The following is a 57063-nucleotide window of genomic DNA, read 5'->3' as shown; positions in this document are numbered from 1 at the left end:
TCGTGCAAGTCGATGCGCCGCGGTTTGTCGTGCTGGAAAGCCTGGGGCAGGGGGAGCAGGCGTTCCTCACGTGGGAGTTTCGCTTCCGCATGAAACGCCTGGTATCTGGCGAACAATGTATTCGCGGCGCGACCCATATCCGCTTCGATGGGCAGGGACGGGTGGCAGTGCACCGCGATTACTGGGATGCCGCGGAAGAATTGTATGAAAAACTGCCATTATTGGGCCCTTTCATGCGCCTGCTCCGGCGGGCCAGCCAGCGTTAAGCCTGTTTCTTGATGCTTTTAAGCAAAAAATTGAAAAAAGAAAAAGTAAATTGTGCGAAATCGGGTCGCATAAAACTTGATTTCGATCAATGTGTCGTTTTTTTGACACAAATATGTCGAAATATTGAGAAGGCAACATTGTAAGAAATTGTTTCAACTGATGCGCAATTTGCAAGCAAGAGTCGTCCTCAGCTGTTCCATGCCGCTAGCGGACTCTTGTGTTGGAAAACATGGAAAACATTTCTATGTGAGCAATTTAAATTACTGGAAAGTCAGTAATTGTGTTGATACTCTGTCTATTTTCCGGCTGCCTGCGTTGACGTGCAAATTGGCGCCTACGCCCCTGAATAATGCGGCAACGCACCAAAACAGGGCGCGATATTTCCCGTTTTTGGGCGTCCGGCAGCAAACATTGGCGATGCCGTGTATGCTTCGTCCCGTTTATCCATTATCACCTGACAAATTGCGTGCTTTGTCGCGTAAATGATGCAGGGAAAATGATGGGTAAAGCATGTTGACGTTTTAATCACTCGCCTGATACTGTTGCACTAATACAACGGGTGCCAGCAAGCCATGCGCTATGATGGAATAGTCAATCAGGCCAATGCATTGGTTGGCAAGGGGCACTGGCTCTGTCGCGTAGTACGGTTGGCGATGGTCGGGATGCCTGAAAAAGCCCCCGGCCTGGTACCGGAAGTAACATGTTGGAACTTGATGGAATGTGAAACGGTCGTTATAGTGCCGCTTCCGGTGCCCTTTGAGCACCCGAAATGGCGCACGAATAACGGTCGTTATGCAGCCTTCAAGCTTATCGGTGCAATAGCGTGCCGATACCGATATGAATGTTCCCCTGACCGGAACAGCAATGTGGCAGGTGGAGACCTTGCCCTCACTCATAAAAAGCGCTCTGTTAGAGCGCAGCTCGAGATGCATAGGCTGTATTACTTTTTGCTTCAAAAATTAAAGGAAATTGCAATGAAAAAAACTCTGATCACCCTGGCAGTTCTGGCAGCAGCCACTGGCGTAGCCCAAGCTCAATCGAGCGTTGTTATCTACGGTACCGTTGACGCTGGTTTCGTCAGCGAGCGCGGCGGCGTTAAAGGCAACGTTAACAAGCTGGACAGCGGCGTTGCTTCGGCTTCCCGTCTGGGCTTCAAAGGCACCGAAGATCTGGGCAGCGGCCTGTCGGCTCTGTTCCTGTTGGAATCGGGCTTCAGCGTTGACAACGGTCAACAAGACGTTGCAGGCACCTTGTTCAATCGTCAAGCCTACGTTGGCCTGAGCAGCAAAACGACCGGTACCCTGACCCTGGGTCGTCAATACACGCCTTGGTACAACACCCTGTCGAAAGTTGCTGACCCATTCGCAGCTGGCTACGCTGGTTCGGCCAAGAACTTGTTCCCATCGAACACCCGCACCAGCAACACCGTGCTGTACACCTCGCCAAACTTCAACGGTTTTGACGGCGACGTAGCGTACACCTTCGGCGAGCAAGCTGAGTCGAACAAAATCGGCCGCAAAATCGGCGCGTCGGTTGGTTACAGCAACGGTCCTTTGAATGCCCGTCTGGCCTACAACAACACCAGCAACGACACCGCAACGACCGAAGCCGGTAGCGGCCGTAACTGGTTGGCTGCAGCTAACTACGACTTCGCAGTTGTTAAAGCATACGTTGCATACGGCGCAAACAAAGGCGCAAACAGCGCAATCCACAACAATGCAGACCGCTTTGCTTACAGCCTGACCCAAGCATCGGCAGCTCCTAGCATCGACAGCAACAACATCCTGGTCGGCGCAACCGTACCTGTTGGCCCAGCTGGCACCGTAATGGCTTCGTTCATCCGCACGAACGACAAAACCGCTGCTAACGCTGACGCTGATCAATGGGCACTGGGCTACTCGTACGCTCTGTCGAAGCGCACCAGCACCTATGCTTCGTACGCTAAAATCAAGAACAAAAACAACGCTGGCTACACCGTTGGTAACAACAGCTATGCTGGTACGGGCGACAAAGCCTTCAACGTTGGCGTTCGTCACTCGTTCTAATATTCGCGCAAGCGAAGCTTAGTACCGCTGCCGGCATCCCTTCGGGGATGCTGATAAGCAAGGAAACGCGTCTCCAGGCTAGTCCTGGGGGCGCGTTTTTGCATGGGCGGCGCAGTTATAATGTTGCCGTCACTACAGTAAAGGAATGCCATGTATCCATACACATCGCCGCGCCTGGCCGCCATGCTGGCCGCCCTGGTGCTCGCCAGCGCCACGGGTGCCGCCTTTGCCGCGGCCAAGGGCAAGAAGCCGGCCGGACTGGAGCGCTATGGCGTGGCCGTCTACTCCGACCTGTGCCTGCAAAAGGATAGCGGCGAAATCGGCGGCCAGCGCGTCACCCTGCACCGCTTTGCCGAGGCCGATTCCGTCATCTATGAATTCACGGCCGGCGCCCTGAGCTGGCCCATCGTCGCCAACGACGTCAACCTGGACGCCGCCACGGGCGCCTTCGACTTCACCATCGCCGGCGCCGACAGCGAGGAGCGCGCCATCGTCGGCAAGTTTTCCAAGGATGGCCAGACCCTGACCCTGGAAGGCGATTACTGCGGCGGCAATGTGCGCATGCCCATGAAATTGAGCCGCGTGCGCGATTTTGGCCGTCCCCTGAAGCATTGCACGCCATGTCCGCCCGTGCCGGAAGCGCCAACGCAGATGCCGGCACAGGACGGCGCCGAGGCGCCTGCCGCGTAAGCATTTTGACTGTCTGACAATGAAAAAGGCCCGGTATCGACCGGGCCTTGTTGTTTGTAGCGCTGAAACGGACTTATTTGGCCGCCTGCGCCTTTTCCGCCGTGGCGCGGATGGTGGCGAGCGTCGCGTTCGGCGTGATCAGGTTGCCGTCGTAGCGCAGCTCGATCAAGGCCGGCAAACTGTTGGCCTTGGCGTGCGCCAGCGCCCGTTGCAGGGCAGGGGCAAACTCTTCCGTCGTATTCACCACTTCGCCATGCGCGCCATACGCTTGCGCCAGTGCCGCAAAATCGGGGTTGTGCAAGGTCGTGCCCGACACGCGGCCCGGGTAGTCGCGCTCCTGGTGCATGCGGATGGTGCCGAACATCTGGTTATTGAAGACGATGATGACCACGCCTGCCTGGTATTGCACGGCCGTGGCCAGTTCCTGGCCATTCATCATGTATTCGCCGTCGCCGGCAAAGGTGATCACGGTGCGCTCCGGATGCACGATCTTCGCCGCCACGCCGGACGGCACGCCATAGCCCATGGCGCCGTTGGTGGGCGCCAGCTGCGTGCGCATGCCGCCGTAGCGGTAGAAGCGGTGCGCCCACGAGGCGTAATTGCCGGCGCCGTTCGTCAGGATGGTGTCCGCTGGCGCTTGCGCCATGATCTCCTGCGTGACTTGCCACAGGTCCAGCGGCGCCTGGCCATCCTGGAAGATGGGCGGCTGCTCTTGGTAGGCAGCCAGTTCGGCCTTCGCTTCGGCCGGCGTATGCAGCCAGGCGGATGCATCGACGGGGTCCATGGCGGCCAGCATGGCGCACACTTGCGGCATGCCGCTGTTGATCATCAGTTCGGCCTGGTAAACGCTGCCAAGCTCTTCGGCATCCGTATGGATGTGCACGAGGCGCTGGCGCGGCACGGGCGAGTCGAACAGGGTGTAGCCGCCCGTCGTCATTTCGCCCAGGCGGGGGCCGATGGCGATGACGAGGTCGGCATTTTTCACGCGCGCGGCCAGTTTCGGGTTGATGCCGATGCCGACGTCGCCGATGTAGTTCGGGTGTGCATTGTCGAGCAAGTCCTGGAAGCGGAAAGCGCAGGCGACGGGCAAGTGATTCGTTTCGGCGAACTGCTGCAGGTCGGCGCACGCTTGCGGCGTCCAGGTGGTGCCGCCCAGCAAGACCAGCGGCTGCTTCGCGGTGGCCAGCATGGCGCGCAGCTGCTGCAGCTGCGCGTCCGACGGGGCCGCCTGCACGGGCTGGTAGGCGCGCGTGTCGGCCACCGTGGCCAGCGAAATGAGCATGTCTTCCGGCAAGGCCAGCACGACGGGGCCGGGCCGGCCGCTGGTGGCCACCTGGAAGGCGCGCGCCAGGTATTCGGGGATGCGCTCGGCACGGTCGATCTGCGCCACCCATTTGGCCATCTGGCCGTACATGCGGCGGTAGTCGATTTCCTGGAACGCTTCGCGGTCGACGAAATCGTTGCCCACCTGGCCGATGAACAGAATCATCGGCGTGGAATCCTGGTAGGCCGTGTGCACGCCGATCGAGGCATTGGTGGCGCCCGGTCCGCGCGTGACGAAGCAGATGCCCGGCTTGCCCGTCAGCTTGCCGTAGGCTTCGGCCATGAAGGCGGCGCCGCCTTCCTGGCGGTTGATGATGAAGCGGATGCCCGAATCGTGCAGGGCGTCGAGCACGTCCAGGTAGCTTTCGCCAGGCACGCCAAAAGCGGTGTCGACACCGTGGATCTGCAGGGCATCGACCAGGATCTGGCCGCCGGTACGGGATTGTTGCGTCATGTTCGGCTCTTTATATTCTAGTTGGGTGGCAAAGAAATGGGGCAAGCGGTACGCATGCGCTTGCATGCAAGCAGCTTGCCCCATTCTATGTGAGCCGATTTGACCCGGCTTTTGAAATGGCGACACCGAATTACACAATCTCCCGGGCCGGGGCGGCAGCGAGGGCGCGCCGCGCCTGCACAGGCCTTTTTGCAGAAACATGCTGCGGCGCGGTACAATGGCGGGTGAAGCAGGCCAGACAGTCGCTGGCCGGCGCAGCAATGCGCTGGCGGGAGGAAGGTCCGGACTCCATAGAGCGGGGTGACGGTTAACGGCCGTCCGCCGAAAGCCGCAAGGTATAAGGCGAGGAATAGGGCCACAGAGACGAGCGTATTAAGTTACGGTGAAACGCGGTAACCTCCACCTGGTGCAATTTCAAATAGGCACGCGATGATGCTGCTCGCGGAGCGTGCGGGTAGAAAGCTTGAGCGCCCGAGTAATCTGGCGCCTAGAGGAATGACTGTCATAGCGCCGACCTGCAAGGGAAGGCGCCGTAACAAAATCCGGCCTACCGGCCTGCTTCACTTGAATTCCTGCTTTCTGGCTTGCCAGGGAGCATACCGGCCGCAGCGGTTTGCCCGCTGCGCGCCACCCAAAAGCCCCCGCAACGGGGCTTTTTTTGTTTCTAAAAGTATAGCAATCAAGATAAAGTTGTATATACAACTAAAAGTGAACAATTGGTTAAAGTTTCTTCATTCTAATTAATTGCTGCATTGCAAAAATAGTTTTTCCAGCGCAGGCCAGGCCCGGAAAACAGGGGCGGTAAGCGGCACAGAGGATTTTTCTTTGCCTGAAACCAAGTCTTTTGCGGGCGATGATTGCTGTTGTGTCTGGATGACGAAAGTATTGTCATGTGTCAACTAACTGTAAAAAATTCAATTTTTCGATTTCGTTTTTTTCGATGTTTACGGTAGGAAAACACATGTGTGCAGATGAGGTAGCACATTCACTATCTTTCATAAGTATCTAATTTATCGATATATTTTTATTTGAGACTCCTTCAACGATATGCGCTAAGTCCTTAATTTCATTAATAAAATTCCTGTTTTGCCAATCGGAAACCGCTTGACCACTATCTTTGCTTCCTCTAAAGTGGGCAACTGTGTGAAAAAGTGTGTTTTTGTGGGAAATTTTCCCTTTTCATCATGATGCGCAAGCGTCGCAACCCAAGCTCAAAAAAGGTCTTCCGTGTTTCAAGGCGCGTCCGCAATCAATCTCGATGCCAAAGGCAGGATGTCTATCCCTGCCAAGCACCGTGACGCGCTGGCGATCCAATGCGAAGGCCGTTTGACCCTGACCAAACACCCCGATGGCTGCCTGCTGTTTTTCCCCCGTCCCGTGTGGGAAAGCCACCGCCAGCAAATCGCCGCCTGGCCCATGTCGGCGCGCGCCTGGCAGCGCATCTTCCTTGGCAACGCCGTGGACGTCGAGCTGGACTCGGCCGGCCGCGTGCTGATCTCGCCTGAATTGCGCAACGCCGTGGGACTGGCGCGCGAAGTCATGATGATCGGCATGGGCAGTCACTTTGAAATATGGGATGCCGCCAAGTTGGCCGACAAAGAACAGCAGGCGATCGATGCCGGCACCCCCGATGTACTTTCCAATTTTTCTTTCTAAGGCTCCGTAATGACACAACTCACGGTGCCGGAATTTCAGCATCGCACGGTGCTGCTCGATGAAGCGGTCGATGCGCTCGACCTGACGGGCGACCGCGCGCATGGCGTTTACGTCGACGGCACGTTTGGCCGCGGCGGCCATAGCCGCTTGATCCTGTCGCGCCTGGCCGCCGATGCGCGCCTGATCGGCTTCGACAAGGATTTGCAGGCGATCGCCACGGCAGAACAGATCGGCGACTCCCGCTTTGAAATCGTCCATGACAGCTTTGCCACCATGACGGCCAGTCTGGCCGCGCGCGGCGTGCAGCAAGTGGACGGCATCCTGCTCGACCTGGGCATCTCGTCGCCGCAGGTCGACGACGCGGCGCGCGGTTTCAGCTTCCGCAACGACGGACCGCTGGACATGCGCATGGATACCACGCGCGGCATCTCCGCGGCCGAATGGCTGGCGGTGGAAACCGAGCAGAATTTAGAGAAAGTGATACGCGATTATGGGGAAGAACGGTTTGCTTTTCAGATTGCAAAGGCGATTGTTGCTGGCCGGGCAGTCCAGCCAATTTCAAGCACACGACAGCTTGCCGGCATCGTGGCAGGCGCCGTCAAGACCCGCGAGAAGGGTAAGGACCCCGCTACCCGCACCTTTCAGGCCATACGCATTTTCATTAACAAAGAGCTCGAGGATCTCGAGATCGGTCTGAACCAGGCCTATGCCTGCCTGGCGCCCGGCGCGCGCATGGCCGTGATCAGTTTTCATTCGCTCGAAGACCGCATGGTCAAGCGCTTCTTCGCCTCGAAGGCGAACGTGGAGCAGCCTGACCGCCGCCTGCCGATCCGCGCGGTGGACTTGCCGCAGCCGGAAATGAAGCTGATTTCGAAGATGAAGCCGTCCGACGCCGAGATCGAGGGTAATCCCCGCTCGCGTTCGGCCGTGATGCGCGTGGCGCAGCGCCTGCCGTTGGCCGCCCCTGCACATGGCGGCGCCCGATGACTGGCAAGCTGTGTGTCGTGCTGTCGGCCCTGCTGGTGTGCTGCGGCCTGTCGCTGGTGAATGCGCAATACCAGTCGCGCCACCTGCTGATCGACCTGGAACGCGCGCAAGCGCTGTCGCGCCAGCTCGACATCGACTGGGCGCAGCTGCAGCTGGACCAGTCGACCCTGGGCAAGCATGAACGCATCGAGGCGATTGCACGGCGCGACCTGAGCATGACGCCGTTGACGGCGGCACGGACGCAATACCTGACGGAGGGCGAATAATGAAGTTGGGCGGTAACAGCAACGGCCGGGTGGCAGCATCGAAAGGCGTGCCATTCTCGAAGAACCCCGTACTGGCAGTGCGCCTGCCCGTCTGGCGTTCGCGCGTCGTGCTGTTCCTGCTGTTCTTCGCTTTCGCCGGCCTGGGCGCGCGCGCCCTGTGGCTGCAGGGCGTGTCGACGCAGTTTTTGCAAAAGCAGGGCAAGGCGCGCTACGAGCGCACCCTGGAACTGCCGGCCACGCGCGGCAAGATCACCGACCGCAACGGCCAGGTGCTCGCGTCGTCCGTGCCCGTGAAGGCCATCTGGGCGATTCCCGACGACGTGCTGCAGGCCTCGCCCGAGAAAATCAATGCGCTGGCCGGCCTGCTGGAAATGAACGTCAACGAATTGCGCAAGAAGCTCGATTCGGACCGCAGCTTCGTTTACCTGAAACGCCAGGTCGAGATGGACGTGGCCGACAAGATCTCCAAGCTGGGCATCGACGGCATCGACGAACGCAAGGAATACAAGCGCTTTTATCCACAGGGCGAAGTGATGACCCACGTGGTGGGCTTTACCAACGTGGAAGACGTGGGCCAGGAAAGCATGGAGCTGGCGCAGCAGAAAACCCTCGTCGGCACCACCGGCAGCCGCCGCGTGATCAAGGACCGCCTGGGCCACATCGTCGAAGACATCGGTTTCATCCACGAACCGCACGACGGCAAGGACCTGACCCTGTCGGTCGACAGCAAGATCCAGTACATCGCCTTCACGCAGCTGAAGGAAGCGGTGGAAAAATTCAATGCGAAGGCCGGCGGCGCCGTGGTGCTCGACGTGCACACGGGCGAAGTGCTGGCCCTGGCCAATTACCCCAGCTACGACCCGAACGACCGCCGCAAGCTCACGGGCCAGCAGCTGCGCAACCGCGTCATGACCGACACGTTCGAGCCGGGTTCGACCCTGAAGCCGATCACGGTATCGCTGGCGCTCGACACGGGCCGGGTCAAGCCGGGCACCCTGATCGACACGGGGCCGGGCCGCTACACCATCGCCGACCGCACGATTACCGATACCAAGCCGCACGGCGTGATCAATGTCTCCGAAATCATCGAGATGTCGTCGAACATCGGCACCTCGAAGATCGCGCTGGGCATGCCATCGCAGGAAATGTGGGAAATGTTTACCAAGGTGGGCTTCGGCCAGCAGCCGAAATGGGGTTTCCCCGGCGCCGTGGCCGGCCGCGTGCGTCCGTATAAATCGTGGCGTCCGGTGGAACAGGCGACCATGAGCTACGGTAACGGCATTTCCGTCTCGCTGATCCAGCTGGCGCGCTCCTACATGATGTTCGCGCGCGATGGCGACACGATTCCCCTGTCGTTCCAGAAGGTCAATGAGCTGCCCGTGGGCCAGCAGGTGATCAAGCCGAAGACGGCCGCCGAAATGCGCGCCATGCTGGAACTGGTGGTCTCCGGCGCGCACGGCTCGGCCAAGCGCGCGCAGGTCGCCGGCTACCGCGTGGGCGGCAAGACGGGTACCGCGTATAAAGTGGAAAACGGCCGCTATGCGATGCCGCGCAAATATATCGGCTCGTTCGTGGGCATGGTGCCGATGTCGGCGCCGCGCTTCATCATTGCCGTGATGATCGATGAACCGACCGGCCCTGCCCACTATGGCGGCCAGGTTGCCGCTCCCGCTTTCGCGGCGATTGCGACCAACGCGCTGCGCGCGATGAACGTACCGCCCGATTCCTCCGTTACCGAAATCGTGGTCCCGGCCAATGCCGGTCCGGAGGCCATGTGAAGTCACTCATGACCATACAAGACATCAGTTTGTGGATCAAAGCGGCTGCCCCGTCCGGGCAGCTGACGTCCGACTCGCGCCGCGTGCAGCGCGGCGACGTGTTTTTCGCGTATGCGGACGCCACCCATTTCATCGACGCCGCCATCGAGCAGGGCGCCGCTGCCATCGTGCATGACGCCGTTGAATGGAACGCCGCATGGACTGTGCCGCATCTGCTGGTCGGCGACCTGAAACGCCTGGCTGGCCCCGTGGCGCATGCTGTTTACGACATGCCCGACAGCGCCATGTTCAGCGCCGGCGTCACGGGCACGAACGGCAAGACCTCGTGCGCGCTGTGGCTGGGGCAAGCCCTGGCGCGCCTGGGCGAAACCTCGTCCGTCATCGGCACCCTGGGCGTGGGCCTGTGCAAGCCGCGCGGCGCCATCGAATTCGACGTGACCGGCTACACCACGCCCGATGCGGTGCTGCTGGCGCGCAAGCTGGCCGCCATGCGCGATGCCGGCGCCAAGGCCGTTGCCATCGAAGTGTCGTCGATCGGCCTGGACCAGGAACGCGCGGCCGGCATGCATTTCGATGTCGCCATGTTTACCAATCTGACGCGCGACCACCTCGACTACCATGGCGACATGGCAGCCTACGAGGCAGCCAAAGTCAAGCTGTTCGACTGGCCCGGCCTGAAAACGGCCGTCATCAACCTGGACGACCCGATGGGCTTGCGCCTGGTCCGCCATGTGGACGGTAAACTGGCAGGCGAATATCCGGTCATCGGTTACACCCTGCAGGATGCCGCGGCCTTGCCCGATTTGCCGGGCGTGCTGATGCTGCGCGCCAGCCAGTTCCGCAGCCGCAATGCCGGCACCGACTTCCACCTGGAATGCGCGCTGGGCGTGGCGCTGATCAAGACGCAGCTGGTGGGCCATTTCAATATCAGCAATGCGCTGGCCGTGCTGGGCGCCTTGCTGGCGCACGGCACCGGCCTGCGCGCCGCCATCGACGGCATCGAATCCCTGCAGCCGGCCCCGGGCCGCATGCAGCAGGTGGGCGGCCAGGAAGCTCCGATGGTTGTCATCGACTACGCGCACACGCCGGACGCCCTGGAAAAAACCCTGTCCGCCTTGCGCCAGGTGGCGCAGGAACGGGGCGGCCAGCTGTGGTGCGTGTTTGGCTGCGGCGGCGACCGCGATCCGGGCAAGCGTCCGCAGATGGGCGCCATCGCGCAGCTGGCCGATCACGTGCTGGTCACCAGCGACAATCCGCGCAGCGAAGATCCGCACGCCATCATCGCGCAGATCGTCGCCGGCATGCGTGCCGATGGCCCGCAGCCGCAGGCCATCGAAGACCGTGCCGCCGCGATCCTGTCGGCCATCAAGCACGCCGCCAAGCCGGACGTGATCCTGCTGGCGGGCAAGGGTCATGAGCCGTACCAGGAAATCAAGGGCAAGAAACTGCCGTTCTCCGATGCCGACCATGCGCAACTGGCCTTGTCCGCGCGCCTGACGATGATGAGGACGAACTGATGGCACAGCTCATTGACCACCGCATTGACCACCTCATGCATGCGACCCTGGCCGAACTGATGCCTGCCTTGCCTGGCGCGCAGCTGGCGGGTGACGCTGCCCGCGCGTTCGCCGGCGTGTCCACCGACAGCCGCAGCGCGCAGGCCGGCTCGCTGTTCGTGGCCCTGCGCGGCGAGAGTTTCGACGCCCACGATTTTCTGGAGCAGGTGGCCGCCAGCGGCGTCGCCGCCGTGGTGGTCGAACGCCTGCCCGAAGGCTGGGACAGCAGCACGGTGCCCGCCATCGTGGTCGCCGATACCCTGGCGGCGCTGGGCCGCATCGCCAACCACTGGCGCCGCCGTTTCAGCCTGCCCGTCATCGGCGTCACCGGCAGCAATGGCAAGACCACCGTCAAGGAGATGATTTCCTCGATCCTGGCGGCGGCCTTTGGCGAAGAGGCGCGCCTGGCCACGCGCGGCAACCTGAATAATGAAATCGGCGTGCCATTGACCCTGTTCCGCCTGAGCAAACAGCACAAGGCGGCCGTCATCGAGATGGGCATGAACCATCCGGGCGAGATCGCCCGCCTGGCGGCGATTGCCGCGCCGACCCTGGCGATGGTCAACAATGCGCAGCGCGAGCACCAGGAATTCATGCACACGGTGGAAGCGGTGGCGCGCGAGAATGGCGCCGCGCTGGAGGCCCTGGCCGAAGACGGCATCGCCGTCTTCCCGCACGGCGATGAATTCACGGCGCTGTGGCGCGAACTGGCCGGTGCACGCGCCGTCATCACGTTCGGCCTGTCGAAAGAGGCCGACGTCAGCTGCACGCACCGCGTCGCCGAGGATTTTGGCAGCGACATGTTCGTCAGCGTGCACGCGCCCGATGGCAGCTTGCGCCAGTTCTTCGTCGGCCTGCAGGCGGCCGGCGACCATAATGTGCGCAATGCGCTGGCGGCGGCGGCATGCGCCGTTGGCGCCGGCATCGCCATCGAACATATCAAGCAGGGCCTGGAGGCGTTCGCGCCCGTGAACGGCCGCCTGCAGAAAAAACGTGCCGCCAACGGCGCCACCATCATCGACGACACCTACAACGCCAATCCGGATTCGGCGCGCGCGGCCATCGATGTGTTGGCTCAGGCCGCGGCACCGCGCATCCTGGTGCTGGGCGAGATGGGCGAAGTCGGTACGCAGGGACAGCAGTTCCACGAAGAGATCGGCGCCTACGCCGCCGCCAAAGGCATCGAACACGTGCTGGCGACGGGCGGCCTGGCGCGCCATCTGGTGAATGCGGCGCAGGCAGCCGCCAGCCAGGAATCAGGCACGGTCGTGGAGTATTTCGAACAGTTCGACGGTTTGCTGGCGGCGCTCGATGCGCATTTGTCCGGCCGTTCGGATGCAACAGTATTAATCAAGGGCTCCCGCTTCATGAAAATGGAACGGGCCGTGCAGCATTTGATTGGTTCAAACAACAATAACAAGGAAGCTCACTAATCATGCTGCTCTGGCTCGCTCATTATTTCCAGGACGACATTGGCCCATTGCGGGTCTTTAACTTCATCACTTTCCGCGCCGTGTTCGCCACGTTGACGGCGATTTTGATCGGCCTGTGCGCCGGTCCCGCCGTGATCCGTATGCTCACGCGCATGAAGGTCGGCCAGGCCGTGCGCACGGACGGCCCGCAGACGCATCTGAAAAAACACGGCACGCCCACCATGGGCGGCGTGCTGATCCTCATCGCCATCGGCATTTCCACCCTGCTGTGGGCCGACCTGTCGAACCGCTTCATCTGGCCCGTGCTGATCGTCACCCTGGGCTTTGGCGCCGTCGGCTGGGCCGACGACTACCGCAAGGTGGTGCACCAGGACCCGGAAGGCATGCGCTCGCGCGAAAAATACTTCTGGCAGTCGCTGATCGGCATCGTCGCCGCCTTCTACCTGGCGTTTTCCGTCTCCGTGTCGGAACCGGACACGGGCCACGTGTGGAACCTGATCTACGCCTGGGTGCAGTCCGGCTTTGCCATGGACCTGCCGCCGAAGGCCGACCTGATCGTCCCGTTCTTCAAGACCATCAGCTATCCGCTGGGCGTGTGGGGCTTCATCGCGCTGACCTACTGCGTCATTGTCGGCACCAGCAACGCCGTCAACTTCACGGACGGCCTCGATGGCCTGGCCATCATGCCGACCGTGATGGTGGGCACGGCCCTGGGCCTGTTCGCCTACCTGACGGGCAACGCCACGTATGCGCGCTACCTGTTCATCCCGCACATTCCGGGCGCCGGCGAACTGGTGATCTTCTGCGGCGCGCTGGCCGGTTCCGGCCTGGCCTTCCTCTGGTATAACACGCACCCCGCCAAGGTCTTCATGGGCGACGTGGGCGCACTGGCGCTGGGCGGCGCACTGGGCACCATCGCCGTCATCGTGCGCCAGGAAATCGTCCTGTTCATCATGGGCGGCATCTTCGTCGTCGAAACGCTGTCCGTGATCATCCAGGTCGTCTGGTTCAAATACACCAAGAAACGCTATGGCGCGGGCCGCCGCGTCTTCCTGATGGCGCCACTGCACCACCATTTCGAACAAAAAGGCTGGAAAGAGACGCAGGTTGTCGTGCGTTTCTGGATCATCACCATGATGCTGGTGCTGCTCGGCCTGACCACCTTGAAGCTGCGCTGATGATGTACGACGCTAAAACCGCACTGGTACTGGGCCTCGGGGAGTCGGGCCTGGCCATGGCCCTGTGGCTGGCACGCTGCGGTGCTTCCGTGCGCGTTGCCGACACAAGGGAAACCCCGGAGCGCCTGTCCGCGCTGCAGGCCGCCGTGCCGCAAGCGCAATTCATCGCCGGCGCCTTCACGGCCGAACTGCTCGACGGCGTCGATTTCGTCGCCGTCAGCCCCGGCCTGGCGCCGGGCCGCGAACTGGCGCACATTGCGCCGGCCGCACAGGAAAAGAATATCCCCGTGTGGGGCGAGATCGAACTTTTCGCGCAGGCGCTGGCCTTCCTCAAGACGGAACGCGGCTATGCGCCGAAAGTCATCGCCATCACGGGCACCAACGGCAAGACGACCGTCACCAGCCTGGTCGGCCTGCTGTGCGAACGCGCGGGCCTGGCCACGCGCGTGGCCGGCAATATCAGCCCTGCCGCGCTGGACGTGCTGCGCGAAGTGCTCGATGCGGAGCCGGTTACTGCCCCGGCACCGGCGCCGGCCGCCGCGGAAGACGGCGGCGAAGCGGCGGAACCCGCCGAAGCCGTGGCCAGCAGCCTGCCGCAGGCGTGGATATTGGAACTGTCCAGCTTTCAGCTGCACACGACGTTCAGCCTGCAGGCCGATGCGGCCACGGTGCTGAACCTGTCGCAGGACCACCTGGACTGGCATGGCGACATGGCCGCCTACGCCGCCGACAAGGCGCGCATCTTCGGCGCCGAGACCGTGCGCATATTGAACCGCGACGATGCCTTGGTCATGCACATGGCCGATCCGCTGGCGGAAACCATCACCTTCGGCACGGGCGAACCGGCGGAAGCCGACAGCTTTGGCCTGGTCAACGAGCGCGGCATCTTCTGGCTGGCGCAAGCCGTGCCCAGCGAAGAAGTGATCGAGAAGAAGCGCAAGAAGAACGATCCGGCACCGGAACCGGTGCCGACGATGGCAAAGAAACTGATGCCGGCCGATGCGCTGAAGATCCGCGGCCAGCACAATGCCGCGAATGCGCTGGCCGCGCTGGCCCTGTGCCGCGCCATCGGCCTGCCGTTCGCGCCGCTGCTGCACGGCTTGCGCGAATACCAGGGCGAGCCGCACCGCGTGGAACTGATCACGGCCGTCAATGACGTCGAATACTACGACGACAGCAAGGGCACGAATGTGGGCGCCACGGTGGCGGCCCTGTTCGGCCTGGGCAAGGCGTTTGGCGGCGCGGAGCAGCGCCTGGTGCTGATCGCCGGCGGCGACGGCAAGGGGCAGGATTTCTCGCCGCTGGCCGAACCCGTGTCGCGCTACGTGCGCGCCGTGGTGCTGATCGGCCGCGACGCGCCTGCGCTGCGCGCGGCCCTGGAACCGGCTGGCGTGGACCTCATCGACTGCGCCACCTTGCCGGAGGCGGTCAAGCGCGCCAGCAGCCTGGCGCTGGCCGGCGATGCCGTGCTGCTGTCGCCTGCGTGCGCCAGCCTGGACATGTTCAAGAACTATGCGCACCGCGCGCAGGTGTTTGTCGACGCCGTGCGCGACATCGCCCTGGAAAACGGACAGGATATCTGATGGCCTTCCAGCTGCCCTTCAGCTTTGGTTCCGGCTCGGCTGCCAAGCCGCTGGATAGCCGCGCGCGGCAATCGAAGATGATGGACTACGACAAGCCGCTGGTGTGGGTCGTCCTGCTGCTGATGTTGCTGGGCATGGTGATGGTGTATTCGGCGTCGATTTCGCTGTCCGATGCGCGCAAGTTTGCCGCCTACACGAACAATTATTTCGTCGTGCGCCAGGCGCTGTTCATCGGCGTGTCGATCGTCGTCGCCGCCATGGTATTCCGCATCCGCATCGCCACCTGGCAAAAGATCGCGCCGTGGCTGTTCATCGGCACCCTGGTGCTGCTGGTGATGGTCCTGATCCCGGGCCTGGGCGTGTCGGTCAACGGCGGGCGCCGCTGGCTGAACTTGCCGGGCCTGCGTCCGCAGCCGTCCGAGCTGATGAAGGTGGTGATGGTGCTGTACGCGGCCGACTACACGGTGCGCAAGCAGGAATACATGCACAAGCTGACCAAGGGCTTCATGCCGATGGCGCTGGCCGTCAGTTTCGTCGGTCTGCTGCTGCTGATGGAGCCCGACCTGGGCGCCTTCGGCGTGATCGTCTGCATCGCCATGGGCATCCTGTTCCTGGGCGGCGTCAACGCCATCTGGTTCGGCGGCATCGGCGCCATGCTGACGGCAATCTTCGTCACCATCATCGCCTTGTCGAAATTCCGCCGCGAGCGGTTTTTTGCGTATCTCGACCCGTGGCAGGAAGACAATGCGCTGAACAAGGCCTACCAGCTGACGCACTCGCTGATCGCCTTCGGACGGGGCGAACTGTTTGGCGTGGGACTGGGCGGCAGCGTGGAAAAGCTGCACTACCTGCCCGAAGCGCATACGGACTTCCTGCTGGCCGTGATCGGCGAGGAACTGGGCCTGGTGGGCGTGCTGATCGTGATCGGCATGTTTTACTGGATTATCAAGCGCGCGTTCGACATCGGCCGCCAGGCAATCGCCATCGACCAGACCTTTGCCGGCCTGACGGCGAAAGGCATCGCCATCTGGATCGGCGTGCAGACCTTCATCAACATGGGCGTGAACCTGGGCCTGCTGCCGACCAAGGGGCTGACCTTGCCCTTGATGAGCTATGGCGGCACGGGCGTACTGATTAACTGTATCGGCCTGGCGATCCTGCTGCGCATCGATTACGAAAACCGGATCCTGATGCGGGGAGGCCGGCTATGAACAACGTGACGAACTTGAAAACGACGAAAAGACTGATGATCATGGCGGCCGGCACCGGCGGCCATATTTTCCCGGGCCTGGCGATTGCGCAGACCATGCGCGCGCGCGGCTGGGAAGTGAGCTGGCTGGGCACGACCCACGGCATGGAGCAGGACCTGGTGCCGAAAAGCGGTATTCCCATGGATGCCATCGCGTTCTCGGGCATGCGCGGCAAGGGCCTGGCGCACACGGTCAAGGGCGGCTTCAAGATGCTGGCCAGCTTCTTTGCCATCCGCCGTTTCATCGCCAGCCGCAAGCCGGACGTGGTGATGGGCATGGGCGGCTACGTCACCGTGCCGGGCGGCCTGATGGCGCGCCTGAAGGGCGTGCCGCTGGTGCTGGTCAATGCCGACGCAGCGCTGCTGTTGTCGAACAAGACGCTGGTGCCGCTGGCGCAGCAAGTATGCTTCGGCTTTCCCGCCGATTTCGGCAGCGCGGCCGGCAAGGCCGTCGTCACGGGCAATCCCGTGCGCGCGGGAATCCTCGCCATGGCGCCGCCGGCCGCGCGTTTCGCGGGCCGCAGCGGCCCGCTGCGCATCCTGGTGGTGGGCGGCAGCCTGGGCGCGAAAGCGCTGAACGACAGCCTGCCTGCCGCGCTGGCCCTGATGCCCGAGGGCGAACGTCCGCTGGTGACGCACCAGTCGGGCAAGAAGAATATCGACGCCCTGCATGCCGCGTATGCGCAGGCGGGCGTGCAGGCCAATGTGGTCGACTTCATCGACGACATGGCCAGGGCGTATACCGAGGCCGACCTGGTGATCTGCCGCGCTGGCGCCATCACCCTGTCGGAATTGACGGCGGCCGGCGTGGCCAGCGTGCTCGTGCCGCTGGTGGCGTCGACCACCAGCCACCAGCGCGACAACGCGCAATGGATGGCAAAACAAGGTGCGGCGATTCATTTGCCGCAGACGGAAATGAGTGCGGCGTCGCTGAGCGCGCTGCTGGCGTCGCTGAGCCGCGACACTTGCCAGCAGATGGCGCAAGCGGCACTGGCAGCAGGCAAGCGCGACGCCAATGAGGCGATCGCACACGTATTGGAAAAACTGGCATGAGGTTAGCTCTGTGAAGCATAAAGTAAACAATATCCACTTTGTCGGCATTGGCGGCAGCGGCATGAGCGGCATCGCCGAAGTGCTGGTCAACCTGGGCTACAAGGTGTCGGGCTCCGACCTGGGCAGCAATGCGGCGACGCAGCGCCTGGCGAGCCTGGGCGCGACCGTCATGCTCGGTCACGCGGCGGAAAATATCGGCGACGCCGATGCGGTGGTGACGTCGGGCGCCGTCCCGCAGGATAATCCGGAAGTGGCCGCTGCCCGTGCGCGCAAGATTCCGCTGGTGCCGCGCGCCGTGATGCTCGGTGAATTGATGCGCTTGAAACGCGGTATCGCGATTGCGGGCACGCATGGCAAGACGACGACGACCAGCCTGGTCGCTTCCGTGCTGGCGCAGGGCGGCCTCGATCCCACCTTCGTCATCGGCGGCCGCCTGACCAGTGCCGGCGCGAACGCCAAGCTGGGTTCGGGCGACTACCTGGTGGCCGAAGCCGATGAGTCGGACGCCTCGTTCCTGAACCTGACGCCGATGATTGAAGTGATCACGAACATCGACGCCGATCACATGGACACCTACGAACACGACTTCGAAAAGCTCAAGCAGGCTTTCGTGCAGTTCACGCACCGCCTGCCGTTCTATGGCCGCGCCATGCTGTGCATCGACGATCCGCACGTGCGCGCCATCATCCCGGCCGTCACCAAGCCCGTCACCACCTACGGTTTCGCGGAAGACGCGCAAGTGCGCGCCGTCAACGCGCGCGCCGTGGGCCTGGAAATGCATTTCACCGTACTGCAGGAAGGCTATCCCGACCTGGACGTGGTGCTGAACCAGCCCGGCATGCACAATGTGCAGAATGCCTGCTCGGCGATTGCCATCGCGCGCGAAATCGGCATCGCCGACAGCGCCACGCAGCAAGGCCTGGCCGAGTTCTCCGGCGTGGGCCGGCGCTTTACGCGCTACGGCGAAGTGGCGCTGCCGAACGGCGGCACCTTTGCGCTGGTAGACGATTTTGGCCACCATCCGGTGGAAACGGAAGTGACGCTGGCCGCCGCGCGCGCCGCCTATCCTGGCCGCCGCCTGGTGCTGGCGTTCCAGCCGCACCGCTACAGCCGCACGCGCGACCTGTTCGAGGATTTCGTCAAGGTGCTGGGCGCGCCCGACGTGTTGCTGCTGTCCGAAGTGTATGCGGCGGGCGAAGCGCCTATCGTCGCCGCCGACGGCCGCGCACTGGCGCATGCGCTGCGCGCACGCGGCAAGATCGAACCGATTTTCGTCGAGTCCATGACGGACATGGCCGACACCATCATGAGCGTGGCGCGCGACGGCGACGTCGTGCTGACCATGGGAGCCGGCTCGATCAGCGGCATCCCGAATCAACTGACAACGTATCAACCTCACACTGTAAAGGCCTGACGTGAACCAAGCTTCAGCTATCGACGTTAAACAATTGGGCAAGGTCGGCGTCCTGTTCGGCGGCCGCTCGGCCGAGCGCGAAGTGTCGCTGATGTCCGGCGCCGGCGTGCTGGCCGCATTGAAGAGCCATGGCGTGGATGCGCATGGCTTCGATACGGGCGAACGCAGCCTGGCCGAATTGGCTGCCGAGCAATTTGACCGCGTCTTCATCGCGCTGCATGGCCGCTTCGGCGAAGACGGCAGCCTGCAGGGCGCGCTGGAGCAGCTGGGCATTCCGTACACGGGCAGCGGCGTGATGGCCTGCTCGGTGGGCATGGACAAGGTCTACACCAAGATGATCTGGCTGATGCACCAGCTGCCGACGCCCAAGTACGCGGTGCTGGACGACAGCTCCGACCTAGCCAAGGTCGCCGCGGAACTGGGCTTGCCGCTGATCGTCAAGCCGCCGCATGAAGGCTCGAGCATCGGCATCACGACGGTCAATGAAGCGTCGGCCTTCCAGGCTGCATACGACATCGCCGCCGGCCTCGATGATTCGGTGCTGGCCGAGGAATTCATCAAGGGCCGCGAATTCACCGTCGCGATCCTGGGCAAGGGCGCCGCGGCGCGCGCGCTGCCGCCGATCGAAATCGTCGCGCCGCAAGGCAATTACGATTACCAGAACAAGTACTTCACGGACGATACGCAGTATTTCTGCCCGCCGCAGCTCGATGGCGCGATCATCGCGGAGATGGAACGCATCGCCCTTGCTGCCTACCGCGCCCTGGGCTGCGAAGGCTGGGGACGCGTCGATGTACTGATGCGCGCGGCCGACAGCAAGCTGTTTTTGCTGGAAGTGAATACCTCGCCGGGCATGACGGGCCATTCGCTCGTGCCGATGGCGGCGCGCGCGGAAGGCACCAGCTATGAAGACCTGTGCCTGGAAATCGTCGCCGGCGCAAGCCTGAAAATGCACAAGGGAAAACGCTGATATGTGGCATGACGCTAAAAGCCTCAATACGACTGCCAACGGCTTGCTGGCCGCGGTTCTGGTCGTGTGCGTGGCCGCCGGCGTCTGGTGGGTGTCGCAGCGTCCCATGTTCGACCTGCGCACGATCAAGGTGGAAAGCGCGGACGACAAGGGCCTGCGCCACGTGAATTACCTGACCCTGCGCAGCGGCACCCTGGGCCGCATCAAGGGCAATTTCTTCACGACCAATCTGGAAAGCGTGCGTGGCGTGTTCGAATCCGTGCCCTGGGTGCGCCGCGCCAGCGTGCGGCGCGAGTGGCCGAACCAGCTGATCGTGGCGCTGGAAGAACACGAGGCGCTGGGCACGTGGGGCGAGGATGGACGCCTGCTGTCGGTCAAGGGCGATGTGTTCACTGCGAATGTGGCCGAAGCCGAGGATGACCATGAATTGCCCGCCTTCGCTGGCCCCGACGGCAGCGAGAAGGAAGTACTGGCCACGTATGTGCAGCTGGAAAAGTGGTTCGCGCCCCTGAAAATGGTGCCCGAATCGCTGTCGCTGTCGAGCCGCTATGCGTGGACCGTGAAACTGAACAACGGCATGAGCGTGGCGCTGGGACGCGAGCAGAATCATACGACCCTGAAGGCGCGGGTCGACCGGCTGGTGGGTATTTATCCGCAGCTGGCGAGCCGGCTGGAGAATATCGACACGATCGATATGCGCTACCAGAATGGCCTGGCGCTCAGCTCCGCAGGCCTGGTGATACCGGCCGAAGGCAAGGATGGACGGCCCGCGGCAGCGATCAGGAAGAAAAATGGCAGTCCGATTAAAAAACCGACTTAACTTAATACTCAATTTAACAATAGCCCAAAAAACTAGGCGACAGAAATGACAAAAGACGCGAAAAACCTGATCGTCGGCCTCGACATCGGCACCTCGAAAGTGGTGGCGGTGGTAGCCGAAGTGATGTCCGACGGGCGCCACGAAGTGATCGGGCTGGGCCAGCACGAATCGAAGGGCCTGAAAAAAGGCGTGGTGGTCAATATCGAGGCCACGGTGGAGTCCATCCAGCGCGCGCTGGAAGAGGCCGAGCTGATGGCCGACTGCAAGATCCGCAATGTCTACGCGGGCATTGCGGGCAGCCATATCCGCAGCTTCAATTCCAGCGGCATGGTGGCCATCAAGGACAAGGAAGTGACGGCGACCGACGTGGCGCGCGTCATCGAGACGGCAAAAGCGGTTAACATTCCGACCGATCAGCAATTGCTGCACACGGTGCCGCAGGAGTTCATCGTCGACAGCCAGGAAGATGTGCGCGAGCCGATCGGCATGAGCGGCATCCGCCTGGAGGTGAAGGTGCATATCGTCACCGGCGCCGTGTCGGCAGTGCAGAACATCGTCAAGTGCGTGCGCCGCTGCGGCCTGGAAGTGTCGGACCTGATCCTGCAGCCGATGGCGTCCGCCGATGCGGTGCTCACGCCCGACGAGAAGGAACTGGGCGTGGTGCTGATCGACATCGGCGGCGGCACGACCGATGTGGCGGTATTCTCCGATGGCGCGATCCGCCATACGGCAGTCATTCCCATCGCCGGCGACCAGATCACCAACGACATCGCCATGGCCTTGCGTACCCCGACCGCGGAAGCGGAAGAAATCAAGATCCGCTATGGCGTGGCCAAGCAGGTCCTGGCTGATCCCGGCGAATCGCTGGAAGTGCCGGGCCTGGGCGACCGCGGCCCGCGCAACCTGTCGCGCCAGGCGCTGGCGGCAGTGATCGAGCCGCGCGTCGAGGAGCTGTTCGCCATGGTGCACCAGGTGGTGCGCGAATCCGGTTACGAAGGCGTGCTGTCGTCGGGCATCGTGCTCACGGGCGGCACTTCCATCATGCCCGGCATGGTGGAAATGGCGGAAGACATTTTCCTGAAACCGGCGCGCCTGGGCACGCCCGAGTATCGGGGCCAGCTGGCCGACGTGGTGCGCAGTCCGCGCTATGCCACGGTATTGGGCCTGCTGCTGGAAGCGAAGAAGCAATACCTGCGCGGCCACATCGTGACGCGTCAGGACGGCTCGGTGAAGGCAGTCTGGCAGCGCATGAAGGAATGGTTTTTAGGGAATTTTTAAGGGCCTGATTTACGCCCGGCAGTACAGGTTTTTTGGCAGCATCGCAGGTACACACACATAACTTTATTTTATATTTAACCGCAGTTTTCAATCTCCAGTTCTCCTACCAATATGAGGCCTGGCGCTTGGAAACCGCATCTGATAGGAGCACATCATGGAGTTCGATATGGTCGATAACACAGCTTTAGGTACCGTCATCAAGGTCGTCGGCGTCGGCGGTGCGGGTGGCAATGCAGTCCAACACATGATCAACAAAGGCATGTCGGGTGTGGAGTTCATTGCCGCCAACACCGACGCACAAGCCCTGTCGACATCGAAGGCCCATAACATCATCCAGATCGGCGATACGGGTCTGGGCGCTGGCATGAAGCCTGCCGTCGGCCGCCAGCTGGCCGAAGAATCGCGCACGCGCATCGCCGATTCGCTGCGCGGCGCGCACATGGTCTTCATCGCTGCCGGCATGGGCGGCGGCACGGGCACGGGCGCCGCTCCTATCGTGGCCGAAGTGGCCAAGGAACTGGGCGCGCTGACGGTGGCCGTGGTTTCCAAGCCATTCTCGTACGAAGGCCAGAAGTGCATGGACATCGCCGACGAAGGCCTGGAGCAGCTGTCCCTGCACGTCGATTCGCTGATCATCATCCTCAATGAAAAACTGGAAGAGATCTACGAAGACGAAAGCATGCTGGAATGGATGCAGCATGCCGATGATGTGCTCAACAACGCGGTGGCCGGCATTGCCGAGATCATCAACGTGCCGGGTCATATCAACGTCGACTTCAACGACGTGAAAACCATCATGGGCGAGCAGGGCAAGGCCATGATGGGCACGGCGACGGCGTCCGGCGTCGACCGCGCGCGCATCGCGGCCGAACAGGCTGTCGCGTCGCCGCTGCTCGATGGCATCGACCTGTCCGGCGCGCGCGGCGTGCTGGTCAACGTCACGGCCAGCCGCGGCCTGAAAGGCAAGGAGATCAAGGAAGTCATGGCTGCCGTGCGCGCATTTGCCGCACCGGACGCGTCGATCGCGCAAGGCATTGCCTACGACGACGCCATGGGCGACGATATCCGCGTTACCGTGGTGGCCACGGGCCTGGGCCGTGCGAAGAAAAACATCCAGCTGGTACCGCAGCAAGTGCTGCGCACCGGTACGCACAACAGCCCGTTGACCCCATCGGCAGCGATGGGCGGCGCGCAGGCGGCGGCGACGACCGTGGGCGTGGCCACGCCGGCAGCCGGTTTCGACGGCATGAAGGCGCCGGCAGTATGGCGCCGCGAGTCGGCTTCCGAGCAGGTGCGCGCGATGGAGAAGAATGGCATGGAGACGTATGACATTCCAGCCTTCCTGCGTAAGCAAGCCGACTAATCACAGTGAAAAAAGCCCATGGCGGCGTTGCATAGCCTTGCCGTACAGTCGTACTGTCTTCGGCCATGCGCCTTGCCCTGAGCATTTTTCATGTGATTAGGTTTCTGGAGGTGATCCGATGTCAGTAAACATGACGGCGGCCTGAGGGCCGCCGTTTTTTTATCTTTTTCTTGATGTCGGCCTTTGCCTTTCCGGCCATTTTCTGCACAAATGCGGCAAGTCAGGCATACTATCGCGCAGTGTCGGCATCATGCCGGCAGAACCAGATCACGGGCGCTGTCCGCTCCATGCGGCGGGCAGCGTCTTCAACCGACAGTACACAAGGAGTCAACATGACCATCAAGATCGGCGACACCCTGCCAGAAGGCACCCTGGCTGAATTCATCGAAAGCGAAACCGAAGGCTGCGCACTGGGCCCGAACACGTTCAACGTGCAAGACCTGGTCAAGGGCAAGAAGATCGCCATCTTCGGCCTGCCAGGCGCCTACACCCCGACCTGCTCCGCACAGCATGTGCCAGGCTACGTCAAGCACGCTGCCGACCTGAAAGCTGCTGGCGTCGATGAAATCTGGTGCATCTCCGTCAACGACGCGTTCGTGATGGGCGCCTGGGGCCGCGATCAGAAAGCCACCGGCGTGGTGCGCATGATGGCTGACGGCAACGCCGCCTACAGCAAGGCCCTGGGCCTGGACGCCGACTTCAGCAAGTTCGGCATGGGCACGCGCTCGCAGCGCTACTCGATGCTGGTCGACAATGGCGTCGTGACGCAATTGAACATCGAGCAGGGCGGCAAGTTTGAAGTGTCGAATGCCGAGACGCTGCTGGGCCAGTTGGCTTGATGGTCGGGGTCAGGCCCTTAGGGGCTGACCCCAGCAATTGATGTAGGGTTAATGCCCAGCTAAAGCTTGCTACCAACCCAAATCAAAATCTGGGGTCGGACCCAAAAGGTCCGACCCCATTTTTATTGCACCTGCGGTTTTGTTGCCTCGAACATGGCCGCGTCGATGCTGAACGAGTAATCGTCCTGCAGCGCGAAATAGCGCCGGGCTTCATCGGGCGCGCCGTCGAACAGGTTGCGGATGGCCGCTACCCGTTCGCCCGGGGTGCGCATGCGCGCCACCCATTCGTCGAATTGCATGGGCAGCTTCCACACGCTGCGCAAGCTGTGCGTAAAGCCCGCGTTGTCGAACTTCGCGCCCCATTCGCACGTGCGGTAGTCGCGCACGTGGGACGCGTCGCGCAGCATTTCCACCGCCTGCAAGGTGCTGTCGTACAGCGCCGTTTTCGGCGCCACGATGTCGACCACCAGCAGGGTGCCGTTCGGACGCAGCACGCGCCAGGCTTCCGTCAGCGCGGCCCCCACGTCGTTCCAGTGGTGCGCGGAAAAGCGCGTGACGACCATGTCGAAGCTGGCGTCGGCAAACGGCAGGCGGGCCACGTCGCCCTGCTGCGTGCTGATGTTGTGCAAGCCCCGCTGCGCCTTGGCGTGCTCCACCACGTCGAGCATCGGCTGGGCCAGGTCGTAGGCGACGACGGAGCGCGCCACGGGGGCGACGGCAAAGCTGGCGTGGCCGGCGCCGCAACCGAGGTCCAGTACCGCCGGCTTGCCATGGCGGCGCGCGCATTCCTGCATCAGCACCAGGTCGACGCCCTGCGCGTGGACTGCGCTGCTCAGGTAGGCATTGGCCGTCTTGCCAAACTGTTCGGTGACAACGTCGTGCTGCTGCATGGTTTTCTCCTGTGGATGGGTGAGTTCCTGCAGAATAAGGATAAAATTATCCTGTAACAAGACCATAACTTATACTGGTATATCTACTACCATGCATCCCCGTCATGTCGAGCAAACTCGCTGAATTCATCCGCGCCCGGCGCGAAGCCGTCACTCCCGCCATGGCCGGCCTGCCCGGTGGCGGGCGCCGGCGCACGCCCGGTTTGCGGCGCGAAGAGCTGGCCCAGCTGTGCGATGTCAGCCCCACCTGGCTGACGTGGCTGGAACAGGGGCGGCCCGTGTCCGCGTCGGCCAAGATGCTGGCGCGCCTGGCCCAGGTGCTGCAGCTGAGCCCGGCCGAGCGCGCCTATCTGTTTGAAGTGGCCGACAAGCATGACCCCAGCCATGGCACGGGCGAGGGCGGGGGACCTGCGGCCGCGGAGCTGGCAGCCATCGTCGCCGCCATCGACGCGCCCGCGTATATCCTGGACCGCACATGGAATGCGGTGGCGTGGAATGACGCCGCCGCCGCCTTGTTCGCGGGCTGGCTGCATGCGGAAGCGGCCGCGCCGAACCAGTTGCGCTTCATGTTCCTGGAGCCGGGGGCGCGCGAACTGGTCGCCGGCTGGCCCGAGCGGGCGCAGCGGCTGGTGGCGGAGTTCCGCGCCGATATCGGCCGCCACGCGGACCAGATGCCGCTGGCCGGCCTGATCGCGGAGCTGGCGGGGGCCAGCGCGCCATTTCGGCTATGGTGGGATGCGCAGCAGGTGCAGGGCCGCGACGGGGGCTTGCGCCGCTTCCAGCATCCGCAGCAAGGCTTGCTGGCGTTCAACCAGGTAACCCTGCACCTGGCGCGCCAGCACGACTTGAAACTGGTGATGCTGCTGCCCGTATAGTTGCCCCTTTGAAAATGTAAAACGGCGGCGCTTGCTATAATCGGGCTGACCGCCTGGCCCTGTCTTTCCCGGCCATGCTGTCCTGGCTCCGGCCGTCGCCATGATGACGGTCCCGCTCTTTTGCCAGGAGTCTGTCCTGATACCCCGCAATCCCAACCTGCGCAGCATCTATGTGATGCTGGTCGCGGTCGCCATGTTTTCCCTGATGGATACGGCCATGAAGCTGTTGTCCGCCCATTATCCCGCCATGCAGGTGACGGCCTTGCGCGCCTTGTCGTCGTTGCCGCTGGTGTGCCTGTACCTGCTGTACCGGGGCGCCTTCAAGAACGTGATGCGGGTGCGCTGGCCGCTGCACTTGCTGCGCGGCGCGCTGGGCGTGATGATGATTACCCTGTTCGCCTACGGCTTGAAGCGCATGTCGCTGGCCGAGGCGTATTCGCTGTTTTTCGTCGCGCCCTTGCTGATCACGGTCCTGTCGGTGTTTATCCTGAAGGAACGCGTCGACGTAGCGCGCTGGTGCGCCATTGCCGTGGGCCTCCTGGGCGTGCTGGTGGCGCTGCGTCCCGACGGTTCGGGATTCTTTTCGCTGGCCGGGCTGGCCGTGCTGGGTTCGGCCGCCTGCTACGCCATTTCCGCCGTCACGGGCCGCATCCTCAGTCGCACGGACGCCAGCGAAAGCATGGTCTTCTGGCTGATGGTGATGATGGCCGTCGGCGGCGTGGCCCTGTCGGCGCACGAATGGGTGAGCATCCGCCGCGAAGACTGGTGGCTGCTGGCGGGCCTGTCCGTCAGCGGCTTCCTGGGGCAATTGGCCATCACGGAGGCGTTTCGCCATGGCAAGGCGTCCAGCGTGGCGCCGTTCGAATACTCTGCGCTGGCCTGGGGCATGGCCCTGGACTGGCTGCTGTGGCGCGCCTTGCCCGACCACTACACCCTGATCGGCGCGGCCATCATCATCGGCAGCGGCATTTACCTGGTGCGCCGCGAAGCCGTGCATGCGGAAAGCGAACATCCCTGACGGCCCATTGTGGTTTTTATGGCGTGGACCATGCCGCGTCGCAACGAAAATCGCGCAACTGGATATAATCGACAGATGTTAAAACAACGCACTATCAAACAACTGGTCCGCACCATCGGTGTCGGTTTGCACTCTGGCACCAAGGTGGAGCTGACCTTGCGTCCTGCCGCGATCGACACTGGCATCGTGTTTCGCCGCATCGACCTCGACCCCATCGTCGAGTTTCCCGCCAGCGCCATGGCCGTGGGCGATACGCGCATGGCTTCCGTGCTGATCAAGGATGGCGCCAGGGTGTCCACCGTGGAACACCTGATGTCGGCGGCAGCCGGCCTGGGCGTGGACAATATGTATATCGACGTGAATGCGGAAGAAATTCCCATCATGGACGGGTCCGCCTCTTCCTTCGTCTACCTGCTGCAGCAGGCGGGAGTGGAAGAGCAGGAAGCGCCGAAGAAGTTCATCAAGGTCATCAAGCCCGTGGAAGTGCGTCACGGCAAGGGCGACGCGGAGAAATGGGCGCGCTTGTCGCCGTACGACGGTTTCAAGCTCGACTTCTTCATCGAATTCAATCATCCGGCCGTCGATGGCACGATGCAGCGCGCCTCCGTCGACTTCGGCGACGTGTCGTATGTGCACGACGTGGCGCGCGCGCGCACGTTTGGCTTCATGCAGGACGTGGAAAGCTTGCGCGGCATGGGCCTGGCCCGCGGCGGTTCGCTGGAAAACGCCATCGTCATGGACGAGTACCGCATCCTCAACGCGGACGGCTTGCGCTATGAAGACGAGTTCGTACGCCACAAGATCCTCGACGCCATCGGCGACCTGTATCTGGTGGGCCACCCCTTGCTCGCGTATTACACGGCGCACAAGTCGGGCCATGCGCTGAACAACCAGTTGCTGCTGGCGCTGCTGGAACAGCCGGATGCGTATGAAATCGTCTCGTTCGCCACCAACGAGGCGGCGCCGCAGTCCTACCTGCGCCAGATGGAACGCGAGTGGTCGTTGACCTGATCTGAGCAACACCTCATTAAACCTACGGCGCGTCGGTATCGGCGGCCTGCGATGCTCACCGGCTCGGCGCCCCCGTACTTCGTACGATTGCGCTTCTTAGCCACCTCTTCCTTCCGCTCGCTACGGTTTTCTGAGGTGTCAAAATGTCGTCGGACAGTCTTAATCTTTTGGTTCGCGGTGGTGGCGCACTAAACTGCGCAGCGCCGCGATCAACTGCTCGTTCTGCTTCGATGCGGGCAGGGCCGTGCTCAGCTCTTCCAGGGCCGTCATGGCTTTTTCCGGCAAGACCAGCGCCCGCGTATGCACGATGGGCGCGATGCTCTTGATTACTTGCACTTTCAGCTTGATGCCTGAAATCTGCCAGCCTTTCCTTTTCAGTTCCCCTTGCAGTTTCGGCAATTGCTGCTTGAGCTTGGCCGCCAGCGCCGCATTCGGCGTGGCCAGCACCAGCTGGCCGCTTTCGAATTGCAGGATGTCGCAATGCTCGAACATGGCCGGCAAGGCCTTGGCGCAATCCTTTTGCAGGGCGGCCAGGCGCGTGACGGTGGGCATCAAGGATGCCATCGTCGCGTTTCCGCGAAGAAAGTCGGTTGCGCCCGTGACGGCCGGGCCTGAACGGGCAAAGCCGTAGCCGCGGCGCGGTGCCGGAGAATAAGTGGGAGTTCGCATGGCCGAAACATAGCACACTCGCCCGCGCATGACGAGTGCGGCGGCGGGTGCGGCGCGGGCGCGGGCAGCGTATTGCCTTACAGTATGGAAAATGTCCGCATTTTCTGCCATTTGTTTGTCATTAAGCTATTGTTATATGGCGCATTACCCCAACCATGTCGGGAACGCATGATAAAATCATCGTCTTTTGCCATAGTCGAACTCCGTGCGGTCACGCGATTGTTACCTCGTTGTCACCTACCGAGCTTTTTTTAACGGCGTTTTTTCAAGAATTCAAGCATGTCATTACTGACCCAGATTTTCGGTAGCCGCAACCAGCGGCTGCTCAAGCAATACCAAAAAACGGTACGCGAGATCAATGCGCTCGAGCCGGCCATCGAAAAGCTGTCGGATGCCGAGCTGCAAGCGAAGACGCCTGCCTTCAAGGAACGCATCGCCGCCGGCGAATCGCTCGATGCCTTGTTGCCGGAAGCCTTTGCCGTCTGCCGCGAGGCCAGCAAGCGCGTCCTGCGCATGCGCCACTTCGATGTGCAGATGATCGGCGGCATGGTCTTGCATTTTGGCAAGATCGCGGAGATGGGCACGGGCGAGGGTAAGACCCTGATGGCAACCTTGCCAGCCTACCTGAATGCCTTGTCGGGCAAGGGCGTGCATATCGTCACCGTCAATGATTACCTGGCGCAGCGCGATGCCGAGACTATGGGCCGCCTGTATGCGTGGCTGGGCCTGTCGACGGGCGTGAACATGTCGCAGATGGAGCACAGCGCCAAGCAGCAGGCGTACAACTCCGACATCACGTATGGCACCAACAATGAATTCGGTTTCGACTTCCTGCGCGACAACATGGTCTACGAAGCGCGCGAGCGCGTGCAGCGCAGCCTGAACTTCGGCATCGTCGATGAAGTCGACTCGATCCTGATCGATGAAGCGCGTACGCCGCTGATCATTTCGGGCCAGGCCGAGAACCATACGGACCTGTATCACAAGATCAATGCAGTGCCTGCGCGCCTGACGTTGCAGATCGGCGAAGAAACGCCGGACGGCAAGGGCAAGGTTGACGTGCCGGGCGACTACACCAAGGATGAAAAAGCGCATCAGGTGCTGCTGACGGAAGCGGGCCACGAAAAGGCCGAAGGCATCCTGATGGAGATGGGCCTGCTGCCGGAAGGCGCCTCGCTGTACGATTCGGCCAACATCACCCTCGTGCACCACCTGTATGCGGCCTTGCGCGCGCATGCGCTGTACTTCAAGGATCAGCACTATGTGGTGCAGAACAATGAAGTGGTGATCGTCGATGAATTCACGGGCCGTCTGATGACGGGCCGCCGCTGGTCCGATGGCTTGCACCAGGCCGTCGAAGCGAAAGAAGGTGTCAAGATCCAGAACGAGAACCAGACCCTGGCCTCGATCACCTTCCAGAACTACTTCCGCATGTACGCCAAGCTGGCCGGCATGACGGGTACGGCCGATACGGAAGCGTACGAATTCCAGGAAATCTATGGCCTGGAAACGGTCGTGATTCCGCAAAACCGTCCGCTGCAGCGCAAGGACCGCCAGGATCAGGTCTACAAGTCGTCGGCTGAAAAATACAACGCGATGCTGAACGACATCCGCGACTGCTACGAGCGCGGCCAGCCCGTGCTGGTGGGCACGACCTCGATCGAGAACTCGGAATTGCTGTCGGGCATCCTGACCAAGGCCGGCTTGCCGCACAACGTGCTGAACGCGAAGCAGCATGCGCGCGAAGCGGAAATCATCGCCCAGGCAGGCCGTCCGAAAGCCATCACCATCGCCACCAACATGGCCGGTCGCGGTACGGACATCGTGTTGGGCGGTAACGTCGAAAACCAGATCAAGTTCATCGAAGCCAATCCTGAGCTGAGCGATGCCGACAAGGCCGCCCAGTCGCAGACCTTGCGCGATGAATGGCAATCCCTGCACGACCATGTGGTCAATGCGGGCGGCTTGCACATCATCGGCACCGAACGCCACGAATCGCGCCGCGTCGACAATCAGCTGCGCGGCCGTGCCGGCCGCCAGGGCGATCCCGGCTCGTCGCGCTTCTACCTGTCGCTCGACGACGCACTGCTGCGCATCTTCGCTGGCGACCGCGTGCGCGCTGTGATGGACCGCCTGAAAATGCCGGAAGGCGAGCCGATCGAAGCGGGCATCGTCTCGCGGTCGATCGAATCGGCCCAGCGCAAGGTCGAAGCGCGCAACTTCGACATCCGCAAGCAATTGCTGGAATACGATGACGTCGCCAACGACCAGCGCAAGGTGATCTACCAGCAGCGTAACGAGCTGCTGGAAACAACCGATATTTCCGAAATGATCGGCTCGCTGCGCCATGGCGTGTTTACCGACCTGGTGCACGAGTACGTGCCGCACGAATCGGTGGAAGAGCAGTGGGATATCAAGGGCCTGGAAAACACCCTGGCCAGCGAATGGCAGCTCGACTTGCCGCTGCAGCAAATGCTGGAAGCCGATTCGACCCTGACGGACGAAGAAATCCTGGAAAAAGTGCTGGCCGCGGCCGATGCCGTGTACCAGTCGAAGATCGATATCGTCGGCAAGGAATCGTTTGGCGGCTTCGAACGCAACGTCATGCTGCAAAGCGTCGACAGCCACTGGCGCGAACATCTGGCGGCGCTCGACCACCTGCGCCAGGGTATCCACCTGCGCGGCTATGCGCAGAAGAACCCGAAACAGGAATACAAGCGCGAAGCGTTTGAACTGTTTGGCCAGATGCTCGATATGATCAAGAACGACGTCACGAAGCACGTGATGACGGTGCGTATCCAGTCGCGCGAAGAAGTCGATGCGGCCGAACAGGCGATGCAGCAGTCGCACGTGGAAAACGTGCACTACCAGCACGCCGAATTCGACCCGAACGCGGCGCCGGAAGAACTGCTGGCGCCTACGGCGGGCGGCAACATGGACAACGTCGACGACATGAGCGTGAGCATGGGCGTCAAAGTGGGCCGTAACGACCCATGCCCTTGCGGCAGCGGCAAGAAATACAAGGCTTGCCACGGCAAGCTGGCGTAAGCCGGCTTGATCGGCACGAGAAAAACGGAGACTGCGGTCTCCGTTTTTTTTTGCCGGCCGCGCGGGGCCGGCCGTTCAGGGGAAGGCCCAGTACTGCGGGGCCTGCGCCGGAATGCCTTTCAGGCCGCCGCGGTTCCTGGCCCGCTGTCCCGTCTTGATCAGGGTGGCGATATCGGTCAGCAGGACGCGGTTGCTGGCGAAGTAGTCATGGCCCATGAAGTTCATGATGACGGCCGAAGCGTCGACGAGTTCCATGCCGGGAATGCCGACGACGGGGCCGCGGATGTCGCCTATCCTGTCCCAGTCGGCAAAGCTGTAGGAGGCGCGGATGGCCTTGTCGTTCGCGGATGCGTAGAGGGTGGCGGAGAGCTTGAGGCTGGCAAAGCGCGGGGCGATCTGGTCGCGGAAAACGTCGGCATTGATGTCCGGCGCCGCCAGCACCACCTGCTTGAACAGGGGCAGCAGGTCGGGACGTTTTTCCAGCAGGTTGGCCAGGGCGACGGTCATCGGGCGGTTGCCCATGCTGTGGGCGATGATGTAGATATCGGTGGCCGAGGAGTGCTCCGCGAAGTCTGCCAGGAAAGCCTCCAGGTGCGCCTGCGTCCATTCGGCGGAATTCTCGTCGAACTCATAGCCGGCAAACGTGCCTTTCGATGGCCAGCTGTAGAACACGGGCAGGGCGCCGATGTCGAGGTCGACCGCCATCTGCGCCGTGCGCCGGGCGGCGTCGTCGAAGGAATTGCTGTAGCCGTGGATATAGATGAAGGCGGCCCGCCGTTCCGGGGCGGCCTGAATGCGCGCCTTGACGGTGGCGAGGAAATCCGCGCGCGACTGGCGCGTGGCGCCCTGGATCAGCACATATTTTTGCGCATCGTCGCCGGACAGGAGGGCGTACCAGGGCGGTAGCGGCATCTCGCCCGGCGCTCTTTTTTCCGGAATGCTCACCAGAACGCTGCCGTAGCTCAGGTAGGGCGCCGCGCGGTTCGGCTGCCAGCCATAGTTGTTGCTGTCCGGCTCGTATTTCCTGTCGGTGGCGTAGTACACGGCGACTTGCGTGGCGCCGGCGACGCCCCCTGCCTTGACGGCCGCGGTGGCCTTGCCTACGGCGGCCCCGCCGCCCCGCTTGCCGAGGTTGCCGAACAATCCGCCCAGGCCAGACCATGAACTGGTCCAGGGACTGGTTTGCGGTGGCCGTACCGGCTTGCCGGGCGGTGCAGGGGCGGGCGGCGGAACTTGCGCTGCGGGCGGCGCAGCATCGTTGGCCGGCGGCGTATCGGGCGCTGGCGGCACCGGGGGCGTTTGCCCCTCGGCGGGAACGGGAAGGGGGGCGCTGTCGGCCGGGCCGCCCGGCCCCGTGCATGCCGTCAGCCAGACCGGCAGGCAAAGCAGGTACAGCAGCAGGTACAGCAGGGATAGCAGGCAGCTGCGTCCCCGCGCGATACCATGCAGTCGACAGGATTTGCCATGCGCCATGACACTCCCTCCCCGGGCGCTTGTGCGAGACGCGTGATCGTCTGTTCCTACATCTTAGCCCCGCCAGGCGGCGCCGTTCTGATAAATCGCAAGCCTGGCCATGCTGTCTTCCGTATCGGGCTTGCCCGGGCCGGCGCGACTATTCAGTTGCCGCATGTTCAGCGGTGGCGCGAAGGCGCTACAATAGCGCTTCCATTTTCCCTCGCAGAAGAACTCATATGGCCGTCAATTCTCCCAAGCCCGTCGCCGCCGACTTGAAAGCCGTCGCCGGCATTGAAATCGGTGTTGCCGAAGCCGGCATCAAGAAACCCAACCGCAAGGATTTGCTGGTATTGAAACTGGCGCCGACGGCCACCGTGGCCGGCGTGTTCACCTTGAACCGCTTCTGCGCCGCGCCCGTGCAAATCTCGAAGGCCAACCTGGCCGCCGTGACGGCCGGCGCCGCGCCGATCCGCGCGCTGCTGGTCAATACGGGCAATGCGAACGCGGGCACGGGCGAATCGGGCCTGGCCGACGCGCAGGCCAGCTGCGCCGCGCTGGCCGAGCTGCTGGGCTGCACGCCGCAGCAGATCTTGCCGTTTTCCACGGGCGTGATCCTGGAACCCTTGCCCGTGCAGCGCCTGGTCGCCGGCTTGCCGCAAGCGGTGGCCGCGCTGACATCGGATAACTGGTTCTCGGCCGCCGAAGCCATCATGACCACGGACACGCAGCCGAAAGCGGGCTCGCGCACCGTCACCATCGGTGGCCACGCGGTGACCCTGACGGGCATCAGCAAGGGTGCCGGCATGATCAAGCCGAACATGGCCACCATGCTGGGCTTCCTCGCGTTCGACGCCACCGTGGCCCAGCCCGTGCTGGACCAGTTGGTGAAACAGGCGGCCGACAAGTCGTTCAACTGCATCACCATCGATGGCGACACCTCCACCAATGACTCGTTCATGCTGGTGGCCACGGGCGCCGGCAGCCTGGTCATCGATTCCATCGACTCGCCGCACTACGCGGAACTGGCGGCCGCCGTCACCGAACTGTCTACTTTTCTCGCGCAAGCCATCGTGCGCGACGGCGAGGGCGCGACCAAGTTCATGACCGTGACCGTGGAAGACGGCCGCAACGTGGAAGAGTGCCGCAAGATTGCCTATTCCATCGCCCATTCGCCGCTGGTGAAAACGGCCTTTTTTGCGTCCGACCCGAACCTGGGCCGCATCCTGGCCGCCATCGGCTACGCGGGCGTGGACGACCTGGACGTGGGCCAGCTGAACCTGTACCTGGACGACGTGTGGGTGGCCAAGAATGGCGGCCGCAACCCCGACTACCAGGAGCAGGATGGCCAGCGCGTGATGCAGCAAAGCGAAATCACCATCCGCGTGAAACTGGCGCGCGGCGATGCCACGGCTACTTTGTGGACGTGCGACCTGTCGCATGACTACGTGTCGATCAACGCCGACTATCGCTCATGACCGGCCTCGATCAATTCCTGATCCGCGCCGAACGGGTGCTGGCGCGCCTCGAGTCGATCTTGCCGCCGGCCTTGCCGGCGACCGACTGGAACAGCTTTGCCTTCCGCTGGCGCCGGCGCCAGGGCGCCGCCAGTCATCTGCAGGCGGTGGCCCACGTGTCGTCCATCGCCCTCTGCGACTTGCACAACATCGGCACGCAAAAGGGGCAGATCGAGCAGAACACGCGCCAGTTCGTCAGCGGACGTCCCGCCAACAACGTGCTGCTGACGGGCGCACGTGGCACGGGCAAGTCCTCGCTGATCAAGGCGTGCCTGAACCAGTTCGCCGAGCAAGGCCTGCGCCTGATCGAAGTGGATAAAGCCGACCTGGCCGACTTGCCCGACATCGTCGACCTGGTGGCGGCACGCCCCGAGCGCTTCATCATCTTTTGCGACGACCTGTCGTTCGAAGAGGGCGAGAGCGGCTACAAGGCGCTGAAAGTGGCGCTCGACGGCAGCATCGCCGCGCAATCGGACAATGTGCTGATCTATGCCACCTCGAACCGCCGTCACCTGATGCCGGAACGCATGTCCGACAACAGCAGTTACAAGACGGACGACGATGGCGACCTGCATCCGGGCGAAACGGTGGAAGAGAAAATCTCGCTGTCCGAGCGCTTCGGCCTGTGGCTGTCGTTCTACCCGTTCAAGCAGGACGATTACCTCGATATCGCCGCCCACTGGCTGGCCTCGTTCGGCTGCACGCCGGAGCAGATCGCGCAAGCGCGCGGCGACGCCCTGCGCTGGGCCCTGCAGCGCGGTTCGCGCTCGGGCCGGGTGGCCTGGCAATTTGCGCGCGACTACGCGGGAAAGCTGCCGCAATGAGCGAAGTGACCTTGAAGGAAAAAATCCGGCCTGTCGATGTGGCAGTGGGCATCCTGATGAAGCCGAATGGCGACGTGCTGCTGGGCCAGCGTCCGGCCGGCAAGCCGTACGACGGCTATTGGGAATTTCCTGGTGGCAAAGTCGAGCCGGGCGAAGCCATTTTTGATGCCTTGAAACGCGAGTTTGTCGAGGAACTGGGCCTGTATATCGACAGTGCCGAAGCCTGGTGCGGCGTCGAATATGTGTATCCGCACGCCCATGTGCGCCTGCATTTCTACATCAGCCGCGAATGGCGGGGCGAGCCGCAAAGCCTGGAAGGCCAGGCGTTCGCCTGGCAGGGCACGGTCGGCGTGGAACCCTTATTGCCCGCCACCATCCCCCTGCTGGAATGGCTGGATGAAGTGCGCCGGGACTCCCTGGCCATCGCCTGACCAGCCTGGCGCCAGCGTGCGGCCCGGTGCCGCGCGCTGGCGCAAGCTTGCCGCGGACTCCCCTTGTATCGCGCGCGCTTTGCGCTACAGTGCTGTAATCAAGCACTGGGGAGTTGCGCATGGCCCTGACCCTGACCTTTACCGATACCGATGAATTGCTGATTGCCGCCTTGCACAAGCGTGCGCGCGCGCATGGGCGCAGCCTCGAAGACGAGCACCGCGACATCCTGCGCAACGCCCTGCGGCCGCTGCCGAAGCGCCCGCTCGACGATATTTTGCGCGGCATGCCCGACGTGGGGCTCGACACGGATTTCGAGCGCCGCTGCTGACGCGCCGTGGCCGCCTGCCTGGTCGATACGGATGTGATTGTTGCTGCGCGCAAGGGCGGCGCGGCGCCGGCGGGCGTGGCCGCCTTTTTCGAGCGGGTGCCGCCGGACATGCGCTATGTGCCCGTGCAAGTGATTGCGCAATTGCGCGCGGGCATACAGTGCTGCTGGCGGCGCGAAGCGGCGCTGGAGGCACTCGCGCTGGAAGGCTGGCTGGAAGCCGTGCTGGCAGACTATGCGCCGCGGCTGCTGGAATTCGACCTCGATTGCGCGCTGGTCTGCGCCCGCCTGTGTGAGCGGGGCCATGCGCATGGCGTCGATGGGCAGATCGCAGCGATGGGTATCGCCTATGGCTTGACGGTGATCAGTGGCAGGCTCGACAGTTTCGTGGCGCAAGGGCTGCGCCTGGAAAATCCGTTTCGCTGAGAATTATTGCGGCTTGTTGTCTTCGTCCGCGAGGGGATCTTCGAACGGGTCGGCGGCCGGTATCGTGTATTTTTCCTCGGCCCAGGCACCCAGGTCGATCTGCTTGCAGCGTTCCGAGCAGAAGGGGCGGAATTTGTTGGCTTCAGTCCATTCGACTTTGGCGGCACAGGTGGGGCAGTTGACTACGGTCATGATGGGGCAAATAAGTAACAGTTAAAAATTACAGAGCGTCAGCTCGAACGGGACATCTTCTTCCAGCGGCTTGGGCTTCAAGTCGCCGCCCTGGGTGGTGAAGCGTACCCACAGCATATATTTGTTGGCGGAAATTTCCGGGATGGCGCCGCTGCTTTCGTCCAGGCTCAGGCGCAACATCTGGTAAACCTTGCCTTGCAGCATTTGCTGGTAGCTGCCGCCATTGGCGATCAGTTTAACGGGACCGCCGGAATCGCGCAGCAGGCGCAAGACGAGGGCCAGCGCATCGAACAAGGGAGCCAGGGGGGCAAACCAGGCGTGGATATCGGCCAGGCGCTGTTCCGAACTGCGTTTTTGCCAGGCGAAATACGACGGCAAGTCGAATTCGCAGGCGCCGCCCGGGATGATGGTGCGGCCGCGGATGCTCATCAGCCATTCATTGTCGCGGATATTCTGGCCCGTCTTGCCCTGCGCCGCCACCAGGGCGCCGCTGACACTGTCGAGTTCACCGAGGATGGCGTCCAGGGTTTCCGGTTCCACATTGGGATTGCTGCGGTAGCCCAGCAGGCTTTGGCGCTGGCGCTCGAGTTCCTGCAGCAGGTCGGACTTCAGGTCGGCGCGGCCGGCCACTTCGAGCATGTCGAAAATAGTTGCCAACGCGACATGGTGTTGCATTGCGTGCTCTTGCTGGATGAAGAACTTGAATTTGTCGTACAGGTCTTCCAGCCGCAACAAGGTACGTATGCGTTCGTTGAAAGGGTATTCGTAGACAATCAAAATAATTCCCTTAAGTAAGGACCTGCAAACAATCCCGTGATTTTGAACCAAGCGTCGACAAATTACAAACGTTGCGACCCGATTCCGGCCATTCTTTTTGAAAATGCCAGATATAAATCGTGCAACTGGGCAATCTGCGGCTCCAGGGCGGCCAAATCGCCATTGTTGTCGATCACATCGTCCGCCGCCGCCAGGCGCATGGCGCGCGTCGCTTGCGTGGCCATGATGGCTTTGACTTGTTCTTCCGATAAGCCATTGCGCGCCATCACGCGCGACACTTGCAGGCTTTCCAGGCAGTCGATGACCAGCACGCGGTTGACCCGCTCCACCCAGCCGCCGGACTCGACGAGCAGGGGCACGGCAAAGATCACATAGCTGCCCGTCGCTTCGGCGGCCGCCGCCAGGGTGGCCTGGCGGATGCGTGGGTGCAGAATGGCTTCCAGCCTGGCCTTGGCGGCGGCGTCGGAAAACACGAGCTTGCGCATCTTGGCGCGGTCGAGTGCGCCGTGCGCATCGGCGTAGTCCGGGCCGAATTCCGCCACCAGGGCCGGCATGGCGGCGCCGTCCGGCGCCGTCAGGCTGTGTGCGATCTGGTCGGTATCGACGATGGAGGCGCCGCGGGCGGCGAACAGGTCGGCTACCGTGCTCTTGCCGCAGCCGATGCCGCCGGTGAGTCCCACGCTGAAGTAGGGAACGTTTTGTGTTTGCATGTGTTTATCCATAGGGGCGCAGCTTGCGCCGGTCAGCTGGCCAGGCCCAGGGTGAGCTGCGACAGGGGCGCGCGGTACAGCAGGGCGATCAGCCCCGCCGCCGCCAGGTAGGGGCCGAACGGAATCGGTTTGTCGCGCCCCCGCCTGGCGAAGACGATCAGGCCGATGCCTACCACGGCGCCGACCAGCGACGACAGTAATATGATCGTCGGCAACATGGTCCAGCCCAGCCAGGCGCCGAGCGCCGCCAGCAATTTGAAGTCACCATAGCCCATTCCCTCCTTGCCTGTCGCCAGCTTGAAGGCCCAGTACACGCTCCACAGGGCCAGGTAGCCGGCGGCTGCGCCGATGACGGCGTCCTGCAGGGGCACGAAAGTGCCGTTGATATTGACCAGCAAGCCCGCCCACAGCAGGGGGAAGGTCAGGTCGTCGGGCAGCATTTGCGTATCGGCATCGATGAAGGTCATGGCGATCAACAGCCAGGCAAACACGAGCGTGGCCAGGCCCGTCCAGCCGCTGCCGAAGTGCCAGACCAGCACGGCCGACAGCGCGCCCGTCAGTAATTCCACCAGCGGATAGCGCACGGAGATGGGCGCCCGGCAGGCGCTGCACTTGCCGCGCAGCAGCAGGTAACTGACGAGGGGAATGTTTTCCATGGCCGTGATGCGGTGGCCGCACGCGGTGCAGTTCGAGTGCGGCAGCATCAGGTTGTAGCGGTCCGTGTGCGGCAAGGGCAAGCCGCTTTCTTCCGCCACGTAATTGTCGGATTCGCGCTGCATCATTTTCGGCACGCGGTGGATCACCACGTTCAGGAAGCTGCCGACGATCAGGCCGAACAGGGCGGCAATGAGGGCGACGGGCAGGTTGCCGGGCGCGGCGAACAGCAGGGTATCTTGCAGCATGGTGAGTTGTCTGAGGTGAAGATTGCTGCCGCGCAAACATTGCCTGGCACTGCCGCAGTGTAAAACATCTGCCAGCGCATGGGGATGTTTTGCGCAGGGTCGGGCGTCAAATCACGGCGCCAAGCTTGAAAATCGGCAAATACAGGGCGATCACGAGGGAGCCGACCAGCACGCCCAGCACTACCATCAGCGCCGGTTCCAGCAGCGAGGCGAGGATGGCGACGGTGGCTTCGACCTCGCCTTCGATGATGTCGGCCGCGCGCGACAGCATGGCGTCGAGGGCGCCCGATTCCTCGCCGATCAGGGCCAGTTGCGTCAGCAGCGGGGGAAACACGGCGCTGTGTTCCATGGCCAGGGCCAGGCTGCCGCCGGCGCGGATTTCCCGTTCGATGCGCGTCGTCGCCTCCTGGTACAGCGGGTGGCCGGCGGCGGCGCCCACCAGGCTGAGCGAGTCGAGCAGCGGCACGCCGGCGGCGAACATGGCGGCCAGGGTGCGCGTCCAGCGGGCAATCGCCGCCTTGCGCAGGAGGGGGCCGAACAGGGGCAGACGTAATGCCTGCAGCTGCGCGGTTCGCCGCAAGGCGGGCCAGCGGCGCCAGGCCAGGCGCAGCAGCACGCCGGCCAGCACCAGCGCCGCCAGCAAGGCCAGCCAGTAATGCACGAAAAAGGCGGACAAGCCCATGACGACCAGGGTGGGCAGGGGCAAGGGCGCGCCGAAGCTGTCGTATACCTGGCGGAAAGCGGGCACGACCACGCTCATGATGATGGCCGTGACAACGATGGCGACGAGTACGATCACCAGCGGATACATCAGCGCGCCGCGCACTTGCCGCCGCAGGGCGATGGCCTTTTCCTGGTGCGTGGCCAGGCGCGCCAGCAAGTCTTGCACGATGCCGGCCTGTTCGCCTGCCGCCAGCAGGTTGCAATACAGCTCGTCGAACAGCAGGGGGAACTGGCGGAATGCCTGCTGCAGGCTGCTGCCTGCTTCGATAGCGTGGCGCAAGTCCCGCATCAGTTCCGTAACGGCGGGCTTGGCGTGGCCCTTGCCGGCGATGTCGAAAGCGTGCAGCAGCGGCACGCCGGCCGCCATCATGGTCGACAGCTGGCGCGTGAACAGCGCGATATCCTTGCGCGTGATGGCCTTGCCTGGCGCGGCGCGCGCGGCTTGCACCCGGGTGGCCAGGATACCCTGGCGCCGCAAGGCCGTGCCCGCATCGGCGGCATCGGCGGCGCGCAGAACGCCGTCGACCGCCTTGCCATGGCGGTCCGTGCCCTTCCATGCAAACCGCCGCTCGGCCGCCATGTGCACCTCCTGCCGTCACGGTAGCAGCGTGCGGCAAAAGCACCAGCGGCGCTGGCGGCAAGCTTGATCTGGCTCAGCCCTTGGTCGTTTGCACTTCCGTCTGGACAACGGCCTGGGCCTTGATGTCGGCCGCGTCCTCTTCCTCGCTATCCGTGCCCTTGCTGATGCTTTCGCCATCGTCGCGGCGCAAGGTCCAGAAGGTCAGCGAGGACAGCACCGTCAGGGCGGCCAGGGTGAGGAAGGCATGGTGCAGGGCGGTGCTGAGCATGGCGCGGTCCGATTGCGGCATGTCGCCCAGGTACCAGCCCGTGATCAGCGAACCGAAGGCCAGGCCAAAGCTCATCGACAGCTGCTGCATCGAGCTGGCGATGGTGCTGGCCATGCTGGAGTCGGTCTTGTCGACATCGGCATACGCGATGGTGTTCATGCTGGAAAACTGCAGCGAATTGAAAAAGCCCATGCACAGGCTGATGGCGACGATCACGTACAGGGGCGTGCCCGCGCTCACCTGCGAAAACATGGCGATGGTGACGCCGATCAGCACGGTGTTGACGATCAGCACCTGGCGGTAGCCGAAGCGGGCCAGCACGCGCGCGGAAATGAATTTCATGCCCATGGCGGCGGCCGCCGACGGCATCATCAGCAAGCCCGACTGCCAGGCGGGCAAGCCCAGGCCCAGCTGGTACAGCAGCGGCAGCAGGAACGGCAGGCCGCCCACGCCCAGGCGCGTGACGAAGCCGCCCACCACGGAGACGCGGAAGGTGCGGATCTTGAACAGGGTCAGGCGCAGCAGCGGGTGCAGCACTTCGCTCGAATGCCAGGCATACGCGGCCAGCAGGCTGATGGAGATGAACAGCAGCACGGCGGCCGAGGTGGCGTCGATCTTGTGTTCGCCAAAGATTTCCAGCAGCCACGACAGCAGCGCGATGCCCGTGCCGAACAGCACCAGGCCGATCAAATCCAGCGGACGGGGCTTGTCGCCGTAGTAATCGGGCATGTAGCGGTGCGCCAGGTACAGCGCTGCCAGGCCGACGGGCACGTTGACGAAGAAAATCTCGCGCCATGACAGCCAGTGCACGATCAGTCCGCCCACCGTGGGGCCCAGCAGGGGGCCGATCAGGGCGGGGATGATGACGAAATTCATCGCCGCCAGCAATTGCGACTTGGGAAACGTGCGGATGATGGTCAGCCTGCCCACCGGCATCATCATAGCCGCGCCCATGCCTTGCAGCAGGCGCGCGGCCACCAGCATGGGCGCATTCACGGACAGGCCGCACAGGATCGAGGCGATGGTAAAGATGGCAACGGCGGCGGAAAACACGCGCCGCGTGCCGAAGCGGTCGGCCATCCAGCCGCTGATGGGAATGCACACGGCCAGGCTGAGGATGTAGCTGGTGACGACGGCCTTGAGGCTCAGCGGCGTCACGTTGAGGCTGGCGGCCATGGCGGGGATGGCGGTGTTGACGATGGTGGAGTCGAGTTGCTCCATGAACAGGGCGGTGGTAACCACCCAGGGAAGGTAGCTTTTAATGGGGGAACTGGTCATGGATGCGAGCCTGAGGAGGAGAAACGGAGCCGACAGTACGACGAATTGTCACATAAATGGCGTGCGCGTGCCGCCCGCGCCAGCCATGTTGGCAGCGTGCCGCGGGCGTTGTCCATGGAACATTTGTTCTATGGCAATAAATTGCGGGTACGGCTAGCATGGATTTTCTGGCAGTTCAGGCCTCATCTTTCCCCGAAAGTCACACCACATGAAAAATGCACTTACCTTCCTTGTCCTGGGCGCCGCCCTGTCCGCCTGCGGTGGCGGCAGCGAGGGCGGCGCGCCGGAGGCGCCGGTGACACCGCCCGTCGTGGTCACGCCTCCCGTCGTCCCCGCCGACAGCGTGGCTGCGGCATCGGAAGCCGTGGCCAGGGATGCGGGCCTGAGCGTCATTGCCGGCGCCAGCGCCGCTGAAAGCGTGTATGACGTGGCGGCCGATATCGGCGACACCTGGCGCATCACGTTCGACAGCGCGAAGAAGACCTATGCCATTCGCGTCCTGTCGACGCAGTTCGGCTTGAGCGACCGCAGTGGCACGTTCAGCGCCGCCACCGCCGGCAATCTCACGACCTACACGGCGACGGATTTCAGCGTCACCGTCGATGCGCGCACGCGCTTGTTGAGCGGAAATATCAAGCTGGGCAACATGGCCTCGACCGTCAGCGGCACCGGCTATGCGGTGGGCGACGTGGCCAAACTGGCCGGCAGCTACCTGTTCGTGGGCGCCATGCGCAATGCCAGGGGCGGCGGCGACCGTTTCAATCCGAAAGGCAGTGTCAGGATCGCCGCCAATGGCACGGCGCAGCTGTGCAATGGCGGCATTTTCAATGCCCAGGGCGCATGTTCGGCCGTGCCGGGCTTGCCGCAGCCGGAAAGTGCGGACCTGACCCTAGTCAAGGATGCAAAGAACGGCTTGCTCGTCGCCCGCCAGGGAGGCCAGGATTTTGGCATCGTGCATGTGCATGCGGGGGACCGGGGGCTGGCGCTGTTCATCGACCGCTATAGCCTGAACCAGGAAAACGTGCTGCGCGTGGGCAACATCGTGGCCGCCAGACAGCAGAAGATCGGCACGGAAATCAATGGCAGCTATGCCTGCGCCGAGCAGGGCGGCACGACGGGCAGGATCGGCATCTCCGGCAATGTGGCGACCATCACGAACAATGGCACGGGCAAGGTGCACACGGAAAGCGTGACCCTGAACAAGCTGGGCACCGGCGCCCAGGCCGTCGATTTCGATGGCATCGCCGTACTCAAGGACCCGGCCGACGCGCAGGCCGATTACGCGCTGTTCATGCCTGTCTCGTCGAGCATGGCGGTGCAGTTCTCGACCGACCGGTCCTTCCTGACGACGTGCCTGAAACAGTAAGGCCTAGCGCTGGAGCGCATCGAGCGCGGCCAGCAGCGGCAGCGCCGCGTCGGCGATGCGCTCCAGGCTGGCCTCGCGCAGGGCGCCCGTATCGACGCTGCGCTCCGATGCCAGCCCCGCCCAGCGCAGCAGGGCCGCACACGCGGCGGGCGTGTCGAACAGGCCGTGCAGATAGCTGCCCAGGATTTGCCCGTCGCCCGACACCGCCCCTTCCGGCCGCCCGTCGATCGTGAACGCCGGCTGCTGCAGGGCGGCGCCATGCGAGACGCCCATGTGGATTTCATAGCCAGCCACGGGCGCGCCGGCCGCGCCGGCAAAGGCGCAGTGGCCGCTCACCTGTTGCAGCCGCTTGTCGCTGGTCAGCTCCGTCGCCATGTCGAGCAATCCCAGCGCCGTGGACTCTCCCGCTGCGCCTTCCACGCCCAGCGGATCGCGCACGCACTGCCCCAGCATCTGGAAGCCGCCGCAGATGCCGATTACCTTGCCGCCGTAGCGCAGGTGTTTTGCCAGGTAGGCGGACCAGCCCTGCTGCTGCAGCCAGGCCAGGTCGCCCCGCGTGTTCTTGCTGCCGGGCAGGATCACGAGGTCGGCCGGCGGAATCGGCTGCCCCTGCTTGATGAAGCACAAGTCGATATCGGGGTGGGCGCGCAGCGCGTCGAGATCCGTGTGGTTGCTGATGCGCGGCAGTTGCGGCACCACCACCTTGAAGGCGCCCCGTTCGGCCTGCATCGCTTCGACGGCGTCTTCCGCATCGAGGAACAGGCCTTGCAGGTAGGGCAGCACGGCCAGCACGGGCTTGCCCGTCTGCTGTTCCAGCCACTCGATGCCGGGGGCCAGCAGCGAGATGTCGCCGCGGAAGCGGTTGATGACGAAGCCGAGGATGCGCGCCCGCTCGCTGTCGGACAGGCAGGCCAGGGTGCCGATGATGTGGGCAAAGACGCCGCCCCGGTCGATGTCGGCCACCAGGATCACGGGGCAGTCGACGGCTTCCGCAAAGCCCATGTTGGCGATGTCGCGCGCGCGCAGGTTCACTTCGGCGGGGCTGCCCGCGCCTTCGACGACGACGGCGTCGTACTGCTGGCGCAAGCGCGTGTAGGATTCCAGCACGGCGCCCATGGCGATGGTCTTGTATTGCTGGTAGTCGCGCGCATCCATCTCGGCGCGCACCTTGCCATGGATGATCACCTGCGCGCCCGTGTTCGACGACGGTTTCAGCAGCACCGGATTCATGTCCGTGTGCGGCGCAATGCCGCAGGCCAGCGCCTGTAAGGCTTGCGCGCGGCCGATCTCGCCGCCATCGCTCGTCACGGCGCTGTTCAAGGCCATGTTCTGCGGCTTGAAGGGCGCGACCGTCACGCCGCGCCGTTTCAACAGGCGGCACAGGGCCGCGACGACGGTGCTCTTGCCCGCGTCCGAGGTCGTGCCCTGCACCATCAGGGCGGGGAAGGGCGTGTTCATGGCTGGCGCCCTTGCCCGTCTTGCCACTGCGCAACGATATCGCTGATCTGGCGCAAGCCCTCCGTGATGGCGGCCGGGCCGGGAGACAGAATGTCGGGCGACTTGATCTCGAACAGCATCTGGTTCTGTACGGCGGGGATCGCATCCCAGCCCGGGCGTGCCGTCAGCTGCGCCGGCTGGAACTTCTTGCCGCACCAGGTGGCGATGATGATGTCGGGCGCGCGCCGCACCACGGCCAGAGGATCGGCGATGATGCGCTCCTTTGCCCCCGGATGCGCGGACAGCTCGGGAAAGGCGTCCGTGCCGCCGGCGATGCCGATCAATTCGGCCGCCCAGCCGATGCCGCTCATCAGGGGATCATTCCACTCTTCAAAGTAAATCACGGGCTTGCGCGTCCAGGAGGCGGCGCGCGCTTGCGCGGCGGCGATGTCTGCGCGCAGGCTGGCGATCAGTGCGCGTCCCGCTTCCTCGCGCTGCACCAGTGCGGCCAGCACGCCGATCATGCGCAGGATGCCTTCCACCGTGCGCTGGTTGAACTGGTGTACTTCGACGCCGGCCTTGACCAGGTCGCGGCAGATATCGGCCTGCATGTCGCAAAAGCCGATCACGAGGTCGGGCTTGACGGCCAGGATGCGCTCCAGGCTGGAAGATGAAAAACCGCTGATCTTGGTTTTTTCCTCGCGCGTGCGGGGCGGACGCACGGTAAAGCCGGAAATGCCTGCGATGACGTCTTCCGCGCCCAGCGCATACAGCGTCTCCACGGCTTCCGTCGACAGGCAGGCGATGCGCTGGTAATGGCTCATGGCGTGGCCTTTGCCGCCGGCGCGGTGCGGTGCTGGCGGGCCACTTCCACCTGCTCGCACATGGCGGCCGTGCCTTCGATCATGCGCGGACCGGCGCGGTTAAGCAGGTCGCCATTCAGGCGGAACAGGTTATTCCGGCGCACGGCCGTCAGCGACGGGAAGGCGCGCCACATGGCCAGGCCGCCTTCGCTGCGCGGATCGCTTTTTTCGCTGGTGCCGAAAATGGCTTCCGGGTCTTCCTGCAGCACGCCTTCGGGCGTGACGACGGGCGCCACCACCTTCATCGCGGCAAAGATATTCTGCGCGCCGCACAGGCGCATGGAATCGCTGATGATGCTCGCGCCGCTGAGGGTGTACAGGGGTTTGTCCCACACCTGGTAAAACACGCGCACGGGCGGACGCTGCGCGTATTGCGCCGTCAGGCTGGCCAGTTTGGCGCGCAGCTGGGCGGCGGCCGGTCTGGCGACGTTTTCCGTTCCCATCAGCCGGCCCAGGCGCTCCATGCTGTCGGGGATATCGGCCAGCTTGCGCGGTTCGCTGTGATAGATGGGCACCTTCAGCTGGCGCAGCATGGCGATCTGGCGCTCGGCGCTGCCATGCATCCACACGACGATGAGGTCCGGCTTCATGGCGATGATGCGCTCCATGTCGTACTGGCGGTTGTCGCCCACCTGCGGCAGCTTCTTCGCCGCTTCCGGATAGTCGCTGTAGCTGACGACGCCTGCGATCCTGTCGCCGCCACCGGCCGCAAACAGCAGCTCCGTCACGTGCGGCGCCAGCGCCAGGATGCGCTGCGCCGGTTTTTGCACGGTGACGGTATTGCCGTCGTCGTCGCGCACGGTGATGGCGGCCTGCGCGTGCAGCGAGACCAGTCCGGCCAGCAGCAGTGCGGTTTTCAAGTGGTTCATATGTGCTTCCATGCGGTGAGGGCCTGCTGCAGGCGCAGCCAGGCGGGTTCGTCGGGGGGCAGGCCCAGGCGGATGCCGTGGGCGGCGTGGCGGAACAGGCGCACCCAGATGCCCGATTCCGCCATGTGGCGCCAGAACGCCTCGGCGCGTTCTTCCGGCCACCATTGAAACAGCGCCGTGCCGCTGCTGGCGATGCCGTGCGCGGCCAATAGCTGGTGCAGGCGCGTACCTTCGCCGCGCAGGCGTTCGCGCATCGCCACCTGCCAGTGCGTATCGCGCAAGGCGGCCAGCGCCACGTGCTGCGCAGGGCCGCTGACGGTCCATGGGCCCAGCAGGTCGGCCAGCTGTGCCAGCAGCACGGGATGGGCGGCGACAAAGCCCAGGCGCAGTCCCGCCAGGCCAAAGAATTTGCCGACGGAGCGCAGCACGATGAGGCCTGGTCGATGCGTATGCGCTCCGAGGCTGGTTTGCACTTCCGTGTCGCCAAACGCTTCATCGACCACCAGCCAGCCGCCGCGCGCGGCCAGCCTGTCCGCCCACTCCAGCAGCAGTTCGGGCGCGATGCGCTCGCCCGTGGGATTGTTTGGGTTGCAGATCACGAGCACGTCGCAATGGTCGAGCGCATCGGCCAGTTGCGCATACGGCACTTGCCGTAATTGATGGCCATGCTGGCCCCAGTGGTGCGCATGTTCCGCATACGACGGTGCGGCCACCACCACGCGCGACGGCGCGCGCAGCCGGGGCAGGGCCTGGATGGCCGCCTGCGTGCCCGCCACGGGCAGCATGGCCGGCGCGCCGTAGTGGGCGCAGGCGGCAGCTGCCAGCGCGGGATCGGTTTCCGGCAGCCGGTGCCAGGCGTTGGCGCCGGGTGCTGGCGCTGCATACCAGTGGGGGTTGATGCCGGTCGACAGGTCGATCCAGTCTTCCAGCGGCCTGCCGTATTCGCGCGCGGCGTCGCGCAGGTTGCCGCCATGTTCAAGCAAGGTATTTTCCCTTCAGGTAGTACAGGCCCGCCAGCAACGCCATCCAGATCAGCCACAGCACGGCTGTTTCAGCCACCAGGCGCCAGGCGCGGTCGATGTCGCGCGCGTCGGCCGGGCGGCCGCTGCCCAACGGCGGGCGGCGTTCCAGCTCGCCGTCGTAGATGGCGTCGCCGCCGAGTGCCAGGCCCAGGGCGCCGGCGCCGCTGGCCATCACGGGGCCCGCATTCGGGCTGCCCCAGTTGGGGGCCTGGCTGCGCCAGCAGTGCCAGGCGCGCCGCTTGTCGGCCATGGTCTTACCCAGCAAGACATAGGACAGGGCCGTCAGGCGCGCCGGCAGATAATTGAGGATGTCGTCGATGCGCGCGGCGCAGCAGCCGAACCAGTCGTAGCGCTCGTTGCGGTAGCCCCACATGGCGTCCAGCGTATTGGCCAGCCGGAACAGCACGGCGCCGGGGCCGCCCGCCACGGCAAACCAGAACAGGGTGCCGAAGACGGCGTCGTTGCCGTTTTCCAGCAAGGATTCCGTGCTGGCCTTGGCCAGGCTGGCCGCGTCGGCATTGGCCGTGTCGCGGCTGACGATGCGCGCCGTCAGCAGGCGCGCGTTGTCCAGGTCATCGATGGCCAGGGCGTCGGCGATGGGCTGGTTGTGGTCGCGCAGGCTGCGCAAGCCCAGGCACAGGTACAGCAGGAAAACGTGGAGGGCGGCGCCCGCCAGGCCGCACAGCCAGTAGGCGGCATAGCTGATGGGCAGCACGGCCAGCGACCAGGCCAGCGCGCCCCTTGGAAAACGTCCGCGGCCCCGGTTCAGCAGGCGTTCCAGCGCGCTGGCGAGGCGGCCGAAGCCCACCAGCGGATGCCAGCGGCGCGTCTCTCCCAGCAGCAGGTCGAGCAGCACGCCGGCCGTCATCAAGGCGGCCAGCATGGGCAGCGACAGGCCGCTCAGCATGGGCCGCCTTTCAGGTGCAGGGGCAGGCCGGCGGCGACCAATACGGCCCTGTCGCAGGCGGCCGCCACGGCCTGGTTCAGGCGGCCCGCTTCATCGGTGAAGCAGCGCGAGATGGCGCCATACGGCACGATGCCCATGCCCACTTCATTCGATACGAGGACAAGGTCGCAGCCGCTTTCCTCGATTTCGGCCAGCGCATACAGCAGGTGCGCGCGCTCGCTGTGGAACAGCTCGGGCAGGGCGATGTCGCCCACGTCAGGATAGGTCTCGCCGGTGGAAAACATCAGGTTCGTCAGCCACAGGGTCAGGCAGTCGACCAGCAGCAGGCGGCCCAGGTGCGCCTGCCGCAGGATGGCGTCGCCCAGGCGCAGCGGCTCTTCTACGGTGGTCCACCCGGCCGGGCGCTGTACCCGGTGATGCGCGATGCGCGTGGCCATCTCGCCGTCGCCCGCCTGCGCGGTGGCGATGTAGACGACTTCCTTGCCGGACGCCCGGGCCAGTTGTTCGGCGTAGGCGCTCTTGCCCGATCGGGCGCCGCCAAAGACCAGGGTGCGCGTCATGGCGCTGTTACCACTCGGTGCCGAGTTGCGCGCCGATGCCGGCTGCATATGCATGCTTGACGACGGCCATTTCCGTGACGGTGTCGGCGATGGCGATCAGTTCGTCCGGCGCGCCGCGGCCCGTAATGACCACGTGCTGCATGGCCGGGCGTTCCAGCAGGTCGGCGATGACCTTGTGCACGTCGAGGTATTTGTACTTGAGGGCGATATTGAGCTCGTCGAACAGCACCAGGCCGTAGCTGGGGTCGGCCAGGAAGGTCTTTGCCTGTTCCCATGCCAGTTCGGCCTTTTCGATGTCGCGTTCGCGGTTCTGCGTTTCCCAGGTATAGCCTTCGCCCATCGCATGAAAACTGATTTCGTCGGGGAAGCGGCGCAGGAATTTTTCTTCGCCCGTCGACATGGCGCCCTTGATGAACTGCACCACGCCCACTTTCATGCCGTGGCCCATGGCGCGGATGGCCATGCCGAAGCCGCTCGAACTCTTGCCCTTGCCATTGCCCGTGTTGACGATGATGATGCCGATTTCCTTGTCGGCCTTGGCGATGGCCGCATCGATGATGGCTTTCTTGCGCTCCATGCGCACGCGGTGGCGTTCGTTGATGGCGGCGGTGTCCGCGTCGATGTTCTTGTTGTCGCTCATGTCAGTCCTCTTTCGGTATGAATATCTTGCGTTTGCCGTGATCGATGATCTCGATAGGGTGGCCCAGGTAGTCGCCCAGGGTGGATGCCTGCATCACCTCTGCCACGGGACCTGCCAGCCAGCCGCCGTCGCCCATCAGCAGCAGCGCGTGGGTCGAGACGCTGTGCGCCAGGTTCAGGTCATGTCCCACCATGACCACGGTTTTCTGCTGCTCGCGGCACAGCTTCGATAGCAGGCCCATGACGCTGACCTGGTGCGCCAGGTCCAGCGCATTGGCAGGTTCGTCCAGCAGCAGCAAGGGCGTGTCCTGCGCCAGCATGGCGGCGATGGCCACGCGCTGGCGTTCGCCGCCGGACAGGCTGCGCACGTCGCGCTCGGCCAGGTGCTCCACTTCCATCGACGCCAGCGCCGCCAGGGCGATGCGCTGGTCGTCGCTGCCTTCCCAGTAATGGTTGTCGTGATATGGGTGGCGTGCCGACAGCACGGTTTCGATGACGCGGTACGAAAACGCGTCATGCCGCGCCTGCGCCAGGAACGCGCGCTCGCGCGCCAGTTCTTCCAGCGGCCAGTCGACCAGGGCGCGGCCCTGTATCGTCACGTGGCCCGCATCCGGTTCGCGCAAGCCGGCCAGTGCGCGCAGCAATGTGCTTTTTCCAGCGCCATTGCGGCCGATCACGCTCCAGCATTCGCCATCCCTGATTTGCCAGGTGAGGTTTTCCACGAGGGAGCGCGGGCCTGCTTTCAGGCCCAGTTGGTAGGTGCGTATCATGCTTGTTTCATCTCCTGCGCAATCGATGGAGCTGGTACAGGAAGACGGGCGCGCCTATCATCGCCGTGACGACGCCGACGGGCAGCTGCAACGGCGCCAGCACGGTGCGCGCCAAAGTATCGGCCAGCACGAGGAAGGTGCCGCCGGCCAGTGCGGCGGCCGGTATCAGCAGGCGATGATCGGGGCCGCAGGCAAAGCGCAGCGCGTGCGGCACGATCAGGCCCACGAAACCCACGCTGCCGGCGCTGGTGACGGCGCTGGCCGTGAGCAGGCCGGAACAGAAGAACAGGCCTTTGCGCAGGGCGCCCACGCGTACGCCCAGGGTGCTGGCCGCTTCCGCGTGCAGCGCCATGATGTTCAGCGAACGCGCGCAGCGCAAGGCGAAGACCAGGGCGCCGGCCAGCACCAGCCAGGGCATCAGCCGCGCGGGCGCGCCGGACAGGTCTCCGATCATCCAGAACACCATGCTGCGCAAGCGGCTTTCAGGGGCGATGGACAGCATCAGGGTGACGATGGCCATGCAGGCCGAGGCCAGGATCACGCCCGTCAGCAGCAATAGCGAAGCGCCGCCTTCGGCCGCCGTGCCGCCGCGCAGGTCGCGGCGGGCAAAGAAATACAGCAGCATGGACACGCCGACGGCGCCGGCAAAGGCCGCTGCGTCGACCACCCACAGCGCGCACATGAACAGCAGCGCGGCCAGCGCGCCGACAGAGGCGCCGGCGGAAATGCCAAGCACATAGGGGTCGGCCAGGGGATTGCGCAGCAGCGCCTGCATCATCAGGCCGGCCAGCGACAGTGCCGCGCCGGTGACAAAGGCGGTCAGCGCGCGGCCCAGGCGCAGGTCGAGCAAGGTGGCGGCGAGGGTATCGGTCTTGCCCTGCACGACATGGAACAGGGCGGAAGGCAGGTCGGCGAGCGGAATCGCGATCGAACCGATCATGCCGGAGAAAATCAGGCTGGCAACGGCGCACACGACCAGCACCGTGAGGATGACGGTGGCGCGGTGGCGCATATTGCGGAAAAATGGGTGCATGTACTGCCTTAGATGAAACGGGAACGGTGCAAGTGGTTGCGGACTTCCTCGGATGCGTTGGTGGGGCGTATACGAAAAATGGCCCGCATGCGATTGCGCGTACGGGCCATTGTAATCAACTCCTGGCCGCTTTAGAAATCGTAGCGTGCCGACAGTTTCATCTGGCGGCCATTGCTAGGATAGATGCCGCCTTTGCAGCTGAAGGCGTTGGTGAAGTACTGCTTGTCCGTCAGGTTCAAGGCATTGACGGCCACTTCCCAGGCGCCGAACTTGCGAGCATAGCGGGCGTCGAAGGTGGTGAACGACGGGATCTTGGCAGAGCAGGTATTGGCAAAATCGCTGCCATAGCGCTGGCTGTCCACCCATTGCGCGCCGAAGTCGGCGCTCTGGCCATCTTTCGGCACCCACGACAGGCGGGCCGACAGGGTGTTTTTCGGGATCAGGGTCAGTTCCTTGCCCGAATTGACGCCTTCGGTGAAGGTGGCCTTCACGTGCTGGTAGTGGCCGCTGACGCGCCAGTCAGCTGCGATATTCGCGCGTGCATCGAGTTCGAAGCCCTGGTGCTTGGTCGGGTCCAGGTTGGTGTTGGCACCCCAGCCGGACGCGCCTGCCGTCGGGTCATAGTAGATCTCGTTGGTCAGCTTGTGGCGGAAGACGCGTGCGTCGACCTTGACGATGCTGTTGTCGTAGGTCGCGCCCAACTCCAGGTCGTGCGAGGTCTGGCCTTGCAAGGGCTTGTTGGCAACCGGTGTCGAACCGTTTTCATCGGCGGTAGCCACGCGATAGCTCTGGCCGGCCTTGGCGTACAGATTTACTTGGGGCACGACATCGAAGCTGCCTTGCACGTCCCAGGCATTGAAGCTCTGCTTGATGTTGTAGGCCGTCGTGGGGTATCCGATAGGGTCGTTGAAGTCCTTGTCGAAGGTTTCATGGCGTACACCTGCGGCGATACGGAAATTTTGCGGGCTGGCGAATTTCAGTTCGTCACGCACATAGAATGCCTGTGATTTTTGTTTGGCCTTGGCCTGGGAGTACGAAGCATCGACTGCAATATCCCACTTGATGAAGTCGGCGCCGGCGACGATCTCATTGAGCATGCCGTCGAACTGGCCCAGGTGGCGCAGTCGTGGCGAGAACTGGTTTTGTTTGGCTTTGCGCTGTGATGGGTCGCCGGAGTAGGTTGACTTTGCCGTCTTTTCGCGGTGCGACAGTTCGGCTGCCAGGTCTACGGCACCCAGGCGGCCTTCGGCGAAGGCGGTATAGCGGTCGCTGTCGACCGAGCCGAAATCTTTCAGTGTTTTCGCCTGGCGTGGGTTGGCTTCAAACTGGGCCAATGTGATCGAACCAGGGAAACGGCTGTCCTGACGCGTGCTGTCGATACGCACGCCGGCGCGGACATCCTTGCCCTGCCATTGCGCGCCGCCGCCGAAGCTGGTCTGCTTGTATTCGTTATTGTCGCGATAGTTGTCGGTTTCCTGCTTGCCGATAGCGGCGTCGAGGGTGACGTTATTCCAGGTCTGGGCTACGGAGCCGCGCACTTCGCGCTGGCCCAGCTGGCCGACTTCGGCAAAGACGGTACCGCGGCCAGCCTGCTTGCCTGGACGCTTGGTGACGATGTTGATCACGCCGCCCGTGGCGCCGTCGCCGTACAGGACGCTGCTGCCGCCGCGCGTGATTTCAATGCGTTCGACGCTATCGATGGGGATGCTGGCCAGGACGGGATCGGTCAGTTCATTTTCCGACAGGCGCACGCCGTCGAGGACCACGACCGTGTTCTGGCTGGCGGTAGCGCCGAAGCCGCGCAGATCGAGGGTGAAGTCAGGGCTGCCGGTGAGGCTTTGACGGCCATAGACGCCGCCGATCTTGCGGATGGCCTGGTTCACATCGCTGATGCCCGCGCGGCGGATTTCATCGGCCGTGATGACGGTGGCGCCAATCGGTTGCAATGCCGGGTCGCTGTTGAAGCGGGAGCCGGTGACGACGATCTGGTCCAGCGTGTTGTTTGGGGTTTGCGCGAATGCTGGAGCGGCGGCGATGAAGCACAGGGAAATGGCGGAAACCAGGGCGCGCGGCGCCATTGCCGGCGCGCGGCGGTGTAATACGGGAGCAGTCATGATATCGTTTTCTTCGGAAAAAGCACCCGGCTCGCGTCCCCGCAAGCCAGATTCAACGGAAGGCGCGGCGCCCGGCAAGGCCCGCACTTCCACCTGTCCTGGCCGGTATCCGGGCTGGCAAGTACGGCGATCCCACCTTCCCATGCTCGATGATTGCAAGCACAGTGGTTGTCAGAGATCGCTTGTCGCCCGCTTCCTGTGGGGAGGGGCGACACTTGCTTACCGTTGCGGGGGCAGCACACGCTCGCCGCGATCGCGGCATCGTGTTTCCCGTTTAACTGCGCTCATGGACATGAACGCGGGCACCAAAACCCCGCCATTATACGTGCAGCAGGCATGGACTGACATGGTCGACTGGACAATTCAATATCAGAAATCGACGACGACAGTCGCACCGTAGGCGATTTTATGGGGGGAATTGGCGGCCAGCAGGGCGGTTTCCTCCAATGGCAGCCCCGCCTGCAATGCGCAGAGCAGACGGATGGTGCCTGCATGGCAGATGATGATGGCCGTTTCGTGTTGTTCGCGCAACAAATCGCCCAGAAACGCATCGACGCGGGCGGCCATCGCCAGCACATTTTCACCGCCGCCGGGGCGGTAGTGGGCCAGGCCGGCCGCCCAGGCATCGATGTCTTCACGTGCAATCGCGTGCCAGGGCTGCATTTCCCACGCGCCGAAATCCATTTCGGCCAGCCGCGCGTCGAAACGCAGGGCGCTCGCGGGCAAGTCCTGCGCCAGGGCCGCCGCCAGTTCGGCGCAGCGGCGCAGGGGGCTGGCATATAGCGGCACATGCGGCGGCAAGGTCGTCTGCAAGCTGGCGCGCACGGCGGCCAGCGCGTGCGGCGTTACTGTCACGTCGCTGCGGCCATAGCAGGTGCCGCTGCTCACTTTGGGGGCGGGGTGGCGGACGAGGATCAGGCGCATGCTGGCTTAATAGAAGCGCACGGGAGGCTGGAAGCTGGAGAGGATGGCCAGGTAGATCGCCACTTCCGCCACTTGCTGCACGGCGCCCAGGCAGTCGCCCGTATAGCCTTGCAGGCGGCGCTGGCATTTGCGGCCCAGCCAGAATGCGCAGGCGGCGGCCGCCACGATGGCAAAGGCCAGCGCACCCCAGTCGAGTATCCCCAGCACGCCGCAGGCGACGGCGGGCAGCAGGCCGCAGACGGCGGCGATGATGAATTCACCCGTGCGCATTTCCTGCGCCATGGGTTTGGACTTGCCTTCATCGCGCGCGTAATCCATGAATCGGATCAGCGAGACGGCGGCCAGGCGCGAGAGCGGATGGGCGATGCACAGTGTCGCCACGATGACGGCGGGCGGCAGCGAAACCAGTGCCGCGCATTTGATGGCCAGCAGGCAGACGATGCCGATGGCGCCATAGGCGCCGATGCGCGAATCCTTCATGATCTCGAGCACACGCTCGCGCGTCAAGCCGCCGCCGAAGCCGTCGCACATGTCGGCGAAACCGTCTTCATGGAAGGCGCCCGTCAGGTAAATGCCGGCGGCGACGGCCAGCAGCACGGCCACCGGCGATGGCAGCAGCCAGCTGGCCAGCACATACACCGTGCCGCAGATGGCCGCCACCACCACGCCCACCAGGGGAAAGTAGCGCGAGGCATGCTGCAGCCAGGCTGGCTCGAACCCCACCCAGCGGGGGATGGGCAGGCGCGTGAAGAATTGCAGCGCGATGAAAAAGAGACGGCACTGGTGGATTGCTGCGGCAAGGGGATGGGCCATGGTCTTAGTCTGGCGTGGACTTTTCGCTGACCTGGGCCGAGGCGAAAGTGGCCATCTCGCGCATGAAATTGACGGCCGCGTGCAGCAGTGGCAAGGCCAGCGCGGAACCCGTGCCTTCGCCCAGACGCAGGTCCAGTTGCAGCAGCGGCCGCGCATCCAGGCTGGCCAGCAGCTGGCGGTGGCCATTTTCATCGGAGCAGTGCGAAAACACGCAGTAGTCGAGGATGGCCGGCTGCAAACGGGCCGCCACCAGCAGGGCGCTGCTGACGATGAAGCCGTCGATCAGCAGGACCATGCGCCGTTCGGCTGCTTTGAGCATGGCGCCGGCCATCATGGCGATTTCGAAACCGCCAAAGGTGGCCAGCACATCGAGCGGCTCATTGACTGCCGCATGATGCGCGACAGCCGCTTCGATCACCTGCTGCTTATGTCGTACGCCTTCTTTCGAGAGGCCCGTGCCGGCACCGACGCAATCGGCGACGGGCGTAGCGGTCAGCTTGTGCATCAGTGCGGCGGCGGCCGTGGTATTGCCGATGCCCATTTCGCCAAAGCCCAGCACGTTGCCGTCCAAGGTGGCGACCAGATCCATCCCGGCTTGCATGGCGGCCAGGCATTGCTCCTTGCTCATGGCAGGTTCCGTGGCGAAGTTGCGTGTGCCAGGGCCTTGCTTGCGGTCAAGCAATCCCTCGCGCGCACCGAAATCGTGGTTCACACCTGCGTCTACTATATAGAGGGCGCAATCTGCCTGGCGGGCGAAGACATTGATGGCGGCGCCGTTGCCCAGGAAGTTTTCCACCATTTGCCAGGTCACGCTTTGTGGATAGGCGGAAATGCCTTCAGCGACGATGCCATGGTCGGCTGCGAAAACGATGATGGCCGGCTGGTGCAGCGCCAGTTGCGTGCTTTGCTGGATCAGGCCGATCTGGCGGGCCAGGGTTTCCAGCATGCCGAGGCTGCCCAATGGCTTGGTCTTGCTATTGATGGCATGTTCGAGTGCGCTGGCCAGGGCGGGATTGGCGGTGGGGGAGATGTGTGGGATAGGCATGGGAATCTAGGTGGATGAGGCAGGGTGTGGTCGGCGCTACGATATCACACAGCAATATTTGCCCAACTGCAAAATAGCGCTTGCGGGGTGTGCGGGGCACGGCTATAATTCGCCCCCTCGCTGAACGACGCATGCAAATGCCGAGTGAGACGAGAGAAAAAGAAGGAGTTGACGGACGTAGCAAATTGCTTCATACTCTTCCTTCTTCGCAGCTGACAAACACAACGCTTTGTCGGTAGCGCGAAAGCAGTGCCGAATACAGTTCTTTAACAATTAACAGTCGATAAGTGTGGGCATTTGATGTAAGTGCAGCGTCGATCTTCGGATTGGCGTAATACTTAAAATATCAAATGTTCACAAGAAATAATGAAATAGGATACTTCTTCGGAAGTAGCCTGTCAGTTTTTTGAGTGAGCGACCCGTTAGAAATAACGGTGCCTGTAAAAGGGCAAAGTAACAGAGATTAAACTGAAGAGTTTGATCCTGGCTCAGATTGAACGCTGGCGGCATGCCTTACACATGCAAGTCGAACGGCAGCACGGAGCTTGCTCTGGTGGCGAGTGGCGAACGGGTGAGTAATAT

General features: G+C 63.4%; 52 protein-coding genes, 1 rRNA gene, 1 other RNA gene and 1 riboswitch (1 of these 55 only partly in view). Of the genes, 31 read left to right on the top strand and 23 right to left on the bottom strand.

The window, feature by feature from the left end; translation table 11 throughout:
* The 3 genes from GCN75_RS18790 to GCN75_RS18780 form a co-directional block, all read left to right on the top strand.
* Positions 1–266 carry the 3' portion of a nuclear transport factor 2 family protein gene (locus GCN75_RS18790; protein WP_152283790.1) on the top strand. It extends 190 nt beyond the left edge of the window, so 266 of the gene's 456 nt are visible here — the last part of the coding sequence; its start codon lies beyond the left edge, outside the window; its stop codon occupies positions 264–266.
* A gap of 573 nt (positions 267–839) precedes the next feature.
* Complete coding sequence (locus GCN75_RS18785; RefSeq protein ID WP_319633300.1) at positions 840–2312, top strand: porin; 1473 nt, start codon at positions 840–842, stop codon at positions 2310–2312.
* Positions 2313–2462: 150 nt separating this feature from the next.
* Positions 2463–3002, top strand: a complete 540-nt coding sequence (locus GCN75_RS18780) for a hypothetical protein (protein WP_152283789.1) — start codon at positions 2463–2465, stop codon at positions 3000–3002.
* 73 nt (positions 3003–3075) lie between these two features.
* Here GCN75_RS18780 and GCN75_RS18775 read toward each other — a convergent pair whose 3' ends face one another.
* A complete protein-coding gene (locus GCN75_RS18775) occupies positions 3076–4779 on the bottom strand; it encodes a thiamine pyrophosphate-binding protein (protein WP_152283788.1) in 1704 nt (567 codons plus the stop codon).
* A gap of 226 nt (positions 4780–5005) precedes the next feature.
* Here GCN75_RS18775 and rnpB point away from each other — a divergent pair.
* From rnpB to GCN75_RS18690, 17 genes are all read left to right on the top strand, one after another.
* An RNA gene (gene rnpB, locus GCN75_RS18770) (RNase P RNA component class A) lies at positions 5006–5345 on the top strand.
* Positions 5346–6006: 661 nt separating this feature from the next.
* On the top strand, positions 6007–6435 hold the full coding sequence (gene mraZ, locus GCN75_RS18765; RefSeq protein WP_034748899.1) for a division/cell wall cluster transcriptional repressor MraZ: 429 nt from the start codon (positions 6007–6009) through the stop codon (positions 6433–6435).
* A gap of 9 nt (positions 6436–6444) precedes the next feature.
* Positions 6445–7422 (top strand): 16S rRNA (cytosine(1402)-N(4))-methyltransferase RsmH, encoded by a 978-nt coding sequence (rsmH, locus tag GCN75_RS18760; protein ID WP_152257680.1) that lies wholly within the window; start codon positions 6445–6447, stop codon positions 7420–7422.
* Positions 7419–7688, top strand: coding sequence for a cell division protein FtsL (ftsL, locus tag GCN75_RS18755; protein WP_010394930.1), 270 nt, complete (start codon positions 7419–7421; stop codon positions 7686–7688). Before rsmH ends, ftsL begins: the two co-directional genes overlap by 4 nt.
* Complete coding sequence (locus tag GCN75_RS18750; RefSeq protein WP_034748891.1) at positions 7688–9466, top strand: peptidoglycan D,D-transpeptidase FtsI family protein; 1779 nt, start codon at positions 7688–7690, stop codon at positions 9464–9466. The genes ftsL and GCN75_RS18750 overlap by 1 nt, the downstream gene beginning before the upstream one ends.
* Positions 9467–9474: 8 nt before the next feature.
* Positions 9475–10983, top strand: a complete 1509-nt coding sequence (locus tag GCN75_RS18745) for a UDP-N-acetylmuramoyl-L-alanyl-D-glutamate--2,6-diaminopimelate ligase (protein ID WP_152283787.1) — start codon at positions 9475–9477, stop codon at positions 10981–10983.
* 35 nt (positions 10984–11018) lie between these two features.
* Positions 11019–12455, top strand: a complete 1437-nt coding sequence (locus tag GCN75_RS18740) for a UDP-N-acetylmuramoyl-tripeptide--D-alanyl-D-alanine ligase (RefSeq protein ID WP_152283826.1) — start codon at positions 11019–11021, stop codon at positions 12453–12455.
* A gap of 2 nt (positions 12456–12457) precedes the next feature.
* Complete coding sequence (mraY, locus tag GCN75_RS18735) at positions 12458–13633, top strand: phospho-N-acetylmuramoyl-pentapeptide-transferase (RefSeq protein ID WP_152283786.1); 1176 nt, start codon at positions 12458–12460, stop codon at positions 13631–13633.
* Positions 13633–15216 (top strand): UDP-N-acetylmuramoyl-L-alanine--D-glutamate ligase, encoded by a 1584-nt coding sequence (murD, locus tag GCN75_RS18730; RefSeq protein WP_152283785.1) that lies wholly within the window; start codon positions 13633–13635, stop codon positions 15214–15216. The genes mraY and murD overlap by 1 nt, the downstream gene beginning before the upstream one ends.
* Positions 15216–16427, top strand: a complete 1212-nt coding sequence (ftsW, locus tag GCN75_RS18725) for a putative lipid II flippase FtsW (protein ID WP_152257677.1) — start codon at positions 15216–15218, stop codon at positions 16425–16427. The genes murD and ftsW overlap by 1 nt, the downstream gene beginning before the upstream one ends.
* The gene (gene murG / locus GCN75_RS18720) at positions 16424–17518 is read left to right on the top strand and encodes an undecaprenyldiphospho-muramoylpentapeptide beta-N-acetylglucosaminyltransferase (protein ID WP_152283784.1); all 1095 of its coding nucleotides are present in this window, start codon (positions 16424–16426) and stop codon (positions 17516–17518) included. The genes ftsW and murG overlap by 4 nt, the downstream gene beginning before the upstream one ends.
* A 10-nt stretch (positions 17519–17528) precedes the next feature.
* Positions 17529–18932 carry a UDP-N-acetylmuramate--L-alanine ligase gene (gene murC / locus GCN75_RS18715; protein WP_152283783.1) on the top strand — a complete coding sequence of 468 codons (1404 nt, stop codon included), beginning with the start codon at positions 17529–17531 and terminating at the stop codon, positions 18930–18932.
* A 1-nt stretch (position 18933) separates the two neighbouring features.
* A complete protein-coding gene (locus GCN75_RS18710) occupies positions 18934–19902 on the top strand; it encodes a D-alanine--D-alanine ligase (RefSeq protein WP_226941460.1) in 969 nt (322 codons plus the stop codon).
* Position 19903: 1 nt separating this feature from the next.
* Positions 19904–20722: a cell division protein FtsQ/DivIB gene (locus GCN75_RS18705; RefSeq protein WP_152257674.1), complete on the top strand. Its 819-nt coding sequence runs from the start codon at positions 19904–19906 to the stop codon at positions 20720–20722.
* Between the two features lie 45 nt (positions 20723–20767).
* The gene (gene ftsA, locus GCN75_RS18700) at positions 20768–22000 is read left to right on the top strand and encodes a cell division protein FtsA (RefSeq protein ID WP_010394955.1); all 1233 of its coding nucleotides are present in this window, start codon (positions 20768–20770) and stop codon (positions 21998–22000) included.
* A gap of 154 nt (positions 22001–22154) precedes the next feature.
* Positions 22155–23363, top strand: a complete 1209-nt coding sequence (ftsZ, locus tag GCN75_RS18695; RefSeq protein WP_152283782.1) for a cell division protein FtsZ — start codon at positions 22155–22157, stop codon at positions 23361–23363.
* A gap of 332 nt (positions 23364–23695) precedes the next feature.
* Positions 23696–24202: a peroxiredoxin gene (locus tag GCN75_RS18690; protein WP_152257672.1), complete on the top strand. Its 507-nt coding sequence runs from the start codon at positions 23696–23698 to the stop codon at positions 24200–24202.
* A 122-nt stretch (positions 24203–24324) separates the two neighbouring features.
* Here GCN75_RS18690 and GCN75_RS18685 read toward each other — a convergent pair whose 3' ends face one another.
* Entirely contained in the window at positions 24325–25092 is a 768-nt protein-coding gene (locus GCN75_RS18685) for a class I SAM-dependent methyltransferase (RefSeq protein WP_152283781.1), read from the bottom strand.
* 104 nt (positions 25093–25196) lie between these two features.
* Between GCN75_RS18685 and GCN75_RS18680 the strand changes: the two genes are divergently transcribed.
* The 3 genes from GCN75_RS18680 to lpxC all read left to right on the top strand — a co-directional run bounded on the left by GCN75_RS18680 (position 25197) and on the right by lpxC (position 27996).
* Positions 25197–25967 carry a helix-turn-helix transcriptional regulator gene (locus GCN75_RS18680; RefSeq protein ID WP_152283780.1) on the top strand — a complete coding sequence of 257 codons (771 nt, stop codon included), beginning with the start codon at positions 25197–25199 and terminating at the stop codon, positions 25965–25967.
* Between the two features lie 175 nt (positions 25968–26142).
* Complete coding sequence (locus tag GCN75_RS18675) at positions 26143–26985, top strand: DMT family transporter (protein WP_152283824.1); 843 nt, start codon at positions 26143–26145, stop codon at positions 26983–26985.
* Positions 26986–27060: 75 nt separating this feature from the next.
* Positions 27061–27996 carry a UDP-3-O-acyl-N-acetylglucosamine deacetylase gene (gene lpxC / locus GCN75_RS18670; RefSeq protein WP_152283779.1) on the top strand — a complete coding sequence of 312 codons (936 nt, stop codon included), beginning with the start codon at positions 27061–27063 and terminating at the stop codon, positions 27994–27996.
* Positions 27997–28155: 159 nt separating this feature from the next.
* On the opposite strand, the gene GCN75_RS18665 is transcribed toward lpxC, so the two are convergent.
* Positions 28156–28560: a DciA family protein gene (locus tag GCN75_RS18665; protein WP_226941459.1), complete on the bottom strand. Its 405-nt coding sequence runs from the start codon at positions 28558–28560 to the stop codon at positions 28156–28158.
* 384 nt (positions 28561–28944) lie between these two features.
* Here GCN75_RS18665 and secA point away from each other — a divergent pair, with 384 nt between their 5' ends.
* A complete protein-coding gene (secA, locus tag GCN75_RS18660; protein WP_152283777.1) occupies positions 28945–31713 on the top strand; it encodes a preprotein translocase subunit SecA in 2769 nt (922 codons plus the stop codon).
* Positions 31714–31788: 75 nt separating this feature from the next.
* Here the strand turns inward: secA and GCN75_RS18655 are convergent, their stop codons facing one another.
* The gene (locus GCN75_RS18655; protein ID WP_152283776.1) at positions 31789–33186 is read right to left on the bottom strand and encodes an alpha/beta hydrolase; all 1398 of its coding nucleotides are present in this window, start codon (positions 33184–33186) and stop codon (positions 31789–31791) included.
* Positions 33187–33404: 218 nt separating this feature from the next.
* Here GCN75_RS18655 and argJ point away from each other — a divergent pair, with 218 nt between their 5' ends.
* The 5 genes from argJ (at position 33405) to GCN75_RS18630 (ending at position 36689) form a co-directional block, all read left to right on the top strand.
* Entirely contained in the window at positions 33405–34643 is a 1239-nt protein-coding gene (argJ, locus tag GCN75_RS18650) for a bifunctional glutamate N-acetyltransferase/amino-acid acetyltransferase ArgJ (protein WP_034784989.1), read from the top strand.
* On the top strand, positions 34640–35506 hold the full coding sequence (locus GCN75_RS18645; RefSeq protein ID WP_152283775.1) for an ATP-binding protein: 867 nt from the start codon (positions 34640–34642) through the stop codon (positions 35504–35506). The genes argJ and GCN75_RS18645 overlap by 4 nt, the downstream gene beginning before the upstream one ends.
* Positions 35503–35937 (top strand): NUDIX domain-containing protein, encoded by a 435-nt coding sequence (locus GCN75_RS18640; protein ID WP_152283774.1) that lies wholly within the window; start codon positions 35503–35505, stop codon positions 35935–35937. Before GCN75_RS18645 ends, GCN75_RS18640 begins: the two co-directional genes overlap by 4 nt.
* A 119-nt stretch (positions 35938–36056) precedes the next feature.
* Positions 36057–36266: a FitA-like ribbon-helix-helix domain-containing protein gene (locus GCN75_RS18635; protein ID WP_152283773.1), complete on the top strand. Its 210-nt coding sequence runs from the start codon at positions 36057–36059 to the stop codon at positions 36264–36266.
* Positions 36267–36272: 6 nt separating this feature from the next.
* Entirely contained in the window at positions 36273–36689 is a 417-nt protein-coding gene (locus tag GCN75_RS18630) for a PIN domain-containing protein (protein ID WP_152283772.1), read from the top strand.
* Positions 36690–36692: 3 nt separating this feature from the next.
* Here the strand turns inward: GCN75_RS18630 and yacG are convergent, their stop codons facing one another.
* The 6 genes from yacG to GCN75_RS18600 form a co-directional block, all read right to left on the bottom strand.
* Positions 36693–36884, bottom strand: a complete 192-nt coding sequence (gene yacG, locus GCN75_RS18625) for a DNA gyrase inhibitor YacG (protein ID WP_034748814.1) — start codon at positions 36882–36884, stop codon at positions 36693–36695.
* A gap of 18 nt (positions 36885–36902) precedes the next feature.
* Positions 36903–37658: a cell division protein ZapD gene (zapD, locus tag GCN75_RS18620; protein WP_092803486.1), complete on the bottom strand. Its 756-nt coding sequence runs from the start codon at positions 37656–37658 to the stop codon at positions 36903–36905.
* A 62-nt stretch (positions 37659–37720) separates the two neighbouring features.
* Entirely contained in the window at positions 37721–38368 is a 648-nt protein-coding gene (gene coaE, locus GCN75_RS18615) for a dephospho-CoA kinase (RefSeq protein WP_152283771.1), read from the bottom strand.
* A 32-nt stretch (positions 38369–38400) separates the two neighbouring features.
* A complete protein-coding gene (locus GCN75_RS18610) occupies positions 38401–39270 on the bottom strand; it encodes a prepilin peptidase (protein ID WP_152283770.1) in 870 nt (289 codons plus the stop codon).
* A gap of 106 nt (positions 39271–39376) precedes the next feature.
* Entirely contained in the window at positions 39377–40573 is a 1197-nt protein-coding gene (locus GCN75_RS18605; RefSeq protein ID WP_152283769.1) for a type II secretion system F family protein, read from the bottom strand.
* A 73-nt stretch (positions 40574–40646) separates the two neighbouring features.
* Complete coding sequence (locus tag GCN75_RS18600; RefSeq protein ID WP_226941458.1) at positions 40647–42119, bottom strand: DHA2 family efflux MFS transporter permease subunit; 1473 nt, start codon at positions 42117–42119, stop codon at positions 40647–40649.
* A 208-nt stretch (positions 42120–42327) separates the two neighbouring features.
* On the opposite strand from GCN75_RS18600, the gene GCN75_RS18595 reads away from it, so the two are divergent.
* Positions 42328–43485, top strand: coding sequence for a hypothetical protein (locus GCN75_RS18595; RefSeq protein ID WP_152283768.1), 1158 nt, complete (start codon positions 42328–42330; stop codon positions 43483–43485).
* Positions 43486–43488: 3 nt separating this feature from the next.
* Here GCN75_RS18595 and GCN75_RS18590 read toward each other — a convergent pair whose 3' ends face one another.
* The 13 genes from GCN75_RS18590 to cobT all read right to left on the bottom strand — a co-directional run bounded on the left by GCN75_RS18590 (position 43489) and on the right by cobT (position 56481).
* A complete protein-coding gene (locus tag GCN75_RS18590) occupies positions 43489–44943 on the bottom strand; it encodes a cobyric acid synthase (protein ID WP_152283767.1) in 1455 nt (484 codons plus the stop codon).
* Positions 44940–45746, bottom strand: a complete 807-nt coding sequence (locus GCN75_RS18585) for an ABC transporter substrate-binding protein (protein WP_152283766.1) — start codon at positions 45744–45746, stop codon at positions 44940–44942. The genes GCN75_RS18590 and GCN75_RS18585 overlap by 4 nt, the downstream gene beginning before the upstream one ends.
* On the bottom strand, positions 45743–46654 hold the full coding sequence (locus GCN75_RS18580) for a cobalamin-binding protein (protein WP_152283765.1): 912 nt from the start codon (positions 46652–46654) through the stop codon (positions 45743–45745). Before GCN75_RS18580 ends, GCN75_RS18585 begins: the two co-directional genes overlap by 4 nt.
* Complete coding sequence (gene cobD / locus GCN75_RS18575; RefSeq protein WP_152283764.1) at positions 46651–47637, bottom strand: threonine-phosphate decarboxylase CobD; 987 nt, start codon at positions 47635–47637, stop codon at positions 46651–46653. The genes GCN75_RS18580 and cobD overlap by 4 nt, the downstream gene beginning before the upstream one ends.
* Entirely contained in the window at positions 47630–48583 is a 954-nt protein-coding gene (gene cbiB, locus GCN75_RS18570) for an adenosylcobinamide-phosphate synthase CbiB (RefSeq protein ID WP_152283763.1), read from the bottom strand. The genes cobD and cbiB overlap by 8 nt, the downstream gene beginning before the upstream one ends.
* A complete protein-coding gene (gene cobU / locus GCN75_RS18565) occupies positions 48577–49143 on the bottom strand; it encodes a bifunctional adenosylcobinamide kinase/adenosylcobinamide-phosphate guanylyltransferase (protein ID WP_152283762.1) in 567 nt (188 codons plus the stop codon). The genes cbiB and cobU overlap by 7 nt, the downstream gene beginning before the upstream one ends.
* Positions 49144–49150: 7 nt before the next feature.
* Positions 49151–49783 (bottom strand): cob(I)yrinic acid a,c-diamide adenosyltransferase, encoded by a 633-nt coding sequence (gene cobO / locus GCN75_RS18560; protein ID WP_152257650.1) that lies wholly within the window; start codon positions 49781–49783, stop codon positions 49151–49153.
* 1 nt (position 49784) lies between these two features.
* Positions 49785–50552: an ABC transporter ATP-binding protein gene (locus tag GCN75_RS18555; RefSeq protein ID WP_152283761.1), complete on the bottom strand. Its 768-nt coding sequence runs from the start codon at positions 50550–50552 to the stop codon at positions 49785–49787.
* 7 nt (positions 50553–50559) lie between these two features.
* Positions 50560–51585, bottom strand: coding sequence for a FecCD family ABC transporter permease (locus GCN75_RS18550; RefSeq protein ID WP_152283760.1), 1026 nt, complete (start codon positions 51583–51585; stop codon positions 50560–50562).
* Between the two features lie 131 nt (positions 51586–51716).
* Positions 51717–53699, bottom strand: coding sequence for a TonB-dependent receptor (locus GCN75_RS18545; protein ID WP_226941457.1), 1983 nt, complete (start codon positions 53697–53699; stop codon positions 51717–51719).
* An 83-nt stretch (positions 53700–53782) separates the two neighbouring features.
* A riboswitch (cobalamin riboswitch) is annotated at positions 53783–54024 on the bottom strand.
* A 44-nt stretch (positions 54025–54068) separates the two neighbouring features.
* Complete coding sequence (locus tag GCN75_RS18540) at positions 54069–54623, bottom strand: histidine phosphatase family protein (protein WP_152283759.1); 555 nt, start codon at positions 54621–54623, stop codon at positions 54069–54071.
* 6 nt (positions 54624–54629) lie between these two features.
* Positions 54630–55436 carry an adenosylcobinamide-GDP ribazoletransferase gene (locus GCN75_RS18535; protein ID WP_152283758.1) on the bottom strand — a complete coding sequence of 269 codons (807 nt, stop codon included), beginning with the start codon at positions 55434–55436 and terminating at the stop codon, positions 54630–54632.
* Between the two features lie 4 nt (positions 55437–55440).
* On the bottom strand, positions 55441–56481 hold the full coding sequence (gene cobT, locus GCN75_RS18530) for a nicotinate-nucleotide--dimethylbenzimidazole phosphoribosyltransferase (RefSeq protein WP_152283757.1): 1041 nt from the start codon (positions 56479–56481) through the stop codon (positions 55441–55443).
* 465 nt (positions 56482–56946) lie between these two features.
* Here cobT and GCN75_RS18525 point away from each other — a divergent pair.
* A 16S ribosomal RNA gene (locus GCN75_RS18525) occupies positions 56947–57063 on the top strand; the annotation flags it as partial.

The organism is Janthinobacterium violaceinigrum (assembly GCF_009208555.1).
GTDB classification, from domain to species: Bacteria; Pseudomonadota; Gammaproteobacteria; order Burkholderiales; family Burkholderiaceae_D; genus Janthinobacterium; species Janthinobacterium violaceinigrum.
This window is presented reverse-complemented; position numbering and strand designations above follow the sequence as displayed.

Bases quoted from the DNA above. Each gene is read 5' to 3' on its own strand.
- GCN75_RS18600 (WP_226941458.1), bottom strand. From the start codon at position 42,119: ATGACCAGTTCCCCCATTAAAAGCTACCTTCCCTGGGTGGTTACCACC.
- GCN75_RS18680 (WP_152283780.1), top strand. From the start codon at position 25,197: ATGTCGAGCAAACTCGCTGAATTCATCCGCGCCCGGCGCGAAGCCGTC.
- argJ (WP_034784989.1), top strand. From the start codon at position 33,405: ATGGCCGTCAATTCTCCCAAGCCCGTCGCCGCCGACTTGAAAGCCGTC.
- cbiB (WP_152283763.1), bottom strand. From the start codon at position 48,583: ATGCTGAGCGGCCTGTCGCTGCCCATGCTGGCCGCCTTGATGACGGCC.
- rsmH (WP_152257680.1), top strand. From the start codon at position 6,445: ATGACACAACTCACGGTGCCGGAATTTCAGCATCGCACGGTGCTGCTC.
- GCN75_RS18705 (WP_152257674.1), top strand. From the start codon at position 19,904: ATGTGGCATGACGCTAAAAGCCTCAATACGACTGCCAACGGCTTGCTG.
- GCN75_RS18655 (WP_152283776.1), bottom strand. From the start codon at position 33,186: ATGGCGCATGGCAAATCCTGTCGACTGCATGGTATCGCGCGGGGACGC.
- GCN75_RS18585 (WP_152283766.1), bottom strand. From the start codon at position 45,746: ATGAGCCATTACCAGCGCATCGCCTGCCTGTCGACGGAAGCCGTGGAG.
- murG (WP_152283784.1), top strand. From the start codon at position 16,424: ATGAACAACGTGACGAACTTGAAAACGACGAAAAGACTGATGATCATG.
- GCN75_RS18745 (WP_152283787.1), top strand. From the start codon at position 9,475: ATGACCATACAAGACATCAGTTTGTGGATCAAAGCGGCTGCCCCGTCC.
- GCN75_RS18685 (WP_152283781.1), bottom strand. From the start codon at position 25,092: ATGCAGCAGCACGACGTTGTCACCGAACAGTTTGGCAAGACGGCCAAT.
- GCN75_RS18555 (WP_152283761.1), bottom strand. From the start codon at position 50,552: ATGATACGCACCTACCAACTGGGCCTGAAAGCAGGCCCGCGCTCCCTC.
- murD (WP_152283785.1), top strand. From the start codon at position 13,633: ATGATGTACGACGCTAAAACCGCACTGGTACTGGGCCTCGGGGAGTCG.
- GCN75_RS18580 (WP_152283765.1), bottom strand. From the start codon at position 46,654: ATGAACCACTTGAAAACCGCACTGCTGCTGGCCGGACTGGTCTCGCTG.
- GCN75_RS18535 (WP_152283758.1), bottom strand. From the start codon at position 55,436: ATGGCCCATCCCCTTGCCGCAGCAATCCACCAGTGCCGTCTCTTTTTC.
- GCN75_RS18635 (WP_152283773.1), top strand. From the start codon at position 36,057: ATGGCCCTGACCCTGACCTTTACCGATACCGATGAATTGCTGATTGCC.
- mraY (WP_152283786.1), top strand. From the start codon at position 12,458: ATGCTGCTCTGGCTCGCTCATTATTTCCAGGACGACATTGGCCCATTG.
- GCN75_RS18665 (WP_226941459.1), bottom strand. From the start codon at position 28,560: ATGGCATCCTTGATGCCCACCGTCACGCGCCTGGCCGCCCTGCAAAAG.
- ftsZ (WP_152283782.1), top strand. From the start codon at position 22,155: ATGGAGTTCGATATGGTCGATAACACAGCTTTAGGTACCGTCATCAAG.
- GCN75_RS18780 (WP_152283789.1), top strand. From the start codon at position 2,463: ATGTATCCATACACATCGCCGCGCCTGGCCGCCATGCTGGCCGCCCTG.
- GCN75_RS18540 (WP_152283759.1), bottom strand. From the start codon at position 54,623: ATGCGCCTGATCCTCGTCCGCCACCCCGCCCCCAAAGTGAGCAGCGGC.
- GCN75_RS18645 (WP_152283775.1), top strand. From the start codon at position 34,640: ATGACCGGCCTCGATCAATTCCTGATCCGCGCCGAACGGGTGCTGGCG.
- GCN75_RS18610 (WP_152283770.1), bottom strand. From the start codon at position 39,270: ATGCTGCAAGATACCCTGCTGTTCGCCGCGCCCGGCAACCTGCCCGTC.
- ftsL (WP_010394930.1), top strand. From the start codon at position 7,419: ATGACTGGCAAGCTGTGTGTCGTGCTGTCGGCCCTGCTGGTGTGCTGC.
- ftsW (WP_152257677.1), top strand. From the start codon at position 15,216: ATGGCCTTCCAGCTGCCCTTCAGCTTTGGTTCCGGCTCGGCTGCCAAG.
- GCN75_RS18590 (WP_152283767.1), bottom strand. From the start codon at position 44,943: ATGAACACGCCCTTCCCCGCCCTGATGGTGCAGGGCACGACCTCGGAC.
- GCN75_RS18775 (WP_152283788.1), bottom strand. From the start codon at position 4,779: ATGACGCAACAATCCCGTACCGGCGGCCAGATCCTGGTCGATGCCCTG.
- GCN75_RS18740 (WP_152283826.1), top strand. From the start codon at position 11,019: ATGCATGCGACCCTGGCCGAACTGATGCCTGCCTTGCCTGGCGCGCAG.
- GCN75_RS18750 (WP_034748891.1), top strand. From the start codon at position 7,688: ATGAAGTTGGGCGGTAACAGCAACGGCCGGGTGGCAGCATCGAAAGGC.
- GCN75_RS18605 (WP_152283769.1), bottom strand. From the start codon at position 40,573: ATGGCGGCCGAGCGGCGGTTTGCATGGAAGGGCACGGACCGCCATGGC.
- cobT (WP_152283757.1), bottom strand. From the start codon at position 56,481: ATGCCTATCCCACACATCTCCCCCACCGCCAATCCCGCCCTGGCCAGC.
- cobU (WP_152283762.1), bottom strand. From the start codon at position 49,143: ATGACGCGCACCCTGGTCTTTGGCGGCGCCCGATCGGGCAAGAGCGCC.
- lpxC (WP_152283779.1), top strand. From the start codon at position 27,061: ATGTTAAAACAACGCACTATCAAACAACTGGTCCGCACCATCGGTGTC.
- coaE (WP_152283771.1), bottom strand. From the start codon at position 38,368: ATGCAAACACAAAACGTTCCCTACTTCAGCGTGGGACTCACCGGCGGC.
- GCN75_RS18690 (WP_152257672.1), top strand. From the start codon at position 23,696: ATGACCATCAAGATCGGCGACACCCTGCCAGAAGGCACCCTGGCTGAA.
- GCN75_RS18640 (WP_152283774.1), top strand. From the start codon at position 35,503: ATGAGCGAAGTGACCTTGAAGGAAAAAATCCGGCCTGTCGATGTGGCA.
- GCN75_RS18675 (WP_152283824.1), top strand. From the start codon at position 26,143: ATGCTGGTCGCGGTCGCCATGTTTTCCCTGATGGATACGGCCATGAAG.
- cobO (WP_152257650.1), bottom strand. From the start codon at position 49,783: ATGAGCGACAACAAGAACATCGACGCGGACACCGCCGCCATCAACGAA.
- GCN75_RS18545 (WP_226941457.1), bottom strand. From the start codon at position 53,699: ATGACTGCTCCCGTATTACACCGCCGCGCGCCGGCAATGGCGCCGCGC.
- secA (WP_152283777.1), top strand. From the start codon at position 28,945: ATGTCATTACTGACCCAGATTTTCGGTAGCCGCAACCAGCGGCTGCTC.
- GCN75_RS18785 (WP_319633300.1), top strand. From the start codon at position 840: ATGCGCTATGATGGAATAGTCAATCAGGCCAATGCATTGGTTGGCAAG.
- ftsA (WP_010394955.1), top strand. From the start codon at position 20,768: ATGACAAAAGACGCGAAAAACCTGATCGTCGGCCTCGACATCGGCACC.
- GCN75_RS18550 (WP_152283760.1), bottom strand. From the start codon at position 51,585: ATGCACCCATTTTTCCGCAATATGCGCCACCGCGCCACCGTCATCCTC.
- GCN75_RS18595 (WP_152283768.1), top strand. From the start codon at position 42,328: ATGAAAAATGCACTTACCTTCCTTGTCCTGGGCGCCGCCCTGTCCGCC.